Source organism: Pseudomonas sp. NY15437, from assembly GCF_048068435.1.
GTDB classification, from domain to species: domain Bacteria; phylum Pseudomonadota; class Gammaproteobacteria; order Pseudomonadales; family Pseudomonadaceae; genus Pseudomonas; species Pseudomonas nitroreducens_B.
Genome location: NZ_JBLUQC010000023.1, coordinates 1 through 55,327, shown reverse-complemented (window position 1 = coordinate 55,327; position 55,327 = coordinate 1). Strand labels below are relative to the sequence as shown.

The following is a 55,327-nucleotide window of genomic DNA, read 5'->3' as shown; positions in this document are numbered from 1 at the left end:
CGGCGCTGCGGCGGCATCGGTCAGGGAGCGGTATTCGGGGTGGTAGATTTCCAGGCCGGAGGCGCCGGGGCGCGCTTCGCCGTAGCAGCGCAGGTGCGTGCCGCGCTTGAGGTTTTCCTTCTGCGCCTGGCTGAAGTGGTAGAAGCGCAGGCTCAGGGTGCCGGTGCCGTCCTGCAGGCGCACCAGCAGGCTGCGGCGCTTGCCCATCACCACGTCGGCGCCGGAGACCACGCCTTCGACCACCGCATCCTGCCCCGGGCGCAGCGCGCCGATGGGGGTGATGCGGGTGCGGTCCTGGTAGCGCAGCGGCAGATGGAAGAGGATGTCCTGGAGGTTTTCCAGGCCGACCTTCGCCAGCTTTTCTTCCAGCGCGGCGCCCACGCCCTTGAGCGCGGTGACCGGGACGTTCGACAGATCGGTCATGCCGGCTCGGCTTCACCCTTGACGGTCGGCTTGGCGACCGAGCACAGGCGGATCGAGTCGGCCAGCACCTCGATGGCGCGCGGCCGCGGGAAGCTGGCGCGCCAGGCGATGGCGACGGTGCGGAAGGGTACGGGCGCGCTGAACGGGCGCACTTCCAGCACGCCCGGCGCGTAGTGGTGACTGTCCACGGCGGAGAACGGCAGCACCGATACGCCCAGGCCGGAGGCGACCATGTGGCGGATGGTTTCCAGCGAGCTGGATTCCACGGTGGTGTGCTTGTTCTCGCCGCCCTTGTGGGTGGTGGGGCAGGCTTCCAGGACCTGGTCGCGGAAGCAGTGGCCCTCGCCGAGCAGCAGCAGGCTCTTGTCGTTGAGCAGCTCCGGGTCGATGGTCTTCTTCGCGGTCCAGGGGTGGTCCGCGGGCATCAGTACGTAGAAGGGCTCGTCGAACAGCTGCAGGGTCAGCACGTCGGCTTCCTGGAACGGCAGGGCGATGATGATCGCGTCCAGCTCGCCGGTGCGCAGCTTGTCGCGCAGGATGTGGGTGAAGTTTTCCTCGATGTACAGCGGCATCTGCGGGGCGACCCGGTGCAGCTGCGGGATCAGGTGCGGGAACAGGTAGGGGCCGATGGTGTAGATGGCGCCGACCTTGAGCGGCGAGGTCAGCTGGTTCTTGCCAGCCTGGGCCAGTTCGCGGATGCCCTGGGCCTGCTCCAGCACCTTCTGCGCCTGCGCCACGATGCCTTCGCCGACCGGGGTCAGGCGTACCGCGCTCTTGCTGCGCTCGAAGATCAGCACGCCGAGCTCGTCTTCGAGCTTCTTCACGCCCACCGACAGCGTCGGCTGGCTGACGTGGCAGCGCTCCGCGGCGCGGCCGAAGTGTTGCTCCTGGGCAAGCGTGACGATGTAGCGCAGTTCGGTAAGGGTCATGGCGACTAAGTCCGTTGAGGTGGCCCAAGCATAGCGGCTGCACCGCCGCGAACCAACCGCGCTAAACTGCCGAGCTTTGATTCGCGGAGCCAAGCATGAGCAAGAGCACCTTCCCCAGCCTGATGATCGTCGGCTGCGGCGACGTTGGCAGCCGCCTGGGCCGCCAGCTGGCCGCGCGCGACTGGCGCGTCCACGGCCTGCGTCGCACGGTCGCCGCACTACCGCTGGAAGTGCTGCCGGTGGCCGGTGACCTGGGCCAGCTCGAATGCCCGGACACCTGGCCGGTGGGTCGGCTGGACTACCTGGTGTTCTGCGCCGCCGCGAGCCAGCACGACGAAGCCGGTTACCGCGCCGCCTACGTCGAAGGCCTGCGCAACACCCTCGGCTGGCTGCAGCAGCGCGGGCAGACGCCCAGGCGCCTGCTGTTCGTCTCCAGCAGCGGCGTGTACGCCCAGCGCCACGGCGAGTGGGTCGACGAGAGCTCGCCGGCCCAAGCGCAGAGCTACTCCGGCAGCGTGATGCTCGAAGCCGAGCAACTGGCGCTGCACAGCGGCATTCCCGCCAGCGTCGTGCGCCTCACCGGCATTTATGGTCCCGGCCGCGAGTGGCTGCTCAGGCAGGTGCGCGAGGGCTACCGGGTCGCCAGCAAGCCGCCGCTGTACGCCAACCGCATCCATGCCGAAGACGCCGCCGGCCTGCTCGCCGCGCTGCTGGAAGCCGACCGCAGCGGCGCTGTGCTTGAGGACTGCTACCTCGGCGTGGACAACGAGCCGGCGGCGCTGCACGAGGTGGTCGGCTGGCTACGCGAGCAGTTGGGCGTCACCCACTGGGCCGACGAGCAGACCGTGCGCCGCGCCGGCAGCAAGCGCTGCAGCAATGCCCGCGCCCGCGCGCTGGGCTGGGCGCCGCGCTACCCGAGCTTCCGCGAAGGCTATGCGGCCATCCTCGCCGGCAAGCAGGACTGAAAGGTCTGATGGACGCCAACCGGCTGCTGGCGCGCCCCTGGTTGCCTGGGGTGGAGTTGTTCCATGCGGACTTCTCCGGCCAGCCATTCGGGCGTCACAGCCACGATGCCTTCGCCATCGGCGCCATCCTCCAGGGTGCCGGTGGCTACCAGTGCCGCGGCGCGCACCACGTGCTGCCGGCCGGTACCCTGTCGCTGATGAACCCGGAGGAGCCGCACACCGGCAATGCCGAGAGCGAGCGGCTGGTCTATCGCATGCTCTACATCGAGGAATCGCGCCTGCTCCCGCTGCTGGGGCGCAAGCAGTTGCCGCGGGGCTTCCAGGCGCTCAATCCGCACGATGACGGGCAGGTGGCGGAGGCGCTGCGGCGCGTCGCCAGCGAGTTCGAGCGCAACGATGCGCTGGCGCTGGAGAGCGAACTGCTGGCGCTGCTGGAGTTGGTGTTCGTCCGCCACGGCGGCATGCGCCCGACTGCCTCGGCGTCGCGCGATGGCAGCGTGACCGCAAGACTGCGCGACTACCTGGAGGCGCATTACCGCGAGGCGGTCAGTCTCGAAGCGCTGGCTGCGCTGCTGCAGCGCCATCCGCGCCACCTGATCGACGCCTTCCGCAACGCCTATGGCGTGCCGCCGCACACCTACCTGCTGCAGCGCCGCATCCGCGAAGCCAAGCGCCTGCTGGTGGCCGGCGAGAAGCCACTGGACGTCGCGCTGGCCCTGGGCTTCTACGACCAGGCGCACTTCTCCGGCACCTTCCGCCGCTTCACCGGCGTCACGCCGGGGCGCTTCCTGCGCACCACGCGCACCTGACTTTCTTCCAAGACCGGCGAGCCCCGACGCTTCCAGACTGCGCGACGCCGCTTTCCGGGAGATCGCCATGTTCGCCGCTTTCGCGCTGGTCGCCAGCACCCACTTCGCCGCCCTGCTGTCGCCGGGGCCGGACTTCTTCCTGTTGATCCGCGCCGCGCTGCTGCGGGGGCGGCGCCATGCCGACGGCTGCGCGGCGGGCATCGCCCTGGCCAATCTGGCGAGCATGCTGCTGGTGCTGTTCGTCCTCGGCCTGCTGCCGGACGTGGCGAGCCAGGGCCTGCGGGTGGTGCAGCTGCTGGGTGGCGCCTACTTCGTCTGGCTCGGTGCGCAGGCGGTGCTGGCGCGGCGGGAGCTGGAAATTCCCATGGAGCGGGGAGCGCTGCGCAGTGGTGGATTCCTGCGCGGTATGCGCGAGGGCCTGCTGGCCAGCAGCCTGAACCCCAAGCTGCCGATCTTTTACACCGGGCTGTTCGGCGTGCTCGGGCAGTTCCACCTGCCGGGCTGGGCGCTGGGCGTCTGCGTGCTGTGGATGGGCACGGTGGTGCTGCTGTGGGACATGGCGCTGGTGCGCCTGCTGGATCGCCCGCGCTGGCGAGGCTGGCTCAAGCGCCGGGTCACGGCGCTGGACCGCCTCTGCGGCGGCCTGCTGCTGGCGCTCGGGGGTTGGCTGCTGTGGAGCGGGCTGCGCTGACGTTGCGTCAATCGCCCCCGCTCGCGCAGGTCAGTCGCGCTCCAGGGTCCAGACCTTGTTGCCGGGTTCGTAGCTGGGCATCTCGTCGGCCTGGGCGCGGTTCACCGCTTCGAACAGCTCCAGCTTGTCGCCGTCGCGCTCGAACAGGTACTCGCGGCCCTGCTGGCCCTGTTGCAGCCAGATGCTGTCGTTGTCGCCGCTCATCGCCGCGCAGTCGCCGGCCAGGCACAGCGCGTAGCGATCGAAGCCGGGCATGCCCTCGAGGCTGCCGTTGGGGGCGAACTTGACCTTGCTGCCCTTGCCGTCGCCTTCCTCGATGATCCAGGTGCCCTTGAGGTACGCGGCGTAGAGCGCGTTCTCGAAAGTGCTGCCGGCCGGGCCTTGCGCGGCGGGCTGCTCCTTGGGGCGCTGGAAGCGCTGCTCGGGCCAGTTGTCGCTGCCCACCTGCACCAGCTCCTTGCCGTCCAGCTCCAGGGATTCCTGGTTGCTGCCGTAGAAGTCGACGCGGTAGTGCTTGGGATCTTCGGCGGTCAGTTGGCCTTCGCCCAGCTCGAAGCCGTTGCTGAAGGTGGCCTGACGGGCCTTGGTGTCCAGCTTCCATTCCAGGTTCGGGCCGTAGGCCAGCAGCGCCTCGCGCAGCTTGCCGCCCTTGCCGGCGGCATCGATGGCGGCCTGGTTGACCCAGACGCCGGAAGGGTCGGACGGGGTGCCGGCGCAGCCGGTGAGCAGGCTGACCAGGGCGCTCAGGATCAGGGCGCGACGCATGTGTGCTCCTTGCAGACAAGAAAACGGGGCCCTGAAGGCCCCGTTTGGGAGTGACGGCTTATTCCAGGACGACGATGGCGTCCATCTCGACCTGGGCGCCCTTGGGCAGGGCGGCAACGCCGATGGCGGCGCGGGCCGGGTAGGGCTGGGTGAAGTACTTGCCCATGATCTCGTTGACCTTGGCGAAGTGCGACAGGTCGGTGAGGAAGATGTTCAGCTTGGCCACGTCGTGCAGGTAGCCGCCGGAGGCTTCGATGACGGCCTTGAGGTTCTCGAAGACCTGGACGGTCTGCTCTTCGAAGCCCTCGACCAGCTCCATGGTTTTCGGGTCCAGCGGGATCTGACCGGAGACATAGACGGTGTTGCCAGCCTTGATCGCCTGGGAGTAGGTGCCAATGGCGGCCGGTGCCTTGTCGGTGTGGATAACGGTCTTGGTCATGTCGACTCCTTGGGGTGGGGATCAGCTGCGCATGCGGGTGATGCGGATCACGCCCTTGAGCGCGCGCAGCTTCTTGATGACGCGGGCCAGGTGCACACGGTCATGCACGCTGACGACGAGCTGGACCACGCTGATGCGACCGTCGCGCTCGTCCATGCTGATCTTCTCGATGTTGCCGTCGGCCGCGTTGACGCTGGTCGCCAGCAGGGCGATCAGGCCGCGCTGGTGCTCCAGCTCGACGCGCAGTTCGACGTTGAATTCGCCGGTGACATCCTTGGCCCAGCTGAGCTGGATGCACTTTTCCGGATTGTGGCGGATTTCGCTGATGTTCCGGCAGTTCTCCAGGTGCACGACCATGCCCTTGCCGGCGGACAGGTGGCCGACGATGGGGTCGCCGGGAATCGGCGTGCAGCACTTGGCGTAGCTGAGCACCAGGCCCTCGGTGCCGCGGATCGCCAGCGGCCCTTCGGCACTGGGCGCTTCTTCGCCTTCGCTGGACAGCAGGCGGCGCGCGACCACGTAGGCCATGCGGTTGCCCAGGCCGATTTCCTCGAGCAGATCCTCGAAGACTTCCATGCGGTATTCGTTGAGCACGCCCTGGATGCGCTCCTGCGGGATCTTCTCCAGGTGGCTGTCGAAGCCGGCCAGGGTCTTGTTCAGCAGGCGCTCGCCGAGGTTGATCGACTCGGAGCGGCGTTGCAGCTTGAGCGCGTGGCGGATGTGCGTGCGCGCCTTGCCGGTGACCACGAAATTGAGCCAGGCCGGGTTCGGCCGGGTGCCCGGCGCGGTGACGATCTCCACCGTCGCGCCGCTCTGCAGCGGCTCGGACAGCGGCGCCAGGCGGCGGTTGATACGGCAGGCGATGCAACTGTTGCCGACGTCGGTGTGCACCGCGTAGGCGAAGTCCACGGCGGTCGAACCCTTGGGCAGCTCCATGATGCGGCCCTTGGGCGTGAAGACGTAGACCTCGTCCGGGAACAGGTCGATCTTCACGTTCTCGATGAATTCCAGCGAGTTGCCGGCGCGCTGCTGCAGTTCGAGGATGCCCTTCACCCACTGGCGGGCGCGGGCATGGGTGCCTTTCTGCGCTTCCTCTTCACTGGACTTGTACAGCCAGTGGGCGGCGATGCCGTGGTTGGCCATCTCTTCCATCTCGCGGGTGCGGATCTGGATCTCGATGGGCACGCCATGCATGCCGAACAGCGTGGTGTGCAACGACTGGTAGCCGTTGGCCTTGGGAATCGCGATGTAGTCCTTGAAGCGACCGGGGAACGGCTTGTACAGGTTGTGCACGGCGCCGAGCACGCGGTAGCAGGTGTCGACCTTGTCGACGATGATGCGGAAGGCGTAGACGTCCATGATCTCGTTGAACGCCTTGCGCTTGCCGCGCATCTTCTTGTAGATGCTGAACAGGTGCTTTTCGCGGCCCAGGACCTGGCCTTCCATGCCTTCGCGGGCGAGGCAGTTGACCAGCGATTCCTGAATCTTGCCGACGATCTCGCGGCGGTTGCCGCGGGCTTTCTTGACTGCCTGGCGGATACGCTCGGAGCGCATCGGGTGCATGGCCTTGAAGCCCAGGTCCTCGAATTCCACGCGCATGCTGTGCATGCCCAGCCGGTTGGCGATGGGGGCGTAGATTTCCAGGGTTTCCTTGGCGATGCGCCGGCGCTTTTCGCCCGACAGCACTTCCAGGGTGCGCATGTTGTGCAGGCGGTCGGCCAGCTTCACCAGGATCACGCGGATGTCGCGCGCCATGGCCATGGCCATCTTCTGGAAGTTCTCGGCCTGCGCCTCGGCCTTGGACTCGAAGTTCATCTGGGTCAGCTTGCTGACCCCGTCCACGAGTTCCGAGACGGTCTCGCCGAACTGCCCGGTGAGGGCTTCCTTGGCGATGCCGGTGTCCTCGATCACGTCGTGCAGCATGGCCGCCATCAGGCTCTGATGGTCCATGTGCATGTCGGCGAGGATGTTGGCGACGGCGAGCGGGTGCGTGACGTAGGCTTCGCCGCTGCGGCGGCGCTGCCCGTCGTGGGCCTGCTCGGCGTAGTAGTAGGCGCGGCGGACCAGGTTGACCTGATCCGGGCCCAGATAGCTCGACAGCCGGTCGGCGAAGGCGTCTATGCTCGGCATGGGTCAACCCCCTGCCGAGCGGAACATCGCGGCGCGCCGATTCGTCGGCCTGACATCGACTTACAGGGCCTCGTTGTTGGCCTCGTCTTCAAAAGCAGCGAACAGCGGCTCTTCTTCAACCACGTCCTCCTGCTGAACGATCTCAGCATCCACCAGGCCCGAGGCGATCTCGCGCAGAGCGACGACGGTGGGCTTGTCGTTTTCCCAGGCTACCTTCGGCTCCTTGCCGCCGGTGGCCAGCTGGCGCGCGCGCTTGGTGGCGAGCATGACCAGCTCGAAACGGTTATCGACGTTGTCCAGGCAGTCTTCAACGGTGACGCGGGCCATGGTGTTCCTCGTTACTAAAATGGAAGCCCGGAGAATGCCGGGCGGACTGGATAGTCTAAAAAATCGCCAATCTGAATGGAAGTGCCTTCTCTCGCCCGTTTCAGGCCAGCAGGCTCTGCAGCAGCTCGGCATGGCGTTGCTGCTGGGCATCCTGGCGCAGCTGGCGGGCGCGGAAGATCGCCTTGAGGTCTTCCAGCGCGTGGGCGAAATCGTCGTTGATCACCAGGTGATCGTATTCCACATAGTGGCTCATCTCGCTCACCGCTTCCTGCATGCGCCGCTCGATCACCTCGTCGCTGTCCTGGCCGCGGTTGGTCAGGCGCTGGCGCAGGGCCTGCTGGCTGGGCGGCAGGATGAAGATCGACTGCGCCTGGGGCATCAGCCGGCGCACCTGCTGCGCGCCCTGCCAGTCGATCTCCAGGATCAGGTCGTTGCCGTCGGCGAGGGTCTTTTCCACCCAGCGCTGGGACGTGCCGTAGAGGTTGTCGAAGACCTGCGCATGTTCGAGAAACTCATTGCGCTCGAGCATGGCGGTGAAGGTGTCGCGGCCGACGAAGTGATAGTTCACCCCGTCCACTTCGCCCGGGCGCATGGCGCGGGTGGTGTGGGAGACGGAGACGCGCACGCTGGGCATGACGTCGAGCAGGGCCTTGACCAGGCTGGTCTTGCCGGCGCCCGACGGCGCGGAAACGATGTACAGGGTGCCGGACATGGCGCTTTCCTGGAGTTGCGGTGGATGGGACCGGAGGCGTCCGGCTTATTCGATATTCTGGACCTGTTCGCGCATCTGCTCGATCAGGACCTTGAGGTTGACCGCGGCCTGGGTGGAGCGCGGGTCGAAAGCCTTCGAACCCAGCGTGTTGGCCTCGCGGTTGAGTTCCTGCATCAGGAAGTCCAGGCGCCGCCCGGCGGCACCGCCGGCCTTGAGTACGCGGCGCACTTCGGTGACGTGGGTGCTCAGGCGGTCCAGTTCCTCGGCGACGTCGCTCTTCTGCGCCAGCAGGACCATTTCCTGCTCCAGGCGCTGCGGGTCGAGTTCGGCCTTCATCTCGGCGAAGCGGTCGAGGATCTTCTGGCGCTGGTTGGCGAGCATTTCCGGCACCAGCTGGCGCAGGTTGGCCACCTCGTCCAGCATCGCCGCCAGGCGTTCGTCGATGATCTTCGACAGCTCGGCGCCTTCGCGGGCGCGGCCGGCCTTGAGCTCGTCCAGTGCCTGGGTGAAGGCGGCCAGCGCGCTGGCATTGAGCGCCTGCGGATCGGCGGCGTCGCCCACCAGCACGCCCGGCCAGGCGAGCACCGCCAGCGGGTCGAGCGCGGCGGGGTTGTTGATCAGGCCGGCGACGGTCTCGGCGGCGGCGACCAGCTGCGCGGCGCGCTCGCGGTCGACCTGCAGCGTCTTGCCGGCGTTTTCCTCGTTGAAGCGCAGGGTGCATTCCACCTTGCCGCGCGAGAGCCCCTGGCGCAGCGCTTCGCGCACCGCGCCTTCGAGGTCGCGGAAGGCTTCGGGCAGGCGCAGGTTGGGTTCGAGGTAGCGGTGGTTGACCGAGCGCAGCTCCCAGCTCAGGGTTCCATGGCTGCTGGCGCGCTCGACGCGGGCGAAGGCGGTCATGCTGTGGACCATGGAGTCACCTCTCTCAAAGACTGGGAAAACCGCCGACATGTCGTCGGAAACCGGTAATTGTACCCCAGCGTAGCGCGCAGCCGCACGCCGGCGGTGGTTGCGCCCGTCCGCTGGCCTCTATAATGGCGGACATTCCCCCGCCAGTAATCTGTACAGGATGCCTCCATGAACCGTCCCAGTGGCCGCGCCGCCGACCAACTGCGCCCGATCCGTATCACCCGCCATTACACCAAGCACGCCGAGGGCTCCGTGCTGGTCGAGTTCGGCGACACCAAGGTGATCTGCACCGTCAGCGCCGAATCCGGTGTGCCGCGCTTCCTCAAGGGCCAGGGCCAGGGCTGGCTGACCGCCGAATACGGCATGCTGCCGCGTTCCACCGGCGAGCGTAACCAGCGCGAAGCCGCGCGCGGCAAGCAGGGTGGTCGCACCCTGGAGATCCAGCGCCTGATCGGTCGTTCCCTGCGTGCCGCGCTGGATCTTTCCAAGCTGGGCGAGAACACCCTGTACATCGACTGCGATGTGATCCAGGCCGACGGCGGTACCCGCACCGCGTCGATTACCGGGGCCACCGTGGCGTTGATTGACGCCCTGGCCGTGCTGAAGAAGCGCGGCGCGCTCAAGGGCAACCCGCTCAAGCAGATGGTCGCTGCCGTCTCCGTGGGCATGTACCAGGGCGAGCCGGTGCTGGACCTGGACTACCTGGAAGACTCCGCCGCCGAGACCGACCTGAACGTGGTCATGACCGATGCCGGCGGCTTCATCGAAGTGCAGGGCACCGCCGAGGGCGTGCCCTTCCAGCCGGCCGAGCTCAATGCCATGCTGGAGCTGGCGCAGCAGGGCCTGCGCGAACTGTTCGAACTGCAGCGCGCCGCGCTGGCGGAATGATCCGACGGGCGGCGCGTCCGCCCGATCTTCACCTGCAAGGAGCCAAAGGATGAGCGACGACGTACCGGTACAACAGGTTCAGCCGAGCCAGGAGGCCCGGCAGTGGGCGATGTTCTGCCACTTCGCCGCCTTCCTCGGCTTCATCTTCCCCTTCGGCAACCTGCTCGGGCCGCTGATCGTCTGGCAGATCAAGCGTGAATCAGACCCCTTTGTGGACCGCCAGGGCAAGGAAGCGCTGAACTTCCAGATCACCGTGAGCCTCGCGGTGGTGGTCAGTTTCCTGCTGATGCTGGTGGTGATCGGCTTCTTCCTGCTCGGGCTGGTGAGCATCGGCGCGCTGGTGCTGACCATCATCGCCGGGATCAAGGCCAACGAAGGGCTGGATTACCGCTATCCCTTCACCTGGCGGCCGATCAAGTAGGCCCGCAGCAGACACGAAAAAGCCGGCGCGAAGCCGGCTTTTTTCTGTGCGCCCGATGGCGGCAGGTGCGACTCAGATGCTCAGGGTCCAGTCGTAGTCCACGATCAGCGGCGCATGCTGGGAGAAGCGCGGCTGGCGCGGCAGCTTGGCGCTGCGCACGAAGCGGCGCAGACCCGGCGTGAGGATCTGGTAGTCGAAACGCCAGCCCAGGTTGAGCAGCTCGGCCTGTTCGCTTTCCGGCCACCAGCTGTACTGGTCGCCTTCGCGGTTGACCTCGCGCAGGGCGTCGACATAGCCCATGGTGCCGAAGATCTCATCCATCCAGCCACGCTCCGGCGCCATGAAGCCGGGCGACTGCTGGCATTCGCGCCAGTTCTTCACGTCCAGCTTCTGGTGCGCGACGTACAGCGAGCCGCAATAGATGTATTCGCGGCGCTTGCGGCGCTGCTTGTTCATGTACTGGGCGAAATCGTCCATGAACTTGAACTTGTGGTTCAGGTTCTCGTCCCCTTCCTGCCCGGTAGGCAGCAGGAGAGTGGCGATACTCACCTTGTCGAAATCGGCTTGCAGGTAGCGCCCGTAACGATCGGCCATCTCGAAACCCAGGCCGCTTATGACAGCCTTGGGTTGCAGACGACTATAGATTGCGACGCCACCCTGGCTGGGCACTTCGGCATCGCAGGCGTACAGGAAGTAGCCATCCAGTTGGTAGGATGGGTCATCCAGATCGAAAGCGGAGGCGCGGGTATCCTGCAAGCAGATCACGTCGGCATTCTGGGCTTGCAGCCAACTGAGCAAACCACGCTCGGCTGCAGCCTGAATACCATTCACGTTCACACTGATGATCCGCATAAATGGCCCCCAAAATCACGTGTGTGTATGATACCCGAGCTCAAACGGTTTAGCTAAATTCATACCGGCCGGTTCTCTCCCATGCAGCCATATCAACGCGATTTCATCCGCTTCGCCATCGAGCGCGGCGTTCTTCGTTTCGGCGAATTCACCCTCAAGTCCGGGCGCACCAGCCCGTACTTCTTCAACGCCGGCCTGTTCAACACCGGCGTTGCGCTGTCCCAGCTGGGTCGTTTCTACGCCAGTGCGGTGGTCGACAGCGGCATACCTTTCGACGTGTTGTTCGGCCCGGCCTATAAAGGAATTCCGCTGGCGGCCGCTACAGCCATTGCGCTGGCGGAACAGCATGGCCGCGACCTGCCCTGGTGCTTCAACCGCAAGGAAGCCAAGGACCACGGTGAAGGCGGCACGCTGGTCGGCGCCCCGCTGACCGGCCGCGCGCTGATCATCGACGACGTGATCACCGCCGGCACCGCGATCCGCGAAGTCATGCAGATCATCGATGCCCAGGGCGCACAGGCCGCCGGCGTGCTGATCGCGCTGAACCGCCAGGAACGCGGCAAGGGCGAGCTGTCGGCGATCCAGGAAGTCGAGCGCGACTTTTCGATCCCGGTGGTCAGTATTGTCTCGCTGGAGCAAGTGCTGGAGTATCTGGCTGGCGACAGCCAGCTCAAGCAGCATCTCGCGGCAGTCGAGGCCTATCGAGCGCAGTACGGTATCTAAGCGGAACAAGGGTGTCGGGCATGGCCAAGCAGGGTGCTTACCGTTACAGGGTGTTGATGGGGCTGCTTGGCGTCATGCTCGCCGGCCAGGTGGCGGCTGCCGGCCAGCCGGCCAGCCAGGTGGAGCTGTACCGCTATGTCGATGACCGCGGCATCACCGTCATCGACCGCCTGGGTGTGCCGCCGCAGTACATCGGCAAGGGTTACCAGGTGCTCAACGAGCAGGGCCGGGTGATCCGCGAGGTACCGCCGGCGCCGACCGCCGCCGAGATCGAGCAGCGCAAGGCAGATGCCGCCCGCGCCAGTTCCGACCAGCAGCTGATGCGCCTGTACACCAGCGTCGAGGACGTCGACCGTGCCCGTGACCGCAAGCTGGCCGAACTCGATGGGCTGACCAGTGTGGCCAAGGGCAACCTGCAGTCGCTGAAGAACCAGCAGGCCAACCTCCAGGCCCGCGCTGCCGATCAGGAGCGCGCCGGGCGCCCGGTGCCGGAGGATCTGGTCGCGCAACTGAACAACCTGCGCAGCGACGAACAACGCCTGCTGCAGGACATCGCCCGTTACCAGCAGCTGCGCACCCAGGCGCAGAGCAGCTTCGCCGCTGATCGGGCGCGTTTCGTCCAGATCTCCGGCGGCAATTGAGGCAGGCGCTCGCCGCGCTTACTGCTGCGGCGAGACCCGCTCGAATTCATTGATCTTCCCGCGCAGCCAGTCCGGCAGCGGCTGGCTCGTGCGGTCAACGCCCGCATAGGCGTAGATCAGTTCCCCCAGCGTCAGCAGGGTTTCCTCGCACCAGATCGACACCTGGAAGGTCAGGCTGCTGCGGCCCAGCCGGCTGACGCGCACGCCCATTTCCAGCCAGTCGTCGAAGCGGGCGGGCGCCAGGTATTCCAGGGTGGTCTTCACCGCGAACAGATCGCCGCCGCCGCGCAGCAGGTCTGCCGGGTAGCTCACGCCCAGGTGGCGGTAGTACTCGGTGGTGGCGACGTCGGCGTAGGTCAGGTAGTTGCCGTTGAAGACGATGCCCTGCGGGTCGACCTCCGACCAGCGCACGCGCAGGCCGTGGAAGAAGCTGAAGTCATTGCGGGAGACGGGAGAGGCGGCCATGGCGGACAAACTCCTGAAGGCGAGTTCGACGCGGCCTGCGCATGAGCTGGCGGCGGCGTCGAACAGGCAAAAAAACACCCGCGTGGATCGCTCCAGGCGGGTGTCGTTTTCGATCAGCGATGCTTGCGGTTGGTGATCAGCGTGCCGACACCGCTGTCGGTGAAGATCTCCAGCAGCACGGCGTTGGGCACGCGGCCATCGATGATGTGCGCGCTGGTCACGCCGCCCTGCACCGCTTCCAGGGCGCAACGGATCTTCGGCAGCATGCCGCCGTAGATGGTGCCGTCGGCGATCAGCTCGTTGACCTGCTCGGTGGTCAGGCCGGTGAGGACCTGGCCCTGCTTGTCCATCAGGCCGGCGATGTTGGTGAGCAGCATCAGCTTCTCGGCCTTCAGCGCCTCGGCCACCTTGCCGGCCACCAGGTCGGCGTTGATGTTGTAGGACTCGCCGTTGGCGCCCACGCCGATCGGTGCGATGACCGGGATGAAGTCGCCCTGCACCAGCATGTTCAGCAGCTCGACGTTGACCCCGGTGACTTCGCCCACGTGGCCGATGTCGATGATTTCCGGCTTGGTCATCTCCGGCGTCTGGCGGGTGACGGTGAGCTTCTTCGCGCGGATCAGCTCGGCGTCCTTGCCGGTCAGGCCGATGGCGCTGCCGCCATGACGGTTGATCAGGTTGACGATGTCCTTGTTCACCTGGCCGCCGAGGACCATTTCCACCACGTCCATGGTCTGCGCGTCGGTGACGCGCATGCCATCGATGAAGTGGCTCTCGATCGACAGGCGGTTGAGCAGGTCGCCGATCTGCGGACCGCCACCATGGACCACCACCGGATTGATGCCGACGGCCTTCATCAGCACCACGTCGCGGGCGAAGCTGTTCTTCAGCTCGTCCGTTTCCATGGCGTTGCCGCCGTACTTGATCACCAGCGTCTTGCCGACGAAGCGGCGGATGTAGGGCAGGGCTTCGGCAAGGACGCGGGCAACCTGGGCGGCGTCATCGCGGCTCTGGGTCATGGTGGGCTCCGGCATAGTGCTACGTAAGGGTCAGAAGGGCAGGCTGAGCGCGGGGTCGACCGCTTTCAGCTGGGTACGGAACACGTCCTTGATGCGTTCCAGTTCGTCCTGGGAATCCGCCTCGAAACGCAGCACCAGCACCGGCGTGGTGTTGGAGGCACGAACCAGGCCCCAGCCTTTGGGGTAATCCACGCGCACGCCGTCCAGGGTGGTGAGGTTGGCTTCACCCCACTGGCCGCGGGCCTGCAGCGCCTCGATCAGGGCGAACTTGCCCTCGTCGGTGACGGTGATGTTGATTTCCGGGGTGGAAATGTCCAGCGGGAAGGCGGAGAACACGCGCTCGGCGTCGCGCTTGTCCAGGCTGATGATTTCCAGCAGGCGCGCGGCGCTGTAGATGCCGTCGTCGAAGCCGTACCAGCGCTCCTTGAAGAAGATGTGGCCGCTCATCTCGCCGGCGAGCAGGGCGCCGGTTTCCTTCATTTTCTTCTTGATCAGCGAGTGGCCGGTCTTCCACATCACCGGACGGCCGCCGTAGCCGCTGATCAGCGAGATCAGGCGACGGGTGCATTTGACGTCGAAGATGATGTCCGCGCCCGGGTTGCGCGAAACCACGTCCTTGGCGAACAGCATCAGCAGGCGGTCGGGGTAGATGATGGTGCCTTCGTTGGTCACCACGCCCACGCGGTCGCCGTCGCCGTCGAAGGCCAGGCCCAGGTCGGCGCCGGTTTCCTTGACCTTGGCGATCAGGTCTTCCAGGTTCTCGGGCTTGCCCGGGTCCGGGTGGTGGTTGGGGAAGGTGCCGTCGACGTCGCAGTACAGCGGGATCACGGTGCAGCCCAGGGCTTCGATCAGCTGCGGGGCGATCACGCCGGCCACGCCGTTGCCGCAGTCCACCACCACTTTCAGCGGCTTGGCCAGGGCGATGTCGTCGCGGATCTGCTGGAAGTAGCGCGGCAGGATGTCGATCTGCTGCACGCTGCCCACGCCGGAGGCGAGGTCATCGTTCTGGATGCGCTCGCGCAGGGCCTGGATCTGTTCGTTGGCCAGGGTCTCGCCGGCGACGACGATCTTGAAGCCGTTGTAGTCCGGCGGGTTGTGGCTGCCGGTGAGCATCACGCCCGACTTGCCTTCCAGGACGTTGGCCGCGTAGTACAGGACCGGCGTGGGCACCATGCCGATGTCGGTGACCTGGCAGCCGCAATCGACCAGGCCCTGGATCAGTTGCTGGACCAGCTCGGGGCCGGACAGGCGGCCGTCACGGCCCACGGAGACGCACGGCTCGCCGCGCGCCAGGCTTTCGGAACCGATCGCGCGGCCGACCCAGTAGGCGGTCTCGGCGGTCAGGGTGTCGCCGACCACGCCACGGATGTCGTAGGCGCGGAAGATGCTGGCGGGCAGCTGCGGGGCTTTTGGCGTGCTCATAGCGTGTGTGTGCTCCAATCCCAGGAGGTCCTGGTCTTCATCAAGAATGTCGATGTCCAGAATGTCGGTGCTCTGGAACAGCGGATCGACCAATGGCGTGTCGGCTCCGGCGGTCGGGGCGCTGGCAGCGGCGACAGCCGGCGTCGGCTGTACGGGGGCTGCTGGCGCGGCGGGGGCGCTGGCACCGGGTGTTTCGGTCTTGCGGCGCGGCTGGCGGGCCAGCGCCTGAGCCAGCGCCTGCAGACTCGGCAGGCTCAGCTCAGGAGCTTTGGCAGTGCGTTGGCCGGCGAGTTCCTGAATGAACTGCCCCAGGGCCTGGGCATCTTTGCTGACCCGGCGCTGCATCGCACTTTGCGCAAGATAGAGGCCCAGCAGGCCGCCGGCCAGTGCCAGGAGCGCGGCGATGCCCAGCAGGGCTGGCGAATACAGCGGCGCGGTGACGGTCGGGCCGGGGCTGAAACGCAGCTTCCAGTTCGGGTTGCCGCTGGGCAGTTCGATGGCGCTGGCGCCGTCGGCCTGGCCACGTTGCAGCAGGACCTGGGCGGGCGAGTTGCCGAACTGCTGGGACAGCTGCAGCTGGCCGATGTCGGCGGACATCGGCGGCAGGCTGGCCAGCACACGCTGCAGGTCGACGACCAGCAGCAGCGAGCCCTGGATCGAATTGTCCGCGCCGCGCAGGGCGGTGGGGCTGTAGACCAGCCAGCGGGTGCCGACCTTGTAGGCCTCCGGCGCCACGGCCTGGCCGCTCTCGACGCGGTGCAGCATGTCCAGCGCCGCGTAGTTCAGCGGGCCGAGGCGGGACGTGTCCTGCACGGCCTGGCCGCTGGCGTTCAGGTGCACATCCACCAGGCCGTCCAGATGGCCCTGGGTCAGGGTCTTCTCCAGCGCGGCGATGCGGGTCGGATCATTGCTTTGCAGGGTCGGCAGCAACTGCGGGTCGCTTGCCATGGCGCGGCTGTCGGCGGCCAGCAGGCTGAGGGACTGGCGCAGGGCGCCCGCCTGGTTCTCCGACCAGGCGCTGCTGACCTGGCGGACATGCGCCTGGTCGGCCTGGCCAAACAGGCTGAACCACAGCAACGCACCCGCTGCCGCCACTCCGCCCACGGTTAGCGCCAGGGCCGGCAGCAGCGGCTTGAGGTCGAGCTTGGCGGCCGGGCCCTTGGCGGGCTTCTCCGCCGGCACGAGTTCCGGCAGCTCGGCGCTGTCCTTGGCAGTGCGTTGGAAAAGTTTCATGCAACGTCTCCTCGGCGATTCATCCTGAAAGGGGTAAGGGTCAATGGCTGCCGGAATGCCCGAAGCCGCCGGCGCCGCGCTGGCTCTCGTCGAAACTCTCGACCAGCTCGAAATGCGCCTGCACCACCGGTACCAGCACCAGCTGGGCGATGCGTTCGCCGATGGCGATGGTGAATGCGCTGTTGCCGCGGTTCCAGCAGGAGACCATCAGCTCGCCCTGGTAGTCGGAATCGATCAGCCCCACCAGGTTGCCCAGCACGATGCCGTGCTTGTGGCCCAGGCCCGAGCGCGGAAGGATCAGCGCCGCCAGGCCCGGATCGGCGATGTAGATGGACAGGCCGGTGGGGATCAGCACGGTCTGGCCCGGCTCGAGGACACAGTCCTCCTTGAGCATGGCGCGCAGGTCGAGGCCGGCGGAACCCGGGGTGGCGTACTGCGGCAGCGGGAAGTCGCTGCCCAGGCGGGGATCGAGGATCTTGGCTTGCAGGGAGTGCATTGAGTTCTCAGTGTCGAGTGATGCGTTCGGCGATGAAGGCGATCAGCTGGCGGGCGATCTTGCCCTTGCTGGTCTGGGCGAACGCAGTCTTGTGCAATTCGCGGTCGATGACCGTGATGGCGTTCTCTTCGCTATTGAAGCCGATGGACGGATTGGCCACGTCGTTGGCGACGATCAGGTCGAGATTCTTGTCCTTGAGCTTGCGCGAGGCGTATTCGAGCAGGTTCTCGGTCTCCGCCGCGAAGCCGACGCTGAAGGGCCGGTCCTCGCGCAGCGAGAGGGTGGCGAGAATGTCGGGATTGCGCACCAGCTGCAAGAGCAATCCGTCACCGGTGGTGGGGTCTTTCTTCAGTTTCTGCGTGGCGACCAGCTCGGGCCGGTAGTCGGCCACGGCGGCGGAGGCGATCAGGATGTCCGCCGGCATCGCCGCTTCGCAGGCGGCGAGCATGTCGCGGGCGCTGACCACGTCGACGCGGCTGACCCGGTCCGGGGTCGGCAGGTGTACCGGGCCGGTCACCAGGGTCACGCGGGCGCCGGCTTCGGCGGCGGCCTCGGCCAGGGCGAAGCCCATCTTCCCTGAGCTGTGGTTGGTGATGTAGCGCACCGGGTCGATGTTTTCCTGGGTCGGCCCTGCGGTAATCAGGATGTGCTGGCCGGTCAGGGCCTTGAACTCGAAGCAGTCGGCAGCCAGTTGCGCCAGCTCGTGCGCTTCGAGCATGCGGCCGGGGCCGACATCGCCGCAGGCCTGGCTGCCGGCGGCGGGGCCGAAGAAGCGCAGGCCGCGCGAACGCAGCAGTTCGGCATTCACCTGGGTGGCCGGGTCGCGCCACATGGCCTGGTTCATTGCCGGCGCCAGGGCAACCTGCGCGTCGGTGGCCAGCACCAGGGTGGTCAGCAGGTCGTTGGCCACGCCCTGGGCCAGGCGCGCCATGAGGTCGGCAGTGGCGGGGGCGATCAGCACCAGGTCGGCCCAGCGGGCCAGCTCGATGTGCCCCATGGCCGCTTCGGCGGCGGGGTCGAGCAGGTCCAGGTGCACCGGATGGCCGGACAGCGCCTGGAGCGTGAGCGGGGTGATGAACTCGCGGCCGCCCTGGGTCATCACGACACGCACCTCGGCGCCCTGGTCGCGCAGGCGGCGGACCAGTTCGGCGCTCTTGTAGGCGGCGATGCCGCCGCCGACGCCCAGAACGATGCGTTTACGATAGAGCCGCTGCATAGGCCAGCCTTAAATACGGAAATGGATGACGCGCGCTGAAGCCGATGACGCCTCCCCAGGCCTCCGGCTGCGCGAAGCGAGGGGGCTAAGATAGCACAGCGCCTGCGCCGGAACAGCGGGCGCGCCTGACCTGGGAGGTGGCGTGAGAATTCTCGATTGGCCTGCGGCGGAGCGCCCACGGGAGAAGCTGCTCGAACGCGGCGCGGCGAGCCTGAGCGACGCCGAATTGCTCGCCATCTTTCTGCGCACCGGCGTCGCCGGTTGCAGCGCCGTCGACCTGGCGCGCCGGCTGCTGGTGGAGTTCGGCAGCCTGCGTGCACTGCTGGAGGCGGACCTGGATGCCTTCTGTCTGCACCACGGCCTGGGCCCGGCGAAGTTCGCCCAACTGCAGGCGGTGCTGGAAATGGGGCGCCGGCACCTGGCCCAGGACATGGACCGCGGCCCGGCGCTGGAAAGCCCGCAGGCGGTGCGCGACTTCCTCAAGGCCCGCCTGCGCCACGAACCCCACGAAGTGTTCGCCTGCCTGTTCATGGACAACCGCCACCGCATGCTGGCGTTCGAGGTGCTGTTCCACGGTTCCATCGACAGTGCCAGCGTCTATCCGCGGCAGATCGTCAAACGCGCCCTGGCGCACAACGCCGCCGCGCTGATCCTGGCGCACAACCATCCCTCGGGCATCTGCGAACCGAGCCACTCCGACCGCCTGCTGACCCGGCGCATCATCGAGGCGCTGGCGCTGATCGACGTGCGCGTGCTGGATCACTTCATCGTTGGCGACGGTGCGCCGCAGTCAATGGCTGAGCTGGGCCTGCTCTGAGACGCGGCGCTGAATGTCCCGCAGCAGGCGCCGGCGGATCAGCCCGCTGACCGGGCGGATCGCCAGCCAGTAGGGCGTGAACAGCAGGCGACTGCGGCGGTCCGGGCAGTGCACGCGGGTTTCCGTGCGGACGAGGGTGAAGCCCTCCTGCTCAGCCTGCTCGCAGGAGAAGTGCAGCACCAGCCGGGCGGTGCCGGGCTCGGCGAAGCGTCGGAAGGCGTCGCCATCGGCGCACGGGCGCAGGCCGAAGTCGCCGCGCCAGAATCGCCCGATCAGGCCGTAGGCGATCTCCCGATCGCCCTGGCGACCCAGCAAGGTGAATTCATGCAGGCCGAAGCGCGGCCGCTCCGCCAGGGCATTGCGCAGGCCCAGGCGCAACGCCAGCCGCGCCGGTGCCTCGCGGATCTGCAGCAGGCGTTGCACCAGCGGATCGTGCTCGGCGGTCAGTCGGGTGACCGCATCCAGCACCTGGCCGGGCGTCGCCCGCATGGTCAGCGTGTGCCGCTCGGCGAACTGGAAGGCCGGCAGCAGGTGGTCGAGCAGCCCCTCGTTCAGAGTTCTACCTTCGAGTAGTCCTGGCGGCCGAAGGGGCTCACCGCATAGCCCTTGATGTTCTTCTGGGTCAGCGCCGAGGCGGTCGGGTGGGCCAGCGGCAGCCACAGCGCCTGGTCATGGATGATCTGCTGGGCCTGGTGGTACAGCTCGCTGCGCTTGGCCTGGTCGGCCACGGCCTTGCCCTGGCTGATCAGGCCGTCGAGCTTCTCGTCGCAGTAGCGCGCGAAGTTCAGCCCGGACTTGACGCTGGCGCAGGCGAATTGGGGGGTGAGGAAGTTGTCCGGGTCGCCGTTGTCGCCGGCCCAGCCCATGAACAGCAGGTCATGCTCGCCGGCCTTGGCGCGGCGGATCAGCTCGCCCCATTCGATCACGCGGATCTCGGCCTGGATGCCGACCTGCGCCAGGTCCGCCTGCAGCAGTTGGGCGCCGACGCTGGGGTTGGGGTTGAGCAGGCTGCCGGTCGGGCGGGTCCAGATGGTGGTCTTGAAACCGTCCTTGTGCCCGGCTTCGGCCAGCAGCGCGCGGGCCTTGTCCAGGTCACGCGGGTAGCCGAGGATGTCCTTGGCATAGCTCCAGGTGTTGGGCGGGTAGACGCCGTCGGCGGCGGTGGCGCTGCCGGCGAACACGCTCTTGAGGTAGCTGCCCTTGTCGAAGGCGAGGTTGATCGCCTGGCGCACCTTGGGGTTGTCCAGCGGCGGGTGCTGGCTGTTGATGCCGACGAAGGCGGTCATGAAGGCGGGCGTCTGCTCGACCTTGAGGCTGGCGTCCTGGGTGGCGGCTTCCACGTCCAGCGGCTTGGGCGACAGGGCGATCTGGCACTCGCCGCGCTTGAGCTTCTGCAGGCGCACGGCGGCGTCGGGGGTGATGGCGAAGACCAGGTTATCCACCGCCGGCTTGCCGCCGAAGTACGCGGCGTTGGCGGCGTAGCGCACCACGGCGTCCTTCTGGAAGCGCTTGAAGACGAAGGGCCCGGTGCCGATCGGCTGGGCGTTGAGCTTCTCCGGGGTGCCGGCCTTCATCAACTGGTCGGCGTACTCGGCGGAATAGATGGAGGCGAAGCCCATGCTGAGCATCGCCAGGAAGGTCGCGTCCGGGTGGTTGAGGCTGAAGCGCACGTGGTGCTCATCCACCTTCTCCACCGCCTTGACCAGGCTGGGCAGTTGCATCGACTGGGCATGGGGGAAGCCGCTCTGGGCGACCTTGTGCCAGGGCTGCGCCGGGTCGAGCATGCGCTGGAAGCTGAACACCACGTCGTCGGCGGTCAGCTTCCGGCTCGGCTTGAAGTAGTCGGTGTGGTGGAAGGCCACGCCGTCGCGCAGCTGGAAGTCGTAGGTCAGGCCGTCATCGGACACCTTCCAGCTCTCGGCCAGGCTTGGCACCACTTCGCCACGGGCGGCGTCGAAGTCCACCAGGCGGTTCATCAGCACGTCGGCCGAGGCATTGGTGGTGGTCAGCGAGTTGTACTGGACCACGTCGAAGCCTTCGGGGCTGGCTTCGGTGCACACGCTCAGCGAGGCGGCGCTGGCCAGGGCGGGGGAAAGCAGGAGGGCGAGAAGGGCAAGACGCATGACGAACTCCGTGTGAGCTGGCAAGATGCCCATCCGTGATGGCTGGGCGGGGTCATGCAAGGCTGTTGGCAGCCTCGAAGGAGCTACCCTAGACCAAGCCGCCGCCCGTCACAACGATGACAGGCGACGAACGGCACCGGTGCCGCGCCCCACGGGGGCTGGCGTCTGGTTTTCCGAGTCATGCTTTCCCTTGCAGCGCAAAGTGACTTTCTGATATAAAGCTGCGCTCTTTTCTGGGGCCCTGCTCTGATCCTGCGAGTCGATCGCGGCGAAGCGGCAGTTAAGACCCCGGTGAAACTGAGAATCCAATTGAGTTAAGCAGCCAACCCATGCCGGGTTTGGCATGTGGTTTACAGAGGGCTGAGCCATGTCGAGAGTTTGCCAAGTGACCGGTAAGGGTCCGGTTACCGGGAACAACATTTCCCACGCACACAACAAAACCCGCCGCCGTTTCCTGCCGAACCTGCAGCACCACCGTTTCTGGGTTGAGTCCGAGAAGCGCTTCGTGCGTCTGCGCGTTTCCGCCAAAGGCATGCGTATCATCGACAAGCGTGGCATCGAGGCCGTTCTGAACGACCTGCGCGCCCGCGGCGAAAAATTCTAAGGAGCTGCAGTCATGCGCGAACTGATCCGTTTGGTGTCCAGCGCCGGTACCGGCCACTTCTACACCACCGACAAGAACAAGCGTACCAAGCCTGAGAAAATCGAGATCAAGAAATACGATCCGGTTGTTCGCAAGCACGTGATCTACAAGGAAGCCAAGATCAAGTAATTGATCGACGCCCTTGTGAAGAAACCCGCCCCTCGTGGCGGGTTTTTTCTTGCCCTGGAGAAAGTCCGGGCGAAAAAAAGCCCGCCAATCGGCGGGCTTTTTCGTGGTCGGGCGATCAGGCCTTCTGCTCGAAGATCACGTAGACCTTGCGGCAGGGCTCCAGCACTTCCCAGGTGCCGCTGAAGCCGGCGGGGATGACGAAGCGGTCGCCCACCCGCACGGTCTTGGCGCCGCCGTTGGCGTCGCGGATCACCGATACGCCCTGGAGGATCTCGCAGTACTCGTGCTCGGTGTAGCTGACGTTCCACTGGCCCGGCTCGCCTTCCCAGATGCCCACGTTGAACTGGCCGCACTCACTGGCGTAGTGGTTGCGCACGTTCTGCGCCGGGTCGCCCTTGATGATGCGGTCCGGGGCGGGGCGGTAGTGTTCGGGGGCGGTGGTGGCCTGGGCGAAATCGACGATCTGCTCGACGTTCATGGCGGTCTCGGTTCTTTGAGTTGTTGGCGAGAGTGCGTGCGGGCACGCGCAGCGCTGTTGGATATTTACTCCGACGCGGCTGTCGGAAAACCATCAGCCGACGAATCAGGGCAGTCTATGTTTAATAAAACGAACGTGACAAGGCCATTTGGCCCTATAGTGTAAAAAATATTGAAAATTGACTGCCGCAGGTTTAGGGTGGCGAACAGCATGCGTTTGCTCCGCCTTGCGGAATTTTTGACAGTGCGCCCGCTGGGCGCCTGCACCTGATAAGTACATTAATAAGAGGACACGTTGTCATGGGTACCCACACTCGCGCCGATTGGGAAGCTCGCGCCAAAGACCTGAAGATCGAAGGCCGCGCCTTCGTCAACGGTGAATACGTCGACGCCGCATCCGGCGCCACCTTCGATTGCATCAGCCCTGTGGATGGCCGCTTCCTGGCCAAGGTCGCCAGTTGCGACCTGGCCGATGCCGAGAGTGCCGTGCAGGTCGCCCGTGCCGCGTTCGAATCCGGCGTGTGGTCGCGCCTGGCCCCGGCCAAGCGCAAGAAGGTCATGATCCGCTTCTCCGAGCTGCTGCTGGAGAACGCCGAGGAACTGGCCCTGCTGGAAACCCTCGACATGGGCAAGCCGATCAGCGACTCGCTGAGCATCGACGTCAACAGCGCCGCCAACAGCCTGCGCTGGAGCGGTGAAGCGATCGACAAGATCTACGACGAAGTCGCCGCTACCGCGCACAACGAACTGGGCCTGGTCACCCGCGAGCCGGTCGGCGTCGTCGCTGCCATCGTGCCGTGGAACTTCCCCCTGCTGATGACCTGCTGGAAGCTCGGCCCGGCGCTGTCCACCGGTAACTCGGTGATCCTCAAGCCCTCCGAGAAGTCCCCGCTGACCGGCATCCGCATCGCCCAGCTGGCCATCGAGGCCGGTATTCCGAAAGGCGTGTTCAACGTCCTGCCGGGCTTTGGTCACACCGTGGGCAAGGCCCTGGCCCTGCACATGGACGTCGACACCCTGGTGTTCACCGGTTCGACCAAGATCGCCAAGCAGCTGATGGTGTACGCGGGCGAATCGAACATGAAGCGCGTCTGGCTGGAAGCCGGTGGCAAGAGCCCGAACATCGTCTTCGCCGACGCCCCGGACCTGAAAGCCGCCGCCGAAGCCGCTGCCAGCGCCATCGCCTTCAACCAGGGCGAAGTCTGCACCGCCGGCTCGCGCCTGCTGGTGGAGAAGTCGATCAAGGCCGAGTTCGTGCCGATGGTCGTCGAAGCCATCAAGGCCTGGAAGCCGGGCAACCCGCTGGACCCGGAAACCAACGTCGGTGCGCTGGTCGACACCACCCAGATGAACAACGTGCTGAGCTACATCCAGGCCGGCCACGACGACGGCGCCAAGCTGGTGGCCGGCGGCAAGCGCACCCTGGAAGAAACCGGCGGCACCTACGTCGAGCCGACCATCTTCGACGGCGTGACCAACGCCATGCGCATCGCCCGTGAAGAGATCTTCGGCCCGGTGCTGTCGGTCATCGAGTTCACCGATGCCGAGGAAGCCGTGCGCATCGCCAACGACACCCCGTACGGCCTGGCCGCCGCGGTGTGGACCAGCGACCTGTCCAAGGCCCACCTGACCGCCAAGGCGCTGCGCGCCGGCAGCGTGTGGGTGAACCAGTACGACGGCGGTGACATGACCGCTCCGTTCGGTGGCTTCAAGCAGTCCGGCAACGGCCGCGACAAGTCGCTGCACGCGTTCGACAAGTACACCGAGCTGAAGGCTACCTGGATCAAGTTGTAATCCAGAGCTGAAGCAGGTCGGCCCCGCCTCAGGGGCCGGCTCTGAAGAAGAGCCACACCCGCGGCCGGGTTTCCCTCAGGGAAGCCCGGCCGCTGTGCATTGCGCATCGGGCACCCTCGCGCCTGGCGTGCGCTCCGGATGGAACGGGAGAAAGACAATGCGTTGGGGACCGTATTTTGCTGTGTGTGCTGCCGTCATCAGCATCGGCCTGGCCCTGGGCCTGACCATGCCGCTGGTGTCGCTGCGTCTGGAAGGCTGGGGCTATGGCAGCTTCGCCATCGGCGTCATGGCGTCCACCCCCGCGGTGGGCGTTCTGCTGGGGGCGATGATTTCCGGGCGCCTCGCCGCACGCTTCGGCACACCCCGGCTGATGCGCCTGTGCCTGATCTCCGGGGCCTTCTCGGTCGGCCTGCTGGCGCTGCTGCAGAGCTACCCGATCTGGCTGGTCCTGCGCCTGCTGATCGGCGTGCAGCTCACCGTGGTGTTCATTCTCGGGGAAAGCTGGATCAACCAGCTCGCCATCGAAAAGTGGCGCGGCCGCCTGGTCGCGCTGTATGGCACCGGTTACGCGCTGAGCCAATTGTCCGGCCCGGTGCTGCTGACCTTCATCGGCACCGCCGACAACCGTGGCTTCTGGTTCAGCGTCTGCCTGCTGGTGGGCGGCTCGCTGTTGCTGCTGGGCCGTACCGGCGCACCCAAAGTCGACCCGCACAGTGCCAACGGCCGCGGCCTGTTCGCCTTCTGCGCCCAGCTGCCGGCGATCGCCTGGGCTGTGGTGCTGTTCGCCGGCTTCGAGGCGATGATCCTGACCCTGCTGCCGGTGTATGGCGTGCAGCAGGGCTTCACCCAGGCCGTGGCGCTGGCGATGGTCAGCACCGTGGTGGTGGGCGACGCGCTGCTGCAACTGCCCATCGGCTGGCTGGCCGACCGCATCTCCCGGCAGACGCTGTTCAAGGGCTGCGGCATCGTGCTGTTCGCCAGCAGCCTCGCCATGCCGCTGTTGCTGCAGCACATCGCCATCTGGCCGGTGCTGGTGCTGTTCGGCGCCAGCGCGGGCGGGCTGTTCACCCTGTCGCTGATCCTCATCGGCGAGCGCTACCGCGATGATGCGCTGGTCCGCGCCAATGCGCACATCGCCCAGCTCTGGGGCATCGGTTGCCTGATCGGGCCGTTGACCACCGGCGCGGTCAGCCAATGGATCAGCGGCCACGCGCTGCCCCTGGTGATGGCGCTGGGCGCGGCGGGGTTCGTGGTGCTGGTGTCCTACCGCGGCCTGCCGCCGGTGACGCAGGTGGCTGACGGCGGGCTGCAGCAGGATCGCTCCTAGAGCATTTTCTCCAGCCCGATGGCGCCGGCGATCCAGGCGTTGAGCCGGCGCCAGACGTTGCCCGGCTCACGGTCAAGCTCCATCAGGTGGCCGTTGCGTTCCTCGATCCAGACCAGCCTGGGCGGGTCGCTGTCGGGCGCGATCTTCACCTGGTAGCTGACGCTGGGCGACATACTGGCCAGCGCCAGGCGGCGCACCTGGTCAGCCAGTTCCGCGCTGTCGACGATGATGCCGACCTCGGTGTTCCACAGCACCGAGCGCGGGTCGAAGTTCAGCGAGCCGACGAACACCTTCTGCTGGTCGAACACCGCCGCCTTGCTGTGCAGGCTGGCGCTGCTCGAGCCGCGCACCATCCACGGCGCGCCGGAGAGGCGCTGGTCCGGGTCGGCGCGCAGCTCGTAGAGTTTCACCCCGTGCTCCAGCAGCTCCAGCCGGTAGGGCGCGTAGCCCGCGTGCACGGCAGGCACGTCGGTGGCTTCCAGCGAGTTGGTCAGCAGGCGCACGCTGACCCCGCGGTCGGCGCGCTGTGTCAGGTACTGGGCGCCGGCGTTGGTCGGCACGAAATAGGCCGAGACCAGGATCAGTTCCTTCGACACGTTGTCGAACAACGGCTGTAGCTGTGTGCTGAGTAGTTGCTCGCCTTTCGGGTCGCCCTGGTCGAGCACCTTCAGCGGCGTGTCCCACACCGCCTTGCCCGGCGCCCACACCAGGTCGTCCAGCCAGTTCTGCAGGTGCGGACGATCGCTGTTGCGGTTCAGCCGGGCGATGTAGCTGGAGCTCTTCACCCGTTCCTTGGCCAGGTAGCGGTCCAGTTTGCGGCGCATGTGGTCGAGTTCGTCGAGGTCCGGGTCGCTCCACAGGTAGTCCTCGATGGGCCGGCTGATGCGGCTGTTCCAGTACTGGTCGAAGCTCTGCCCCAGCGATTGCGCCACGGGACCGACGCCCATCAGGTCGAGGTCGCTGAAATTCATCTCGGCCTTGGCGTCGAAGTACTCGTCGCCCAGGTTGCGGCCGCCGACGATGGCCACGCTGTTGTCCGCCAGCAGCAGCTTGTTGTGCATGCGCCGGTGCTGCTCGGAGAGGTTGAACAGCCGCCCCAGGTTGCGCGTGACGCCGGTGCTGCGGCCCAGGTGCAGGGGGTTGAACAGGCGCACCTGGATGTTCGGGTGGGCGGCCAGGTTGCCCAGCTCGTAGTCCCAGCCGTCACTGCTGGTGTCGTCGATCAGGATGCGCACGCGCACGCCGCGATCCGCCGCGTGCAGCAGCTCGCGGATCAGCGCGCGGGTGGTGAGGCCGTCATGGACGATGTAGTACTGGATGTCGAGGCTGCGCTGGGCCTTGCGGATCAGTTCCGCGCGGGCGAGGAAGGCGTCCACGCTGGCGGCCAGCAGGTGGAAGCCGGACTGGCCGGGATGGGCCGCGGCGCGCTCGCTGATCTCGTTGTCCAGCCGGGTGCCCTGCACCGGCAGCACGTGCGAGGGCTCAGGGGGCGGCGCACTGGCGCAGCCGCCCAGGGCCAGCAGGATCAGCAGGATCAGGCGTGGAAGCAAAGAGGCGTCTCCGACAAGCCCGCCGGTGGCGGGCTGCGGAAGATTCTAGCCGCTGGTGGGCGTTGGCGGTCAGCTGCCAAGGGTTTCCTTGAAGCGGTACCAGGCCATGCCCAGCGCCAGCAGCGGCGAGCGCAGCAGCTTGCCGCCGGGGAAGGTGATGTGCGGCACCTTGGCGAACAGCTCGAAGCCGCTGCCCTGCTGGCCGGTGATGGCCTCGGCGAGCAGCTTGCCGGCCAGGTGGGTGGCGTTCACCCCATGGCCGGCGTAGGCCTGGGCGAAGTACACGTTGGGCTGGTCGGGCAGGCGGCCGATCTGCGGCAGGCGATTGGCGCCGATGCCGATCATGCCCCCCCACTGGTAGTCGATGCGCACGTTCGCCAGGTGCGGGAACACCTTGAGCATCTTCGGCCGCATGTAGGCGGCGATGTCCGCCGGGTCGCGCCCGGAATAGTGGCAGGCGCCGCCGAACAGCAGGCGGTTGTCGGCGGAGAGGCGGTAGTAGTCCAGCGCCACGCGCTGGTCGCACACCGCCATATTCTGCGGCAACAGGGCGTGGGCCTGTTCGGCGGACAGCGGCTCGGTGGCGATCACGTAGCTGCCGGCGGGCAGCACCTTGCCGTCGAGGTAGGGATTGAGGCCGTTCTGGTAGGCGTTGCAGGCGATCACCAGGGTCCTGGCGCGCACGCTGCCGCGGGCGGTGCGTACGCGCACTTCGCTGCCGTAGTCGATGCCGGTGACGGCGGAGTTCTCGAACAGCTTCACGCCCAGGCCTTGCGCCGCGGCGGCTTCGCCCAGGGCGAGGTTGAGCGGGTGCAGGTGGCCTGAGCCCATGTCCACCAGGCCGCCGACGTACTGGTCGGAGCCGACGATGGAGCGCATGTCCTGTTTCGGGACCATGCGCAGTTCGTGGCGGTAGCCGAGGCTCTTCAGCTCGTCGAGATCTTCCTGGAAGCCTTCGACGTCCGAGGGCTTGTTGGCCAGGTCGCAGTAGCCCCAGGTCAGGTCGCAATCGATGGAGTACTGCGCGACGCGGCGGCGGACGATCTCCACGGCCTCCAGCCCCATCAGCTTCAGGGCGCGCACGCCATCGGCGCCGATGACCGGCTCGAACTGCTCCAGGCCATGGCCGACGCCGCGGATCAGTTGCCCGCCGTTGCGCCCGCTGGCGCCCCAGCCGATCTGGTGGGCTTCCAGGAGGATCACCGACAGCCCGCGCTCGGCCAGCTCGATCGCCGTGTTCAGGCCGGAAAAGCCGCCGCCGATGATGCAGACGTCGGCCTTCTCCTCGCCGGCCAGGGACGCTGCGTCGAGCTGGCGATTGACGCTGGCGGCGTAGTAGGACGGGGCGTGGCGGTCGGTGTGCACCGGCTGGTGAACGCGGGCGTTCATGTGCGATATCCTGATTTTTGTGTTGTTAAAATTTTACGCAGGATAAACGCCGACTTCCCGCCCAGCCAATAGGCGTGGCCGCAAAAAACACGGGAAGTCGCAAATAAAGCGCAGGCGCATGCTGGAAACGCCGGGGAACCGGCGCGCCGGATCAGTCCGGGATGGGCAGCGTGAGGCTTTCCTTCACCTCTTCCATCACGATGTAGCTCTTGGATTCCCGCACGTGGGGCAGCTTGAGCAGGATGTCGCCCAGCAGCTTGCGGTAGGAGGCCATTTCCGAGATGCGCGCCTTCACCAGGTAGTCGAAATGGCCCGACACCAGGTGGCACTCCAGCACGTGGGGCAGCTTGAGCACCGAGCGGCGGAAGTCCTCGAAGGTGTCGCCGGACTTGTAGTCCAGGCTGATCTCGACGAACACCAGCAGGCTGGCCTTGAGGTACTGCGGGTTCAGCCGGGCGTTGTAGCCCATGATGATCCCCTCGCGCTCCAGCCGGCGCACGCGCTCGGTGCACGGCGTGGTGGACAGGCCGACGCGCTCGCCCAGTTCGGTGAAGGAGATGCGACCTTCCTCCTGCAGGATGCGCAGGATGTTGCGGTCGATCTTGTCCAGTTCGCGGCGGCTTTGATGCTGGGTTCTCATGGGATGGACTCTGAAGTCGAGCAAAGAGCTTTGGGGGAATGTCGGCAATATAGTCGGTTGTGCAGGGAATATCACTGGCAACCCTTGAACTTCCCGCGCCGGACGGCCAGCCTGTAGGCCAACGTAACGCCGTTTTCGGCCGATGCCGGTCGTTCTTCGCAGAGGCTTTCGCATGTCGCTTCCCCGCCTGCGCACCGTTCTCCTGCTGCTGTTGCTGCTTCTGGCACTGGCGGTCGGCGCGGTGTGGCTGGCGGTTCCGCGCCTGCTGGCCAACGCCGGGGTGAGCATCGAGCACTGGCAGGGCCTGGGCATTTCCCGCCAGGGCCTGGCGCTGCAGCGCCTGGCCCTGCAACGGCAGACGCCGGACGGCGCGCGCCTGGCGATACAGCTGCAGGACCTGCGCGTCGGCTGGCCCGAGCATGAAGACGGACGCTGGCGCCTGAAGGAACTGGCGGCCGGCATGATCGACGTGCGCCAGTGGCCGGGGCAGGGCGCGCCGGAGGATGACGCCGCGCTACCGGATATCGCCCAGCTCAACCGCTGGCTGGCGCTGCTGCCCGGCCGGCTGGCGCTGGAGCATCTTGCCGTGGAGCTGCCCTGCGCCCGCGAGCAGCGCTGCAGCCTCAACGGCAGCGCTCACTGGCAGCAGATCCAGGGCGGCGCCGCCGCGCTGGGCGGTGAGCTGCGCCAGGGCGGGCAGCAATTGGCGTTCAACGGCCTGCTGCAACCGGGCGACGGCCAGTGGCGCCTGCAACTGGACAGCTACCTGGACAACGAACAACTGCTGTCCCTCGACTCCAGCTGGACGCCCGCCAGCCGCCAGCTCAGCGGCAGTCTCTACAGCCCCGCGGTGCCGCCGGTGCAGGCGGTGCGCAACTGGCTCGGCGCATGGCTGCCGACGCCGAACCTGCCGTTGCCGATCCCCGAGGCCGGGCGCCTGCGCCTGAGCTGGGACACCCACCTGGCCGGCGACGCCGCCTGGCCGGACTGGCCGGGCCTGCGCGACGGCCAGGGCAGCATCGATCTCGCCCTGCAACTGCCACAGCCCTGGCCCTTGCCGGGCGTGGGCAATCTGCAGGGCGACTTGCGGCTGATCGCCGGCGCGACCGCCAACGGCTGGCGCCCGACGGTGGTGAGCGGGGATTTGCGCCTGTCCGATCTCTACGGCGACTGGCTGCAGGCGCTGCCGGTCGGCCTGCGCCCGGCGCGCCTGACCCTGCGCCTGGAGCCCGGCGTGGACGACGAGGCCGGCAGCGTGCGCGCCGACCTTCGCGCCGAGGGCGCCGCCGATCTGCGCCTGCGCTCCCGCGTGGCGCTGCTGGAGGTGACCCCGCTGGCGCTGCAACTGAGAGATTCGCGCCTGGAAGGGAAGGTCCCGCGCCTGGAGCTGGCCGGCCTGCGCGGCGACAACAGCCGCGTCGAGCTGGGCTTCGACGGCCGGATCGATCAGCAGTCGGCGAGTTTCAACGTAGCCGATGGCGCCCACGTTCAAGTCGGCACGCTGGCCGGTCCGCCATCGCTCAAGGCCAGCAAGCTGGCCGCCTCGCTGGGCAAAGGCACGCTGAATCTCGGGTATGCCAGTGAAACGCCGGCCACCCTGCAACTGGATGCCCCGTTGAAACTGGCCGTGGGCGAGTTGCGCCAGCCCCACGTCAAGCCGCTGTCCTGGAATGCCGTGGGTACGCTCGTGGCCAGCCTCGACGCCCAGCAGTTCAAGGGGCGCCTGCTGAACAGCGGCGGCCTGAATGCCGAGGTCGATCTCAGCCACTCGGCAAAGCAGGGGATTGCCCTGAGTGCGCGCCATCCCGAGTTCTTCCTGCGCACCGGCAACCCGCTGGAAAAGTCCCTCGGCGACTGGCCCGGCCTGCTCAGCCTGAACAATGGCAAGGCCAGCGTCGACCTGAACTGGCGCCTGCCGCCGGGCAACGCGCCGCAGAGCCTCGAGCTGAACCTGCGCGGCAGTGGGCTGGAAGGCGTCTACGACCGCAGCGAAATCCACGGCCTCGACCTCCAGGCGAGCGTCGCCCTGAAGGGCGCGCAGATGCAGGTGCAACTGCCACAGGTGAAGGTCGCCTCGCTCAACCCCGGCGTGACCCTGGGGCCGTTGACTGTGCAGGGCAGCTACACGGCATCGCTGGCGGCGCCGCTGGCCGGGCGGGTCGACTGGCGACAGGCCGAGCTGGGCCTGTTCAACGGCCGCGCCTGGCTGCCGGCGGGTGCTGTGGATCTTTCCACGCGTGGCCAGGGGCTGACCCTGCGGCTGGAAGGGCTGGCGCTGGAGGCGATTCTTGCGGCCTACCCGGCTGAAGGGCTGTCCGGCACCGGCATCCTCGACGGCAACCTGCCGCTGGCGTTGAACCAGGGCAAGCTGGTGATCCACGGCGGCGAGGTCGCCGCGCGGGAGCCGGGCGTGCTGCAGTTCCGCTCGGCGAAGATCCAGTCACTGGGCCAGAGCAACCCGGCCATGCAACTGGTGGCCACCGCCATCGACGATTTCCGCTACGACAAGCTGAGCAGCCGCGTGGATTATGATGAATCCGGCACGCTGCTCCTCGCCCTGAGCCTGAGCGGGCGCAACCCCGCGCTGGAGCAGGGTCGGCCGATCAACCTCAACGTCAACCTGGAGGAGAACGTGCCCAAGCTGCTCACCAGCCTGCAACTGAGCGACCGGGTCAGCGACACCATCCGCAAGCGCGTGCAGGACCGCCTGCGCAACGACCCGGCCGCCGCGCCATGACCGCAAGGAGACCCTGACATGCGCCTTCGCGCCCTATTTGCCCTACTGCTCCTGGCCGGCTTCGTCCAGGGCTGCACGCCCACCGTGCAGCTGGCGGCGCCCAAGGAGCCGATCAACATCAACCTCAACGTGAAGATCGAGCACGAGATCTACATCAAGGTCGACAAGGCGCTCGACGGCATCATCAACGAGAACAGCGGCCTGTTCTAAACAAGGAGCCTTTGCATGAGATTGCACCGCAAACTGGGCGTCGCACTGGTCGCCCTCTGCCTGAGCCTGCCGGTCATGGCCATGAGCCTGGAACAGGCGATGTCCGCCCTGGGTGGCGCCAAGTCCCAGGGCCTGGTCGGCGAGCAGGCCGACGGCTACCTGGGCGTCGTGAAGAATGGCGGCGAGGCCGCCGACATCGCCGCGCAGATCAACGCCGCACGCCGTGCCGAGTACCAGAAGGTCGCCAGCCAGAGCGGCGCCACCCTCAAGGACGTGGAAGCCCTGGCCGGCAAGAAGGCCATCGACCGTACGCCGTCGGGGCAGTACGTGCAGGTCAACGGCCAGTGGGTGCGCAAGTAGGCACGCCAAGGGGAATTCCCTGCTCGCCGCCGCCTCCGGTGGCGAGCCCGCGGCACGGCGCCGCAAGCAGGTAATTCCCGTTGCGGATCGGTTGGACGCGAGAAGTTCTGGCCGATCCACCTCTGTTCGCTATTTCCTCTGGATCTGGTGAAAATTTCGCCAGATCCTCGACCACTCGGTCTCCGGCGAAAATGCTGTAATCCTGGTGGATGTCCCTCCGTGAAAGCGACTTTTGCCAGGATTTTTCCTCAAATAGCGCATCGCAATCAGTGAATATCGCTGAGCCTGACTTCCTATACTGCGCGCATCTACGTTCAGAATAAGAAACGTCCGCGCCCCTGGCGCGACGTAGGAGGCAAAGATGCGCGTTCTGGTGCTTGGCAGCGGTGTGATCGGTACCGCCAGTGCTTACTATCTCGCCCGTGCCGGCTTCGAAGTGGTCGTGGTCGACCGCCAGCCCGGCCCGGCCCTGGAAACCAGCTTCGCCAACGCCGGCCAGGTGTCGCCTGGCTACGCCTCGCCCTGGGCTGCCCCGGGCATCCCGCTCAAGGCCATGAAATGGCTGCTGCAGACCCACGCCCCGCTGGCCATCAAGCTGACCGGCGACCCGAGCCAGTACAGCTGGATGTGGCAGATGCTGCGCAACTGCAACGCCAAGAGCTACGCGGTGAACAAGGAACGCATGGTGCGCCTGTCCGAGTACAGCCGCGACTGCCTCGACGAACTGCGCGCCGAGACCGGCATCAGCTACGAAGGCCGTTCCCTGGGCACCACCCAGCTGTTCCGCACCCAGGCCCAGCTGGACTCCGCCGCCAAGGACATTGCCGTGCTGGAAAGCACCGGCGTGCCCTATGAAGTCCTCGACCGCGCCGGCATCGCCCGTGTCGAACCGGCCCTGGCCAAGGTGGCCGACAAGCTGGTCGGCGCGCTGCGCCTGCCCAACGACCAGACCGGCGACTGCCAGATGTTCACCACCAAGCTGGCCGAGATGGCCAAGGCCCTGGGCGTGGAATTCCGCTTCGGCCAGGACATCCAGCGCCTGGACTTCGCCGGCGACCGCATCAATGGCGTGTGGGTCGATGGCCAACTGGTCACCGCCGACCGCTACGTGCTCGCGCTGGGCAGCTACTCGCCGCAGATGCTCAAGCCGCTGGGCATTGACGCCCCGGTCTACCCGCTCAAGGGTTACTCGCTGACCGTGCCGATCACCAACCCGGACATGGCGCCGACCTCGACCATCCTCGACGAGACCTACAAGGTCGCGATCACCCGCTTCGACCAGCGCATCCGCGTCGGCGGCATGGCGGAGATCGCCGGCTTCGACCTGTCGCTGAACCCGCGTCGCCGCGCCACCCTGGAAATGATCACCACCGACCTGTACCCCGAAGGCGGCGACGTCAGCCAGGCCGAGTTCTGGACCGGTCTGCGCCCGGCGACCCCGGACGGCACCCCGATCGTCGGCGCCACCCGCTACCGCAATCTGTTCCTCAACACCGGCCACGGCACCCTGGGCTGGACCATGGCGTGCGGCTCGGGCCGCTACCTCGCCGACCTGATGGCCAAGAAGCGCCCGCAGATCAGCACCGAGGGCCTGGACATCTCCCGCTACGGCGCTGCCTCGGAGGCCCATGATGGCCATCCTGCGCCTGCACACTAACCAGCGCATGAGCCAGGCGGTCGTCCACAACGGCACGGTGTACCTTGCCGGCCAGGTGGCGGACGACCTCAGCGCCGGTGTCGAACAGCAGACCCGCGACGTCCTCGCCCGCATCGAGCGCCTGCTCGAAGAGGCCGGTACCGACTCGTCGCGGATCCTCTCGGCAACCATTTACCTCAAGGACGTCGCCGCCGACTTCGCCGGCATGAACGGCGTCTGGGACCAGTGGGTCCCGCAGGGTTGCGCCCCGGCGCGCGCCACCGTCCAGGCGGCGCTGTGCTACCCGGAGATCCTTGTCGAGATCTCCGTCGTCGCCGCACTGCCCTGATCGTTTTGCGTGGCCCGGCCGGAGCGCCGGGTTTTTTTCGTCCGTCGTTTTGTTCCACCCACCATAAGAGAGCTTCGCCATGCGTCCCGCCCGTGCCCTGATCGACCTCGCTGCCCTGCGCCACAACTACCGCCTGGCCCGTGAAGTCTCCGGCGCCCGAGCGTTGGCGGTGGTCAAGGCCGACGCCTACGGCCATGGCGCTGTCGTTTGCGCCAAGGCATTGGAAGGCGAGGCCGACGGTTTCGCCGTGGCCTGCATCGAGGAAGCACTGGAACTGCGCGAAGCCGGCATCCGCGTGCCGATCCTGCTGCTCGAAGGCTTTTTCGAGGCCAGCGAACTGGAACTGATCGACGCCCATGACTTCTGGTGCGTGGTGCATTCGGCCTGGCAACTGGAAGCCATCGAACGTGCGCGCCCGAGCAAGCCGCTGACGGTCTGGCTGAAGATGGACTCGGGCATGCACCGCGTCGGCTTCTTCCCGCAGGACTATGCCGCCGCGCTGGCGCGCCTGAAAGCGCTGCCCCAGGTGGCCAAGGTCGTGCTGATGAGCCACTTCTCCCGCGCCGACGAACTGGACTGCCCGCGCACCGGCGAGCAGGTCGCCGCCTTCCAGGCCGTGCACGAAGCCGCAGGCCAGGGCCACGAGATCAGCCTGCGTAACTCCCCCGGCATCCTCGGCTGGTCGGACGTGCCCAGCGACTGGGTGCGCCCCGGCATCATGCTCTACGGCGCCACTCCCTTCGAACAGGCGCATCCGATGGCCGACCAGTTGCGCCCGGTGATGACCCTGGAATCCCAGGTCATCAGCCTCCGCGAACTGCCGGCCGGCGAGCCGGTGGGCTATGGAGCGCGCTTCATCGCCGACCGCCCGGTGCGCGTGGGCGTGGTCGCCATGGGTTACGCCGACGGCTATCCGCGCCACGCGCCGGATGGCGCGCCGGTGTTCATCGACGGCAAGCCCAGCCGCATCATCGGCCGCGTTTCCATGGACATGCTCACCGTGGACCTGACCGACCTGCCCCAGGCCGGCCTGGGCAGCCGCGTCGAACTCTGGGGCCCGAACGTCACCGCCAGCCAGCTGGCCGCCCTGTGCGGCAGCATCCCCTACCAGCTGTTCTGCAACCTCAAGCGCGTTCCGCGGGTCTACCTGGGCGAGTGACGGATACCGCCCGTAAAGTTTGCGCAGGATCGTCGGGCGATCTGTTGTAAATACTGAACGGTGTTGCCATGATACGTGGCACTTGGAACCCGCTCGGCTCAAGCCGTTGCGGGTTCTGCCTTTCAGAGCCTGCCTGATCACAAGAATAAGGAGGACCCCACCCTTGGACGTCGGTGCTCGTCTGCAAGCCATCCGTAAGCTCAAAGGTTTGTCCCAGCGCGAACTCGCCAAACGGGCGGGCGTAACCAACAGCACGATCTCGATGATCGAGAAGAACAGCGTCAGCCCCTCCATCAGCTCGCTGAAGAAAGTGCTGGGTGGTATTCCGATGTCCCTGGTCGAGTTCTTTTCCCTCGATCTGGAGCAGAGCAGCAACACTCCGGTGGTCTACAAGGCAGACGAACTCAGCGACATGTCCAGTGGCTCGATCATCATGAAGCTGATCGGCAAGGACTATCCCAGCCGCGCCATCACCCTGCTCGACGAGACCTACCCGCCGGGTTCCGACACCGGTGACGACATGTACGCCCACGAAGGCGAAGAGACCGGCGTGCTGGTCGAAGGCCGCCTGGAACTGACCGTTGGCGACGAGACCTTCGTCCTCGAGTGCGGCGACAGCTACTATTTCGACAGCACCAAGCCGCACCGCTTCCGCAACCCGTTCGAAGCCCCGGCGCGGCTGATCAGCGCGACTACTCCGGCAAATTTTTGAACAGCCGGTAGGACCGGCCAGACCAGCTGCGACCTAATGCCGCAAAGGCCTGCAAGGCAGTGCAATTGTTTCGAGCTTCCCGGCTTTGCCGTTATACTTGCGCCCGCTCGCGCGGCCCGAGACTGTGACTGCACCGCGACCGGGCGTGATAAGCCACGATGAGGGTGAAAGGGTGAACCTGATTAGAAAAATCCTGGCAGCCCAAGCTGCCGTACTGGCCCTGTGGGCAGTGAGCGTTCAGGCCGCGACCAACGATGACGCCATTGCCAAGCGTCTCGAACCTGTCGGCAAAGTCTGCGTCCAGGGCAAGGAATGCGAAGGCGTTGGCGCCGTCGCTTCTGCCGGTGGCGGCGGTGCCCCGCGTTCGGGCGAAGAGATTGTCGGCAAGGTCTGCACCAACTGCCACGGCAGCGGCCTGCTGGGCGCGCCGAAAGTCGGCGACAAGGCTGACTGGGGCAAGCGTGCGAAAGAACAAGGCGGCCTCGACGGCCTGCTGGCCAAGGCCATCTCGGGTATCAACGCCATGCCGCCCAAGGGCACCTGCGCTGATTGCTCCGATGACGAGCTGAAAGCTGCGATTCACCACATGTCCGGCCTGTAAGCCGCCGACCTGTGCGAAGGAGCCGCCCACGGGCGGCTTTTTCATGCCCGCGATATGTCACCGGATGAGTCACGGGAGCAACTTTTGCTTCCTGCCGGTCCAAACTCCTGTCGTTGAAACGAACCAGGAGCGAAACCGGTGCAATCCTGCTCGATCGAAACCGCCGTCGAACACCTGCTGCAACGCCTGGACGGACACATCCGCCTCGGCCTGCCGCTGGGCCTGGGCAAGCCCAACCAACTGGCCAACGCGCTGTACCGGCACATCCGCGAGAACCCGCGCCGGCAGCTGACGCTCTACACCGCGCTGTCCCTCGGGCGTCCGCAGGCCGGTGGGGAGCTGCAGCGGCGTTTTCTCGAGCCCTTCGTCGAGCGCATCTACGGCGACTATCCCGAGCTGGATTACCTGCATGACCTGCGCAGCGGCAGCCTGCCGGCGAACATCCGCGTCGAGGAGTTCTACCTGCAACCCGGCAGCCTCCTGGACAGCGCCCCGGCGCAGCAGAACTACATCAGTTGCAACTACAGCCACGTGGCGCGCGACATCAACGCCAAGGGTGTCAACGCCGTCGCCCAGCTGGTGGCCCGCGACCCGGCGCGGCCGGGCAAGCTGAGCCTCGCCTGCAACCCGGACATCACCCTGGACTTGCTGCCGATGCTGCAGCGCCGCCGCGCGGCGGGGGAAACCATCGTCACCATCGGCGTAGTCCACGACCAATTGCCCTACATGCCCGGCGACGCCGAGGTGGACGAGGATCTCTTCGACCTGTTGGTGGACGCGCCGGGCGACAGCAGTACGCTGTTCTCCACGCCCAACCTGCCGGTGGGGCTGCAGGATCATTGCATCGGCCTGCACGCCAGCGCCCTGGTGCGCGACGGCGGCACCCTGCAGGTCGGCATCGGCTCCATGGGCGACGCGCTGACCTCCGCGCTGCTCACCCGCCAGCGCAACAACGACGGTTACCGCGCGCTGCTCGATCGCCTCGACTCCACCAGCCGCCACGCCGGGCTGATCGAGCGCGACGGCGGGCTGGCTCCCTTCGGGCAGGGCCTGTACGCCTGCAGCGAGATGTTCGTCCCCGGCCTGCTGGCGCTGGCCGAGGCCGGCGTATTGAGCCGGCGCGTCGCCGCAAGGCCGGGGGCCTCGCCCACCGAGCCAGGCGTATGGCTGCATGGCGGCTTCTTCCTCGGCCCGCAGGCTTTCTACCAGCGCCTGCGCGAGATGCCCCGCGAGGCGCTGGCCGGGATCGGCATGACCGGCATCGGCTTCGTCAACAACCTCTACCGTGACGAGGAGCTCAAGCGCCAGCAGCGGCGCGATGCGCGCTTCATCAACAGCGCCTTCACCGTGACCCTGCTGGGGGCCGGCGTCGCCGACCAGCTCGAAGACGGCCGGGTGCTCAGCGGCGTGGGCGGGCAGTACAACTTCGTCGCCCAGGCCCATGAGCTGGAAGGCGGGCGCTCCATCCTGATGCTGCGCAGCTGGCGCGAATCCGAAGGCGAGCTGAGTTCCAACATCGTCTGGAGCTACGGCCACACCACCATTCCCCGGCACCTGCGCGACATGGTGGTGACCGAGTACGGCATCGCCGACCTGCGCGGCAAGAACGACGCCGAGGTCATCGCCGCGATGCTCGCCATCGCCGACTCGCGCTTCCAGGACGAACTGATCGCCCAGGCCCAGGACGCCGGCAAACTGCCGAAGGAGTTCGAACTGGACGCGTGTTACCGCCACAACACCCCGCAGCGCCTGCGCGAGGCGACCCAGGGGCTGCGCACGCTGCTGCCGGAATTTCCGCTGGGCTGCGACTTCACCGAGCACGAGCGCGACCTGCTGCGGGCGCTGGGCTGGTTGAAGAGCAAGCTGCGGCTGAGCGAAATCCTCGAACTGGGCAAGGCGACCCTGGATGCGCCGGAGCCGGAGGCGTTCCCGCAACACCTGGAGCGCATGGGGCTGGCGAAGCCGGAGGGGCTGCGCGAGGAGTTGTACCAGCGGCTGGTACTGGCCGGCCTGAAAGCCAGCCGACCGAGCCTGTAGAAGCAACTGTCTTCTTTCTGACAAGTTGCTGCCGACGTTCCCCCTCACCCCAGCCCTCTCCCGGAGGGAGAGGGAGCAGATTGTGCCGACTGACGCTGAGGTTTCATCCTGCACCGGACCGTCCAGAGGATTGGCGTGAGACAGGCCCGAACGCTGGAGTATCACTGTAGGAGCGGGCCATGCCCGTGAACCGCCGGCAGGCGGCCGAAGCGCTTGCGTTGCTGTAGGAGCGCGTTTTACGCGCGATCGCGGGCATGGCCCGCTCCTACAGGAGGCCAGCAATGAAAAAAGGCGGGCCCGGTCAGGGGCCCGCCTTTTTCGTGGAGCGCCGGATCAGTCCTCGAGGAACTCGACCTGACCATTGGCCAGGGATTTCACCCGGGCCAGGGATTCCACACGGTAGCCTTCGCTTTCCAGCAGGGCGCGGCCTTCCTGGAAGGACTTCTCGATGACGATGCCCAAGCCGGCGACGGATGCGCCCGCCTGCTGGATCAGGTCGATCAGCGCCTTGGCGGCGTGGCCGTTGGCGAGGAAGTCGTCCACCACCAGCACGTGGTCGGCGGCGGTCAGGTGCTTGGCGGAAATGGCGATGGTGCTTTCGGTCTGCTTGGTGAAGGAGAAGACCTTGGAGATCAGCAGGTCGTTCTTCAGCGTGAGCGACTGGAACTTGCGGGCGAAGATCACCGGGATGCCCAGCTCCAGGCCGGCCATGACCGCCGGGGCGATGCCCGAGGCCTCGATGGTGACGATCTTGGTGATGCCCTGGTTCTTGAAGCGTTCGGCGAACTCGTGGCCGATCAACTTCATCAGCGCCGGGTCGATCTGGTGGTTGAGGAAGGCGTCTACCTTGAGGACCTGTTCGGAAAGAACGATGCCTTCGCTGCGAATTTTGTCTTTGAGAGTGTTCACGGGGGGAGCTTCCGAAGCGGCTGTCGCTGATGAAGCGCGTAATTCTACAACGCCATCGGCCTTGTGCGCGACGTTCCGACCAATGCAATTGCTGATCGAATGGACAGTTTTTCGATAGGCGGAAAGGTACACCTCGACGTAGGAGCGGATTCATCCGCGATCCGGCCGGCAGGCCGGTGGCCACCGGATGACAATCGCGGACGGAGTCCGCTCCTACGCGCCAGCCCGCCATGGGCGCAGGGCGAACAACCTGGAACGGGTTATCCGCTGCAATAAAAACCCAGGCTCAGCGCTTGAGCAGCGCCCGGATATCCGCCAGCGCCGAGTTGCCCTTGGCCACCTTGACCTCCTGCGGTGCATCTTCCTGGCCTTCCCAGACCAGGTCTTCGGGCGGCAGCTCGTCGAGGAAGCGGCTGGGCGAGCAGTCGATGATTTCGCCGTACTGCTTGCGCTTGGCGGCGAAGGTCATGGCCAGGTTCTTCTTCGCCCGGGTGATGCCCACATAGGCCAGGCGGCGCTCTTCCTCGATGGTATCGGCCTCGATGCTGGAGCGGTGCGGGAGGATTTCCTCCTCCACGCCGAGAATGAACACGTAGGGGAATTCCAGGCCCTTGGAGGCGTGCAGGGTCATCATCTGCACGCCGTCGGCGCCTTCTTCCTCTTCCTGCTGGCGCTCGAGCATGTCGCGCAGCACCAGTTTGGCGATGGCCTGCTCGATGGTCATGTCGCCTTCTTCGTCACGCTCCAGGGTGTTCTTCAGCGCGTCGATGAGGAACCAGACGTTGCCCATGCGGAAATCGGCGACCTTGTCGCTGGACGCGTTCTGCCGCAGCCAGTTCTCGTAGTCGATGTCCATCACCATGCTGCGCAGCGCACCGATCGGATCGCTGCCGGCGCACTGCTCGCGGACCTTGTCGATGAAGCGCTTGAAGCGCTGCAGGCGCTCGACGTAGCGGGCGTCCAGCCGTTCGGACAGGCCCATTTCCTCGATGGCGTTGAACATCGAGCAGCCGCGCTCGGTGGCGTAGTTGCCGAGCTTTTCCAGGGTGGTGGAGCCGATTTCGCGGCGCGGCACGTTGATCACGCGGAGGAAGGCGTTGTCATCGTCCGGGTTCACCAGCAGTCGGAAATAGGACATCAGGTCCTTCACCTCCTGGCGTCCGAAGAAGCTGGTGCCGCCTGACAGGTGATAGGGAATCTGGTGGTGCTGCAGTTTCAGCTCGATCAGCTTCGCCTGATAGTTGCCCCGGTAGAGGATGGCGAATTCGCTGTAGGGCCGCTGCGTCTTCAGGTGGATGGTGAGAATCTCCATGGCCACCCGCTCGGCCTCGGCCTCCTCGTTGCGGCAACGGATCACGCGGATCGGGTCGCCTTCGCCCATTTCGCTCCACAGCTGTTTCTCGAACACGTGGGGATTGTTGGCGATGAGGATGTTGGCGCACTTGAGGATGCGGCTGGTGGAGCGGTAGTTCTGCTCCAGCATCACCACTTTCAGCGACGGGAAGTCTTCCTTGAGCTGCATCAGGTTTTCCGGACGCGCGCCACGCCAGGCGTAGATCGACTGGTCGTCGTCGCCCACCACGGTGAAGTGTGCGCGTTGCTGCACCAGCATCTTCACCAGCAGGTACTGGCTGGCGTTGGTGTCCTGGTACTCGTCCACCAGCATGTAGCGCACGCGGTTGCGCCACTTGTCGAGGATCTCCGGGTGCTCCTGGAACAGCTTCACCGGCTGCAGGATGAGGTCGTCGAAGTCCACCGCGTTGTACGCCTTGAGCGTGCGCTGGTAGTGCAGGTAGACCATTGCGGCGGTCTGTTCCTTGGGATTGCGCGCCTTTTCCAGCGCCTCTTCCGGAAGGATCAGATCGTTCTTCCAGCCGCCGATCAGGTTCTTGATCTCGTCCAGACCGTCATCGCCGGAATATTCCTTCTGCATGATGTCGGTCATCAGCGCCTTCACATCGCTCTCGTCGAAGATCGAGAAGCCGGGCTTGTAGCCCAGGGCCGCATGTTCCTTGCGGATGATGTTCAGGCCCAGGTTGTGGAAGGTCGAGACGGTCAAGCCCTTGCCTTCGCCGGGGCGCAGCAGGGTGCTGACGCGCTCCTTCATCTCGCGGGCGGCCTTGTTGGTGAAGGTCACGGCGACGATGTACTGGGCGCGGATGCCGCACTGCTGCACCAGGTAGGCGATCTTGCGCGTGATCACGCTGGTCTTGCCGGAGCCGGCGCCGGCCAGCACCAGGAGCGGGCCGCCGACGTAGTTCACGGCCTCTTGCTGCCGGGGATTGAGTCGGGACATGAAAGGCGGGGGTCTGTAGCGAAGCGGGCGCGTATTCTAGCAGGCCGCGCCAGGCGTCGGGGTGCCGCTCGGAATAGCGGCGATCTGTGACACGATCGTACTTATGTGTTTTGGATAAATCTGTACATGTATTAGGCTTGTGACAGCAATACTTGAAGAAAACTCTTAAGAGTTTCTCTGAAGTTTCGTTTGCATCCGTGGGAAGTCCGGATGGCGTCGCTTCAAAACCGGGGGAAATGGGCGCAGGGACGGTGCCTGGAGTTTCTCCCCTTTCTCGAGATACATGGGGGTCGCTTGGCAGCGTCGGTTGAACCAACGCGCCTGCTCCTGCTGGCGGAAGCGCCGCAGTGGGCCCAGCTACTGCGCGGGCATCTGGCCGCGTTGGGACAGGGCTATTCGCTGATCACGGCCCCGTCCTGGCAGGCCGCCAGCGCCCTGTTCGACGAGGACCAGGTCGGCCTGGTGCTCGCCACGCCCGGCAAGCTGCCGTCCGCCCACCAGTGCCATCTGCCGCAGGTCCTGCTGCTGGAGCGCGAGCCCGCGCAAGAGCCGGTGGGCGTGGCCGATTATCTGGTGGCCGAATCCCTCAGCGTCGAAGTCCTGCGCCGCACCCTGCGTTACGTGCGCGAACGCACGTCGCTGCAGAACACCCTGCAGAGCCTGGCCGAGCAGGACCCGCTGACCGGCATCGCCAACCGCCAGGGCTTCCAGACCCTCCTCGCCGCCCGCCTGAGCGAGAGCGAAGGGCGCGGCCTGGCGCTGGGCCACCTGGACCTGGACAACTTCCGCCACGTCAACGATGCCCTCGGCCACCAGGCCGGCGACCGCCTGATCCTGCAGGTGGTGGCGCGGCTGAAGGCGCACCTGGACAGTGGCGACGACATCGCCCGCCTGGGCAGTGACGAATTCGCCCTGCTGCTGGACACCCGCCGCGACCCGGCGCGGGTGGAAAAGATCGCCGAGCTGATCGTCGAATCCCTGGGCGAGCCCTACTGGGTGGAGGGCGAAAGCCTGTTGCTCGGCTGCAGCCTGGGCATGGCCCACGCCCGCGCCGGCGAAGCCGCCGACCCGTTGCTGTGGCACGCGCACATCGCCATGCAGCAGGCCAAGTCGCGCCAGGGCTGCACCTTCCACGTCTTCGACGAGCGCATCAACCGTGGCGCACGCAGCCTCGCCGACCTGGAAAGCGAGCTGCGCCGGGCGCTGCGCCGCGACGAACTGGAGCTGCACTACCAGCCGCGGCTGGACCTGCACAGCGGGAAGATCGTCGGCCTCGAAGCGCTGGTGCGCTGGCGCCACCCTGAGCGCGGCCTGCTGACGCCGGGCGACTTCGTGCCGCTGGCCGAGGAAAGCGGGCTGATCGTGCCGCTGGGCTACTGGGTCATCTCCCGCGCCCTGCGCGACATGCAGTGGCTGCGCGGGCGCGGCCTGCCACCGCTGCACATGGCGGTGAACCTGTCGTTCCGCCAGTTCCAGGACAGCCAGCTGCTGCCGACCCTGGAGCGCCTGATCCGCGAGCGCGGTGTCGACGCCCAGTGGCTGGAATTCGAACTCACCGAAACCGCCGTGATGCGCCGCAGCGACCAGGTCCTGCAGACCATGCAGGCGCTCGGCCGCTTGGGCGTGCGCTTCTCGCTGGACGACTTCGGCACCGGCTTCTCGTCCTTCGTGCACCTGAACAGCCTGCCGATCACCCTGCTGAAGATCGACAAGAGCTTCGTCGGTGGCATGCACGAGCGCCCGGAAAACCTGCAACTGGTGCGGGCCATGATCAACCTGGCGCACAACCTCAACCTGGAAGTGGTCGCCGAGGGCGTGGAAACCGCCGCCCAGCAGGATGAACTGCGCCAGTTCGGCTGCGACCAGGTGCAGGGCTACTGGATCAGCCGCCCGCTGCCGTTGGCGGAACTGGCGCGCTTCCTGGTGTTCGGCGCCAACCGCGCGCTGCGCCTGCAGGACTCGGTCAGCTAGCGGCAAGCTGGCACGGCCCGCACCGCGCCGGCCATGTGCGGGCGCAGCAGGCGCGAGGTCTTCGCCTCGAAGGCCAGGGTCAGGCCGATGGCCGCGCAGGCCAGCCCGGACGCCAACCCCCACCACACGCCACTCGGGCCCCAGCCCAGCGGGAAGGTCAGCAGCAGTGCCATGGGCACACCCACCAGCCAGTAGCCGGCCAGCCCGACGAAGAAGGTGGTGCGCGCGTCCTTCAGGCCCCGGATCGCGCCCATGGCGATGCACTGGGTGCCGTCGAACAGCTCGAACCACGCGGCGATGGCCAGCAGGCTCACGGCCAGCTGCGCCACCTCGCGGTTGGCCGGGTCCCGGTGGTCGATGAACAGGCCGATGACCAGCTCCGGCGCCAGCCAGAACAGTGCTGCGAAGGCGAACATGCCACTGGCGCCGACGCCGATGCCCAGTCGCCCGGCGCGACGCGCCTCGACCAGCCGGCCGGCGCCGTAGTGCTGGCCGATGCGGAAGGTGACCGCGTAGGAAATCCCCATGGGCACCATGAAGGCCACGTACACCGACTGGATGGCGATCTGGTGTGCCGCCAGCGCGGTACTACCGATCACCCCCATGCACAGCGTCGCCACGGTGAACATGCCCGACTCCACCGCATAGGTGCCGCCGATGGAAATGCCCAGGCGCAGGGATTCGCCAATCACCTTGAGATCCGGCGTCGACAGCCCGGCCAGCAGCGGGTAGGGCGCATAGGCCCGGTGCCAGCGCAGGTACAAGGCGAAGATCACCGGCAGCGCGTTCATCACCACCGCGGTGACCATGCCGATGCCCGCCAGCCCCAGCCGCGGCAGGCCGAACAGGCCCTCGATGAAGGCATAATTGAGGGCCAGGTTGGCCAGCGCACCGATCAGGCTGATGGCCATGACCGGGCCGGGACGCTCGATGGCGCTGGTGAAGCCGCGCAGCACCATGAAGGCCATGTAGCCGGGCAGGGCGAAGACGATGCTGTGCAGAAAACTCATGGTGCCGGCCACCGTCTGCGGCGCCTGGCCGAAGGCGATGAGGATCGGCCCGAGGTTCCACAGCAGCAGGCCCGCCAGCATCGCCAGCGCGCCGCCGATCCACAGGCCGGCCTGGGTCGCCTGCACCACGCCGCGAGCGTCCTTCGCCCCATGCCGGATCGCCACCAGGTTGCCGGTGGCCGCCACCACGCCGACGCAGAAGGTCGACACCAGTGCGTAGGTCGATGCGCCCAGGCCGCCGCTGGCCAGCGCCTCGCGGCCGAGCTTGCCCATCATCACGGTGTCGGTGAACACCATGGCCACGTAGGCCAGCTGCGCGGCGATCAGGGGGCCGGCGAGGCGGAGGATGGCGGCAAGTTCGTCACGGTACGGGCGTTTCATGAGTCAGGCTCAGCAAGCGGCAGGCGCCGCATCGATGGGAGTCGCTCATTCTCAGGCGGCCGTGGAGGCGGGCACAAAAGGAAAAATGCGATGCCATTCATGAGTCATACTCATGCTTTGTGTCATTGGAGGCCCGCCATGAATCGCCAGTTGCCGCCCCTGTATGCCTTGCGCGCCTTCGAGGCGGCGGCCCGGCATGCGTCGTTCACCCGTGCCGCCGAGGAATTGGCGATCACCCAGAGCGCGGTGAGCCGGCACATCAAGACCCTGGAGGAACACTTCGCCTGCCGCCTGTTCCAGCGCCGCGGCCGCCAACTGGAACTGACCGAAACGGCGCGGATGCTGCTGCCCGGCGTGCGCGATGGCTTCGATGCGCTGGAGCGCGCCTGCGCCAGCCTGCGCGCCGAGGAGGGCGTGCTGCGCCTGAAGGCCCCCTCGACCCTGACCATGCGTTGGCTGCTGGCGCGGTTGAGCAAGTTCCGCATGCAGCACAGCGACAGCGAGGTGCAACTGACCAGCGCCTGGATGGACGTGGACCGGGTGGACTTCGTCCATGAGCCCTTCGATTGCGCCGTGCTGCTCAGCGCCGGGCATTTCCCGCCGGACTGGGAGGCCACGCTGCTGTTTCCCGAATGGCTGATTCCCGTTGGTGCGCCGGAGCTGATGGCGGACGGCCCGTGGGACGCCGAGCGCCTGGCCGGCGCCGAGCTGCTGCACCCCACGCCCGACCGCCGCGATTGGCGGCGCTGGCTGCAGCGCATGGGGCTGGGGGACAAGGTGTCGCTCAAGGGCGGGCAGGTGTTCGACACCCTGGAGCTGGGCATCGTCGCCGCCGTCCGCGGCTACGGCGTTTCCATCGGCGATCTGGTGATGGTCGCCGAAGATGCCAGCCAGGGGCGCCTGGCGCTGCCCTGGCCCAGTGCGGTCGCCAGCGGCGAAAGCTACTACCTGGTCTGGCCCCGCGCACGCCGCAACCAGGAGCGGCTGCGCCGCTTGCGCGACTTCCTGCAGGCCGAGGTGCAGGCCATGCAACTGCCACCGGTGGCGCTGCTCGACTGAGTCCGGCGACTCGCCCGGCCACCCGCGCCGCGCGCTGGACTGCCCGGCCGTCGCTGCTGGCAAAACCCCATGGCGCGGATGGATACGTCCTGCCGCCGTCGCGACGCTTTACGTCGCTGCCGTCGCAGAGCTGAAACAGCGCTTTGCTAGGGTCATGGCTGGACTAGTCCAGCGAAGACCGATGACGGCCTCGCCGATTCCAATAAAGCTCGCCAACCACCACTCGGGGAAACTCCATGAAGCCCATGCGCACCTTGCTTGCCGGCCTGTTCCTGGCCGGCCTCGCCAGCACCTCTTTCGCCGCGACCGAACTGAAACACTGGCCCGCCCCGGCCGCCAAGCAGCTCGATGCCCTGATTGCCGCCAACGCCAACAAGGGCGCCTTCGCGGTCTTCGACATGGACAACACCAGCTACCGCTACGACCTCGAGGAATCGCTGCTGCCCTTCCTCGAAATGAAAGGCGTGCTGACCCGCGAGAAGCTCGACCCCTCGCTCAAGCTGATCCCCTTCAAGGACGTCAACGGCCACAAGGAAAGCCTCAACAGCTACTACTACCGCCTCTGCGAAGTGGACGACCTGGTCTGCTATCCGTGGGTCGCCCAGGTGTTCTCCGGCTTCACCCTCAAGGAGCTCAAGGGCTACGTCGACGAGCTGATGGCCTACGGCAAGCCGGTGCCCAGCACCTACTACGAAGGCGACGTGGTCAAGACGATCGAGATCAACCCGCCCAAGGTCTTCACCGGCCAGACCGAGCTGTACAACAAGCTGATGGAGAACGGCATCGAGGTCTACGTGATGACCGCCGCCCACGAGGAACTGGTGCGCATGGTCGCCAGCGATCCCAAGTACGGCTACAACGTGAAGCCCGAGAACGTCATCGGCGTCACCACCCTGCTCAAGGACCGCCAGAGCGGCGCCCTGACCACCGCACGCAAGCAGATCGCCGAAGGCAAGTACGATCCCAAGGCCAACCAGGACTTGGAGATCACTCCCTACCTGTGGACCCCGGCGACCTGGATGGCCGGCAAGCAGGCGGCGATCCTCACCTACATCGACCAGTGGAAGAAACCGATCCTGGTGGGCGGCGACACGCCCAGCAGCGATGGCTACATGCTGTTCAACGGCACCGCCGAGAACGGCGTGCACCTGTGGATCAACCGCAAGGCCAAGTACATGGACCAGTTGAACGGCATGATCAAGAAGAATGCCGACGCCCAGGCCAAGCTCGGCCAGCCGGTCACTGCCGACAAGAACTGGGTGATCGTCACGCCGGAAGACATCCAGTAACGGCGCGTCCCCTGGAACGCAAACGCCCGGCAGAAATGGCCGGGCGTTTGCGTTCAGCGCGGGGTTACGCGATGACGTCGTGGTTCAGCGGCAGGGCCGCGTGAAGATCGCTGGCCGAGTGGAACAGCGATTGGGCGGCCGCGTCCGCCGCCTTGGCCTGCACGCTCACGGCATGGTCGCCGGCGAACTCGATGGCAGCCTGGCCGACCTGCAGCAGATCGGCCAGCTTCACGCCGGTCAGCGCCTGCGAACCCTGGGTCGCCACGTTCACATCGGACTTGCCGGTGAAGGACTGGCAGTCGGTGTTGAAGAAGCTGTCGACCAGCACGGCCGTGCTCTTGATCCCGTGCTGAACCAGCAGGCCGAGGTCGGTTTTGCCGGCGGCGCCTTCCTTGCCGGCCTCCAGTTGCGAGGAATTGATGAGATTGACCGCCGTGGCCAGCCCGTCCAGCACCTTCACGGCAACGTCCGCCTTGCCGAGGGCGCCGTTCGGAGTGGCGGCGAGAGCGGCATCGACGTGGGTGTGGGTCGTGGTGTCGCCGCTCTGCGTGGCGACATCCGTGGTGTTCTGGACAACCCCCGATTCCTTGCCGAGGTTGAACAGGGTGTTGTTGGTCACGTCGACGACCTTGATCAGGTCATTGAGTACCTTGACGCCCACGTCGACCTTGCCGGAAACGCCCGATGGGCTGGCATTGACCTGCGTGTTCACGCCGACGTCCACCGCCGAGCCGCTGGCGTCCTGGGTCTTCACCGCGACCGCCACCTGGGCCGTGCCCTTGGTGGCGTCGGTGTTCACGACGGTGCCAACCGAGACGCCGGTAGTCGGGGTCGCCAGGTTCAGATTGAAGTTCAGCTTGCCCAGCGCCGAGTTCGAGGCGCTGTTGCCGATGCCGAGAAAACTAAGCAGTCCCATGTTCATGCTCCTTGATGGCCAGTGCTGATCCGTTACGCCCTCGCAGCGCTTCGCAGGCTGCCGTGGGCGACTCATCAAGAAGCAAGGTAAAGCGCGAGACGGCGCCGGGACTGTCAGCTCGTGCAGCGTTACCGGGTGGACATTTCAGAACATTCGCGAGGGCGTTCTGGCCCTTCGTACTTGGCTGAAAGGCAATTCGCAGTTGTCCGATCCTGTTCGGGATTTTGCCCAAGGTTGGCCCAGGCAGGGCCCCGTGGGACGCCAATTCCGGGTGAATGACTCAAGTATTGTCCTGGGCCGCCGATAGCCTGGGCAGACCGGCGAACAACGCCGGCATTCCCCTCGAACCGAAGCAGGCCGCTCCTCGAACCCCGGGCGACGGCATGCCGTTGCGCGCAGAACCCGAAAAATGAACCAGCCCCGATCCCGCATCGCCCTGCAATTGGCGGTGGCCCTGGCCGTGCTCCTGATGCTGTTGATCAGCGGCAGCACGCTGTTTGCCCTGCGCTCGCTAGACAGCGCTACCCTGACCACCCGCGAAGAGCACCTGGCCAGCGAAGCGCGCCTGTTGGCGGACCAGCTGGAGACCTTCCACGGCACCCTGCGCGAGAGCACCCAACGCCTCGCCGGGCTGTTCGAGCAGCGCTTCGCCGCCGGCCTCACAGCGCGTCCCGAGGAGCGTGTGCCGGTCGCTGCGCTGCAGGCGCCGGCGCTGTACCTGGGGGACACCCGGCTGAACGGCGATTTCACCCTGGTCGACGAATTCCGCCAGCTCACCGCCGGCGTCGCCACCGTGTTCGTGCGCGATGGCGAGGATTTCGTGCGTATCACCACCTCGCTGACCAAGCAGGACGGCAGCCGCGCCATGGGCACCGTGCTCGACCATGGCAGCCCGGCCTATGCGCTGCTGATGCGCGGCGAAAGCTACGTCGGCCGCGCGCTGCTGTTCGGCCGCTACTACATGACCCAGTACACCCCGGTGCGTGACGGAAGCGGGCGGGTCATCGCCGTACTGTTCGTCGGCTTCGACTACACCGACGCGCAGAAGCGCCAGTTCGACAACCTCGGCCGTTTCCGCCTCGGCCAGGGCGGTTCGCTGGCGCTGCTGGACGAACAGCACCACTGGCTGGTGCCGCCGGCCGGCGCACGCGACCCCGAGCGAGCGGCCGAGAGCCTTGCCAGCCTGCTGGACAGCCCCGGTCGCGGACGTTTCTGGAGCGATGGCGACGACGACTTCTACAGCTTGGCGCAGCCCTTCGCCGGTGGCCCGTGGACCGTCCTGGCGAGCATGCCCAAGGACGAAGTCCGCGCGGTGACCTGGCGCGTCGGCGGCCAGCTGGCCATGGGCAGCCTGATCGCCATGCTGCTGGCGGTGGTCGCCACCACCTGGCTGCTGCGTCGCCGCCTGCGCCCGCTGGGCGACCTGGTGCGCCAGGCCCAGGCGCTGGGCGCTGGGCGCTGGGGACCTGGGCGCGCGCCTCACGGTGTCCAGCCACGATGAAATCGGCGACCTCGCACGCAGCTTCAACCAGATGGGCGAGGCGCTCTCCAGCATGGTCGCGCGGGTACGCGGCGCGGCGGAGGACGTGGGGCATTGCTCGCGCTCGCTGTCCGGGCTGTCCAGCGGCGCCTACGCCGGCATGGAGCAGCAGTCCGGCGAGATCAACAGCATGGCCGGCGCGGTGGAGGAGTTCAGCGCCACCTCGATGGACATCGCCGACAACATGCGCAGCACCGAGCGCATGGCCAGCGAGAACACCCGGCAGACCCACATCGGCCTGCAATCGATGGACGATGCCTCGGCATCGCTGGCGCAGATCGCCGGCGCGCTGCAGCAGACCGTGGAGCGGGTGAACCGGCTGGGCGCGCGCTCCCAGGAGATCGGCAGCATCGTCGGGGTGATCACCTCCATTGCCGAACAGACCAACCTGCTGGCGCTCAACGCCGCCATCGAGGCCGCCCGCGCCGGCGAGCAGGGGCGCGGCTTCGCGGTGGTGGCCGACGAGGTGCGCAGCCTGGCGGCGCGCACCCAGGCCGCGACCACGGAAATCTCCCAGATGATCGGCGCCATCCAGCAGGACACCGGCAGCGCCATCGAGACCATCGAACAGGGCAGCCAACTGATGCAGCACGGGCTGACGCTGAACGAGAAGGTTGCCGCCGCGCTGGCGCAAATCTCCCAGCAGAGCAGCGCCGCCGGCGAGCAGTTCGCCGCCATCACCACCGCGACGCAGGAGCAGAGCCGCACCGCGACCCTGCTCAGCAGCAACCTGCAGGGCATCGCCCAGGCCAACAGCGAACAGCGTCAGGTGGTGGCCGACCTGGCGCAGACCGTGCGCGAGCTGGACAGCCTGGCGGCCGGCCTGCGCGAGGAGGTCGGGCGGTTCCGTTGACCGCGCGCGTCAGTTCCTGAGCTGGCCCAGCCCGTACTCGAGGCTGGCGGCGGACAGCTCGCCCATCTGGCTGTGCTTCAGGCGCCCCTGGGCGTCGTAGAACAGTGTGGTGGGCATGCCGTAGGAGCCGGTGGCCTGGCCGAGGCGGTTGCCGCTGTCGAGCAGTACCGCCGCGTCGCTCAGGCCCTGGTCGCGCAGGAAACGCTGCACCGCCTCGGCGTTCTCGCCCTGGTTGACCAGCAGGAAGCGCACGTCGCCGTACTGCTTCTGCGCGGCCTCCAGTACCGGCATCTCGCGCCGGCACGGCGGGCACCAGGTGGCCCACAGGTTCACCACCATGGGGCGGCCGTCCAGCGCGCGCAGGTCCACGGCGGCGCCGCGCAGGTCCATTACCGTGAGCTCGGGAAGCTGCTGGCTGCGGTCCAGCGCCGAGGTCACCGCCTTGCCGCCGCCCCACAGGCACACGCCGACCAGGGCCGCAACGGCCAGCGGGCGGCGCAGTTCCGCCCTGCGCCAGGCCAGCAGCGTGCCGATCAGCGCAGCAGCGATCACTCCCGGCAGCGCGAGAAAGCCGCCATCGCGGATATCCACGATGCCCAGCGGCGTCGCCGTGTACTGCTCGACGTAGCGCGCGACGAAGGCCAGCCGCGCCGCCAGCAGGCCGCCAATGAGCATGGCGAACAAGGCGCCTTCGGGATTGGCGCCGCGCTTGCGCCCGGCCAGCCAGCCGGCCAGCAGGGCGCCGAAGAAGCCGAGATAGAGCAATACGTGGGTCAGGGGCAGGGCCAGCGGGCCGAGGGTGAGACTGGTCAAAGCGGATGCCTGGCAAAAGGAAACCACGGTACAGCAGGGCGTCGCCGTTCGGCAGCGCCGGGCTGTGGATAAATGTTTCGCCTCAGGCGGGCAGCGCCTCCGCGTGCTGCTCCTGCAGCTCGGCGGTGAGCCGCGTGGCGCAGGCGCCGACCTTGCGCACGGCCTCCTCGATCAGCACCAGGTCGCGGTTGGAGTAGTTCATGCGGATGCAGTTGCGGTACTTGCCCGAGGCGGAAAAGATGTTGCCCGCCGCCACCTGCACGTTGTCGCGGCGCAGTTCCTGGTTCAGCCGCACGCTGTCGAACTGCGGGTCGAACTCGACCCACAGCATGAAGCCGCCGCGCGGCCGGGTGACCCGTGCGCCCGCGGGGAAGTAGCGGCCGACCCATTCGGTCATCAGGTCGCGATGCCGCTGGTACTGCGCGCGCATGCGGCGGATGTGCGGCTCGTAGTGGCCGCCGCCGACGAACTCGGCCAGGGCCATCTGCGGCTGCGGCGCGCAGGTGCCGCTGGCGATGTACTTGAAGTGGAGGATGCGGTCCAGGTAGCGCCCGGGCACCACCCAGCCGGTGCGCAGGCCGGGCGCCACGGTCTTGGAGAACGAACTGGCCAGCAGCACGCGGTCGTCGCTGTCGAAGGACTTGATGCTGCGCGGGCGCGGGAAGGCATAGGCCAGCTCGCCGTAGACGTCGTCCTCGAGGATCGGCACGTCGTAGCGCGCCGCGAGTGTGAGCAGGGCGCGCTTGCGGGCGTCGGGCATGATGTAGCCCAGCGGGTTGTTGCAGTTGGGCGTGAGCAGGATGAGCTTTACCGGCCACTGTTCCATGGCCAGCTCCAGCGCTTCCAGGCTGATGCCGTTGCTGGGGTCGGTGGGGATTTCCAGCGCTTTGAGGCCATACGCCTTGAGCGCCTGCATGGCGCCGTGGAAGCTCGGTGAGTCGATGGCGATGATGTCGCCCGGCTCGCAGATGGCGCGCAGGGTGATCGCCAGCGCCTCCTGGCAGCCGGTGGTGATGACGATCTCGCTGGGCGGCACCTGGCAGCCGGAATCCAGCATCAGCCGGGCGATCTGTTCGCGCAGCGGCAGCGAACCCTGGATGCCCTCGTAGCCCAGGCTCTGCAGGTCGGTGCGGCGTGCGGCGTGCACCATCGCCCGCTGCAGCGGCTTGAGCGACGGGCTGGCGATATCCGGCGTGCCGCGCCCGAGCTGGACGAAATCGCCGCCCGGTGCCCGGCGCACCTGTTCCAGCACCTGGTCCCACTGCGACACGTCCACCGGCCGCTGCGCCGGGCGGGTCATGGCCGGCATCGGCGGCAGCTCGCGACGTTCGGGCACGAAGTAACCGGACTTCGGCCTCGGTTCCACCAGCCCGGAATCCTCCAGCACGCGGTAGGCCTGCTGCACGGTGCTGATGCTGACGCCGTGCTCCTCGCTCAGCGCGCGCACCGAGGGCAGACGGTCGCCGGGGCGGTACAGGCCCTGCTCGATGCGTTCGCCCAGGGTGGCGGCCAGTTGCGCATAGCGTTTCATGACAGATCTCCCGTGCCGGGTGGCTTCGGCTGGATGCAGTACAGATGGAGAAAAAATACGCCATTCAGACCGATTTTTCTCGCTTCTGTATGGAGAAAACTTCTCCAGGTTGAATCTGTAATGCTTTTCGCCGATCCGCCACGCTAGTCCCACGTCCGGAGAACCGACTGGAGGAGTGACGACATGAGCGGCCTGAGCGATGTGCGGCTGACCCTTTACCAACAGGAACTGCTGGAAATCCCCGGCGTGCGCGAAGCATCCCGCGGCTTGCAGGAGAGCCGCTGGCAGCAGTTCTGGCGCCGGGTGCGCACTCGCAAGCAGCTGCTGGAGCTCAGCGACGCGCAGCTGCGCGACATCGGCATCAGCCGCGAGCAGGCCAAGCTGGAAGCGATGCGGCCGTTCTGGCGCTGCTGATCGGTCAATGAATCTTCAGGGAGTGGCCATGAGCGAGACACGTGCGGCCGCGTTCGAACGGATCGCCGGCGAACTGGGCTACGACTTCAGCGGCGAGATGAAGATCGGCGGCAACTATGTGCCGTTTGTCATCGACGCCCATCAGGTTCATGTCAGCGGGCAGATTCCGCGGGTGGGCGACGAAGTCGTCGTCACCGGCCGGGCGGGCAGCGAGGTCTCGTTGGCCGAGGCCCAACTGGCGGCGAAGGTCTGTGTGCTGCGTGCGCTGGCGTTGCTACGCCAGGCGTTGGGCGACCTCGACCGTGTGCGCAAGGTGCTTCAGCTCAATGTGTTCGTGCAGTGTGCCGATCACTTCACTCAGCTGAGCGAGGTGGCCGATGGTGCTTCGGCGGTGCTGTACGAGGTGCTGGGCGCGGCCGGCGTGCACACCCGCACGTCGGTCGGCGTCTACCAGTTGCCGAAGGGCGCGACGGTCGAGCTGAACCTCCTGGCGGTTGCGATCGATCGCCCCGGCTAATGCCCCGCCCGGTATTGCAGCGCTTCGGCCAGATGCGGACGAGCAATGCTCTCCGCCTGCTGAAGGTCGGCCAGGGTGCGGGCGACCTTGAGAATCCGGTGCAGGGCGCGCAGTGACAGGTTCAGGCGCTCGCCGGCCTTCTCCAGCCAGGCCTGGTCTTCCGGGCTCAGTGCACAATATTGGTGCATTTTCTTCAGGGTGAGAAAGGCGTTGGCGCAGCCCTGGCGGGCGAGCTGGCGCTGCCGCGCGGCGGCGACCTGAACGGCCAGCTCGGCGCTGCTGGTACTCGGCCCGCTGGGCGCCAGGCTGGTACTTTCGCGGCTGACGGTGAGGTGCAGGTCGATGCGGTCCAGCAGCGGCCCGGACAGCTTGGCGCGGTAGCGCTGGACCTGTTCCGGCGAGCAGCGGCAACGGCCGCTGGGGTCGCCGAGGTAGCCGCAGGGGCAGGGGTTCATCGCCGCCACCAGCTGGAAGCGCGCGGGGAAGCGCACGCGACCGTTGGCGCGGGCGATGACGATTTCGCCCCCTTCCAGCGGCTCGCGCAGCACCTGGCCGTTAGTTACCCCAGGGGCATCCTGGAAATCCTAAATAATCATGTATTAATCTGATTTGTAAGACAATTTCAGATCAATGATATTTGGGGTTGTCATAAATTCTGAGTCCTAA

General features: G+C 66.7%; 52 protein-coding genes and 2 pseudogenes (1 of these 54 cut by a window edge). 27 read left to right on the top strand and 27 right to left on the bottom strand.

The window, feature by feature from the left end; genetic code table 11:
- Together recG and ACNFIA_RS30620 are read right to left on the bottom strand one after the other, a co-directional pair.
- Positions 1–423, bottom strand: partial view of an ATP-dependent DNA helicase RecG gene (gene recG, locus ACNFIA_RS30625; protein WP_416790824.1) — the 5' end (the start) only. The gene continues 1,653 nt to the left of window position 1, outside the view; 423 of the gene's 2,076 nt are visible here — the first part of the coding sequence; it begins with the start codon at positions 421–423; the stop codon falls past the left edge of the window.
- Positions 420–1,352, bottom strand: coding sequence for a hydrogen peroxide-inducible genes activator (locus ACNFIA_RS30620; RefSeq protein ID WP_017520699.1), 933 nt, complete (start codon positions 1,350–1,352; stop codon positions 420–422). The genes recG and ACNFIA_RS30620 overlap by 4 nt, the downstream gene beginning before the upstream one ends.
- 95 nt (positions 1,353–1,447) lie before the next feature.
- Here ACNFIA_RS30620 and ACNFIA_RS30615 point away from each other — a divergent pair, with 95 nt between their 5' ends.
- From ACNFIA_RS30615 to ACNFIA_RS30605, 3 genes are all read left to right on the top strand, one after another.
- Positions 1,448–2,317 carry an NAD-dependent epimerase/dehydratase family protein gene (locus ACNFIA_RS30615; RefSeq protein WP_416790823.1) on the top strand — a complete coding sequence of 290 codons (870 nt, stop codon included), beginning with the start codon at positions 1,448–1,450 and terminating at the stop codon, positions 2,315–2,317.
- Between the two features lie 8 nt (positions 2,318–2,325).
- A complete protein-coding gene (locus tag ACNFIA_RS30610) occupies positions 2,326–3,126 on the top strand; it encodes an AraC family transcriptional regulator (RefSeq protein ID WP_416790822.1) in 801 nt (266 codons plus the stop codon).
- A 67-nt stretch (positions 3,127–3,193) separates the two neighbouring features.
- Positions 3,194–3,817: a LysE family translocator gene (locus tag ACNFIA_RS30605; protein ID WP_259758097.1), complete on the top strand. Its 624-nt coding sequence runs from the start codon at positions 3,194–3,196 to the stop codon at positions 3,815–3,817.
- A 30-nt stretch (positions 3,818–3,847) separates the two neighbouring features.
- Here the strand turns inward: ACNFIA_RS30605 and ACNFIA_RS30600 are convergent, their stop codons facing one another.
- The 6 genes from ACNFIA_RS30600 to ACNFIA_RS30575 form a co-directional block, all read right to left on the bottom strand.
- A complete protein-coding gene (locus ACNFIA_RS30600) occupies positions 3,848–4,582 on the bottom strand; it encodes a hypothetical protein (protein ID WP_259758096.1) in 735 nt (244 codons plus the stop codon).
- Between the two features lie 58 nt (positions 4,583–4,640).
- Entirely contained in the window at positions 4,641–5,021 is a 381-nt protein-coding gene (locus tag ACNFIA_RS30595; protein WP_024762056.1) for a RidA family protein, read from the bottom strand.
- A 21-nt stretch (positions 5,022–5,042) separates the two neighbouring features.
- On the bottom strand, positions 5,043–7,151 hold the full coding sequence (gene spoT, locus ACNFIA_RS30590; RefSeq protein WP_259758095.1) for a bifunctional GTP diphosphokinase/guanosine-3',5'-bis pyrophosphate 3'-pyrophosphohydrolase: 2,109 nt from the start codon (positions 7,149–7,151) through the stop codon (positions 5,043–5,045).
- 60 nt (positions 7,152–7,211) lie between these two features.
- Positions 7,212–7,478 carry a DNA-directed RNA polymerase subunit omega gene (gene rpoZ / locus ACNFIA_RS30585; RefSeq protein ID WP_043256481.1) on the bottom strand — a complete coding sequence of 89 codons (267 nt, stop codon included), beginning with the start codon at positions 7,476–7,478 and terminating at the stop codon, positions 7,212–7,214.
- Positions 7,479–7,578: 100 nt separating this feature from the next.
- On the bottom strand, positions 7,579–8,190 hold the full coding sequence (gmk, locus tag ACNFIA_RS30580) for a guanylate kinase (RefSeq protein WP_259758094.1): 612 nt from the start codon (positions 8,188–8,190) through the stop codon (positions 7,579–7,581).
- Between the two features lie 45 nt (positions 8,191–8,235).
- A complete protein-coding gene (locus tag ACNFIA_RS30575) occupies positions 8,236–9,099 on the bottom strand; it encodes a YicC/YloC family endoribonuclease (protein ID WP_416790820.1) in 864 nt (287 codons plus the stop codon).
- Positions 9,100–9,264: 165 nt separating this feature from the next.
- Here ACNFIA_RS30575 and rph point away from each other — a divergent pair, with 165 nt between their 5' ends.
- Positions 9,265–9,984 carry a ribonuclease PH gene (rph, locus tag ACNFIA_RS30570; protein WP_416790818.1) on the top strand — a complete coding sequence of 240 codons (720 nt, stop codon included), beginning with the start codon at positions 9,265–9,267 and terminating at the stop codon, positions 9,982–9,984.
- Between the two features lie 49 nt (positions 9,985–10,033).
- Positions 10,034–10,405 (top strand): DUF4870 domain-containing protein, encoded by a 372-nt coding sequence (locus ACNFIA_RS30565; RefSeq protein WP_416790817.1) that lies wholly within the window; start codon positions 10,034–10,036, stop codon positions 10,403–10,405.
- Between the two features lie 72 nt (positions 10,406–10,477).
- Here the strand turns inward: ACNFIA_RS30565 and ACNFIA_RS30560 are convergent, their stop codons facing one another.
- Complete coding sequence (locus tag ACNFIA_RS30560; RefSeq protein WP_015479555.1) at positions 10,478–11,257, bottom strand: exodeoxyribonuclease III; 780 nt, start codon at positions 11,255–11,257, stop codon at positions 10,478–10,480.
- A gap of 81 nt (positions 11,258–11,338) precedes the next feature.
- Here ACNFIA_RS30560 and pyrE point away from each other — a divergent pair, with 81 nt between their 5' ends.
- Together pyrE and ACNFIA_RS30550 are read left to right on the top strand one after the other, a co-directional pair.
- Positions 11,339–11,980, top strand: coding sequence for an orotate phosphoribosyltransferase (gene pyrE, locus ACNFIA_RS30555; protein ID WP_259758090.1), 642 nt, complete (start codon positions 11,339–11,341; stop codon positions 11,978–11,980).
- Positions 11,981–12,000: 20 nt separating this feature from the next.
- Positions 12,001–12,621, top strand: a complete 621-nt coding sequence (locus ACNFIA_RS30550) for a DUF4124 domain-containing protein (protein ID WP_416790816.1) — start codon at positions 12,001–12,003, stop codon at positions 12,619–12,621.
- Between the two features lie 18 nt (positions 12,622–12,639).
- Here the strand turns inward: ACNFIA_RS30550 and ACNFIA_RS30545 are convergent, their stop codons facing one another.
- From ACNFIA_RS30545 to coaBC, 5 genes are all read right to left on the bottom strand, one after another.
- Positions 12,640–13,086, bottom strand: coding sequence for an acyl-CoA thioesterase (locus ACNFIA_RS30545; protein ID WP_088419879.1), 447 nt, complete (start codon positions 13,084–13,086; stop codon positions 12,640–12,642).
- Between the two features lie 113 nt (positions 13,087–13,199).
- Positions 13,200–14,105, bottom strand: a complete 906-nt coding sequence (gene argB, locus ACNFIA_RS30540) for an acetylglutamate kinase (protein ID WP_259758089.1) — start codon at positions 14,103–14,105, stop codon at positions 13,200–13,202.
- A 30-nt stretch (positions 14,106–14,135) separates the two neighbouring features.
- Positions 14,136–16,760 (bottom strand): phosphomannomutase/phosphoglucomutase, encoded by a 2,625-nt coding sequence (locus ACNFIA_RS30535; RefSeq protein ID WP_416790815.1) that lies wholly within the window; start codon positions 16,758–16,760, stop codon positions 14,136–14,138.
- 40 nt (positions 16,761–16,800) lie between these two features.
- Entirely contained in the window at positions 16,801–17,256 is a 456-nt protein-coding gene (gene dut / locus ACNFIA_RS30530) for a dUTP diphosphatase (RefSeq protein WP_259758087.1), read from the bottom strand.
- Between the two features lie 7 nt (positions 17,257–17,263).
- On the bottom strand, positions 17,264–18,472 hold the full coding sequence (gene coaBC, locus ACNFIA_RS30525; protein WP_259758086.1) for a bifunctional phosphopantothenoylcysteine decarboxylase/phosphopantothenate--cysteine ligase CoaBC: 1,209 nt from the start codon (positions 18,470–18,472) through the stop codon (positions 17,264–17,266).
- Positions 18,473–18,614: 142 nt separating this feature from the next.
- On the opposite strand from coaBC, the gene radC reads away from it, so the two are divergent.
- Entirely contained in the window at positions 18,615–19,289 is a 675-nt protein-coding gene (gene radC / locus ACNFIA_RS30520) for a RadC family protein (protein ID WP_416790814.1), read from the top strand.
- Here the strand turns inward: radC and ACNFIA_RS30515 are convergent.
- Both ACNFIA_RS30515 and ACNFIA_RS30510 read right to left on the bottom strand, forming a co-directional pair.
- Positions 19,263–19,778 (bottom strand): hypothetical protein, encoded by a 516-nt coding sequence (locus ACNFIA_RS30515; protein WP_259758084.1) that lies wholly within the window; start codon positions 19,776–19,778, stop codon positions 19,263–19,265. The genes radC and ACNFIA_RS30515 overlap by 27 nt on opposite strands.
- Before the next feature lie 62 nt (positions 19,779–19,840).
- A complete protein-coding gene (locus ACNFIA_RS30510) occupies positions 19,841–21,412 on the bottom strand; it encodes an ABC transporter substrate-binding protein (RefSeq protein ID WP_416790813.1) in 1,572 nt (523 codons plus the stop codon).
- Between the two features lie 367 nt (positions 21,413–21,779).
- Here ACNFIA_RS30510 and rpmB point away from each other — a divergent pair, with 367 nt between their 5' ends.
- The gene (gene rpmB / locus ACNFIA_RS30505; protein WP_009614118.1) at positions 21,780–22,016 is read left to right on the top strand and encodes a 50S ribosomal protein L28; all 237 of its coding nucleotides are present in this window, start codon (positions 21,780–21,782) and stop codon (positions 22,014–22,016) included.
- A 12-nt stretch (positions 22,017–22,028) separates the two neighbouring features.
- Positions 22,029–22,184, top strand: coding sequence for a 50S ribosomal protein L33 (gene rpmG, locus ACNFIA_RS30500; RefSeq protein ID WP_017520721.1), 156 nt, complete (start codon positions 22,029–22,031; stop codon positions 22,182–22,184).
- A 115-nt stretch (positions 22,185–22,299) separates the two neighbouring features.
- Here rpmG and ACNFIA_RS30495 read toward each other — a convergent pair whose 3' ends face one another.
- The gene (locus ACNFIA_RS30495; protein WP_259758082.1) at positions 22,300–22,662 is read right to left on the bottom strand and encodes a cupin domain-containing protein; all 363 of its coding nucleotides are present in this window, start codon (positions 22,660–22,662) and stop codon (positions 22,300–22,302) included.
- A 299-nt stretch (positions 22,663–22,961) separates the two neighbouring features.
- Here ACNFIA_RS30495 and ACNFIA_RS30490 point away from each other — a divergent pair, with 299 nt between their 5' ends.
- Positions 22,962–24,455 carry an aldehyde dehydrogenase gene (locus ACNFIA_RS30490; RefSeq protein ID WP_416790812.1) on the top strand — a complete coding sequence of 498 codons (1,494 nt, stop codon included), beginning with the start codon at positions 22,962–22,964 and terminating at the stop codon, positions 24,453–24,455.
- A gap of 157 nt (positions 24,456–24,612) precedes the next feature.
- A complete protein-coding gene (locus tag ACNFIA_RS30485; RefSeq protein ID WP_259758080.1) occupies positions 24,613–25,782 on the top strand; it encodes an MFS transporter in 1,170 nt (389 codons plus the stop codon).
- On the opposite strand, the gene ACNFIA_RS30480 is transcribed toward ACNFIA_RS30485, so the two are convergent.
- The 3 genes from ACNFIA_RS30480 to dadR form a co-directional block, all read right to left on the bottom strand.
- A complete protein-coding gene (locus ACNFIA_RS30480) occupies positions 25,779–27,332 on the bottom strand; it encodes a phospholipase D family protein (protein ID WP_416790811.1) in 1,554 nt (517 codons plus the stop codon). The two genes, ACNFIA_RS30485 and ACNFIA_RS30480, sit on opposite strands and share 4 nt — an antisense overlap.
- A 69-nt stretch (positions 27,333–27,401) precedes the next feature.
- On the bottom strand, positions 27,402–28,721 hold the full coding sequence (locus ACNFIA_RS30475) for an NAD(P)/FAD-dependent oxidoreductase (RefSeq protein ID WP_416790810.1): 1,320 nt from the start codon (positions 28,719–28,721) through the stop codon (positions 27,402–27,404).
- Positions 28,722–28,872: 151 nt separating this feature from the next.
- A complete protein-coding gene (dadR, locus tag ACNFIA_RS30470; protein ID WP_015479539.1) occupies positions 28,873–29,361 on the bottom strand; it encodes a transcriptional regulator DadR in 489 nt (162 codons plus the stop codon).
- 172 nt (positions 29,362–29,533) lie between these two features.
- On the opposite strand from dadR, the gene ACNFIA_RS30465 reads away from it, so the two are divergent.
- The 9 genes from ACNFIA_RS30465 to ACNFIA_RS30425 all read left to right on the top strand — a co-directional run bounded on the left by ACNFIA_RS30465 (position 29,534) and on the right by ACNFIA_RS30425 (position 39,162).
- The gene (locus tag ACNFIA_RS30465) at positions 29,534–32,098 is read left to right on the top strand and encodes an intermembrane phospholipid transport protein YdbH family protein (protein WP_416790809.1); all 2,565 of its coding nucleotides are present in this window, start codon (positions 29,534–29,536) and stop codon (positions 32,096–32,098) included.
- 18 nt (positions 32,099–32,116) lie between these two features.
- Complete coding sequence (locus ACNFIA_RS30460; protein ID WP_416790808.1) at positions 32,117–32,308, top strand: YnbE family lipoprotein; 192 nt, start codon at positions 32,117–32,119, stop codon at positions 32,306–32,308.
- 15 nt (positions 32,309–32,323) lie between these two features.
- Positions 32,324–32,668 (top strand): YdbL family protein, encoded by a 345-nt coding sequence (locus ACNFIA_RS30455; RefSeq protein ID WP_259758076.1) that lies wholly within the window; start codon positions 32,324–32,326, stop codon positions 32,666–32,668.
- Positions 32,669–33,029: 361 nt separating this feature from the next.
- Entirely contained in the window at positions 33,030–34,325 is a 1,296-nt protein-coding gene (dadA, locus tag ACNFIA_RS30450; RefSeq protein WP_259758075.1) for a D-amino acid dehydrogenase, read from the top strand.
- Entirely contained in the window at positions 34,300–34,653 is a 354-nt protein-coding gene (locus ACNFIA_RS30445) for a RidA family protein (protein WP_416790834.1), read from the top strand. Before dadA ends, ACNFIA_RS30445 begins: the two co-directional genes overlap by 26 nt.
- 79 nt (positions 34,654–34,732) lie before the next feature.
- Positions 34,733–35,812, top strand: coding sequence for an alanine racemase (gene alr, locus ACNFIA_RS30440; protein ID WP_416790807.1), 1,080 nt, complete (start codon positions 34,733–34,735; stop codon positions 35,810–35,812).
- 163 nt (positions 35,813–35,975) lie between these two features.
- Entirely contained in the window at positions 35,976–36,524 is a 549-nt protein-coding gene (locus tag ACNFIA_RS30435; RefSeq protein ID WP_259758071.1) for a cupin domain-containing protein, read from the top strand.
- A gap of 172 nt (positions 36,525–36,696) precedes the next feature.
- Positions 36,697–37,125 (top strand): c-type cytochrome, encoded by a 429-nt coding sequence (locus ACNFIA_RS30430; RefSeq protein ID WP_311197214.1) that lies wholly within the window; start codon positions 36,697–36,699, stop codon positions 37,123–37,125.
- 198 nt (positions 37,126–37,323) lie between these two features.
- A complete protein-coding gene (locus tag ACNFIA_RS30425; protein ID WP_416790833.1) occupies positions 37,324–39,162 on the top strand; it encodes an acetyl-CoA hydrolase/transferase C-terminal domain-containing protein in 1,839 nt (612 codons plus the stop codon).
- A 333-nt stretch (positions 39,163–39,495) separates the two neighbouring features.
- Here the strand turns inward: ACNFIA_RS30425 and ACNFIA_RS30420 are convergent, their stop codons facing one another.
- Positions 39,496–40,071, bottom strand: a complete 576-nt coding sequence (locus ACNFIA_RS30420; protein ID WP_081515169.1) for a xanthine phosphoribosyltransferase — start codon at positions 40,069–40,071, stop codon at positions 39,496–39,498.
- A gap of 286 nt (positions 40,072–40,357) precedes the next feature.
- On the bottom strand, positions 40,358–42,367 hold the full coding sequence (gene rep / locus ACNFIA_RS30415) for a DNA helicase Rep (protein ID WP_259758069.1): 2,010 nt from the start codon (positions 42,365–42,367) through the stop codon (positions 40,358–40,360).
- 294 nt (positions 42,368–42,661) lie between these two features.
- Here rep and ACNFIA_RS30410 point away from each other — a divergent pair, with 294 nt between their 5' ends.
- Complete coding sequence (locus ACNFIA_RS30410) at positions 42,662–44,338, top strand: putative bifunctional diguanylate cyclase/phosphodiesterase (RefSeq protein ID WP_416790806.1); 1,677 nt, start codon at positions 42,662–42,664, stop codon at positions 44,336–44,338.
- Here ACNFIA_RS30410 and ACNFIA_RS30405 read toward each other — a convergent pair.
- The gene (locus ACNFIA_RS30405) at positions 44,335–45,729 is read right to left on the bottom strand and encodes a NorM family multidrug efflux MATE transporter (protein WP_416790805.1); all 1,395 of its coding nucleotides are present in this window, start codon (positions 45,727–45,729) and stop codon (positions 44,335–44,337) included. The two genes, ACNFIA_RS30410 and ACNFIA_RS30405, sit on opposite strands and share 4 nt — an antisense overlap.
- A 138-nt stretch (positions 45,730–45,867) precedes the next feature.
- On the opposite strand from ACNFIA_RS30405, the gene ACNFIA_RS30400 reads away from it, so the two are divergent.
- Positions 45,868–46,788, top strand: coding sequence for a LysR substrate-binding domain-containing protein (locus ACNFIA_RS30400; RefSeq protein WP_416790804.1), 921 nt, complete (start codon positions 45,868–45,870; stop codon positions 46,786–46,788).
- 236 nt (positions 46,789–47,024) lie between these two features.
- A complete protein-coding gene (locus tag ACNFIA_RS30395; protein ID WP_416790803.1) occupies positions 47,025–48,077 on the top strand; it encodes a haloacid dehalogenase-like hydrolase in 1,053 nt (350 codons plus the stop codon).
- 64 nt (positions 48,078–48,141) lie between these two features.
- Here the strand turns inward: ACNFIA_RS30395 and ACNFIA_RS30390 are convergent, their stop codons facing one another.
- Positions 48,142–48,993 carry a hypothetical protein gene (locus ACNFIA_RS30390; RefSeq protein ID WP_416790802.1) on the bottom strand — a complete coding sequence of 284 codons (852 nt, stop codon included), beginning with the start codon at positions 48,991–48,993 and terminating at the stop codon, positions 48,142–48,144.
- A 409-nt stretch (positions 48,994–49,402) separates the two neighbouring features.
- Here ACNFIA_RS30390 and ACNFIA_RS30385 point away from each other — a divergent pair.
- Positions 49,403–51,386 (top strand): annotated as a pseudogene (locus tag ACNFIA_RS30385) (methyl-accepting chemotaxis protein).
- A 9-nt stretch (positions 51,387–51,395) separates the two neighbouring features.
- Here the strand turns inward: ACNFIA_RS30385 and ACNFIA_RS30380 are convergent.
- Positions 51,396–52,199, bottom strand: coding sequence for a prolipoprotein diacylglyceryl transferase family protein (locus tag ACNFIA_RS30380; RefSeq protein ID WP_416790801.1), 804 nt, complete (start codon positions 52,197–52,199; stop codon positions 51,396–51,398).
- An 82-nt stretch (positions 52,200–52,281) separates the two neighbouring features.
- Positions 52,282–53,730 (bottom strand): PLP-dependent aminotransferase family protein, encoded by a 1,449-nt coding sequence (locus ACNFIA_RS30375; protein WP_416790800.1) that lies wholly within the window; start codon positions 53,728–53,730, stop codon positions 52,282–52,284.
- A gap of 183 nt (positions 53,731–53,913) precedes the next feature.
- On the opposite strand from ACNFIA_RS30375, the gene ACNFIA_RS30370 reads away from it, so the two are divergent.
- A complete protein-coding gene (locus ACNFIA_RS30370) occupies positions 53,914–54,144 on the top strand; it encodes a DUF1127 domain-containing protein (protein WP_416790799.1) in 231 nt (76 codons plus the stop codon).
- A gap of 28 nt (positions 54,145–54,172) precedes the next feature.
- Positions 54,173–54,661 (top strand): RidA family protein, encoded by a 489-nt coding sequence (locus ACNFIA_RS30365; RefSeq protein WP_416790798.1) that lies wholly within the window; start codon positions 54,173–54,175, stop codon positions 54,659–54,661.
- On the opposite strand, the pseudogene ACNFIA_RS30360 reads toward ACNFIA_RS30365, so the two are convergent.
- Positions 54,658–55,212: pseudogene (locus ACNFIA_RS30360) on the bottom strand (ATP-binding protein); the annotation flags it as partial. The gene ACNFIA_RS30365 and the pseudogene ACNFIA_RS30360 sit on opposite strands and share 4 nt — an antisense overlap.
- Positions 55,213–55,327: the final 115 nt, after the last annotated feature.

Coding starts and splice junctions, on each gene's coding strand:
- ACNFIA_RS30620 (WP_017520699.1), bottom strand. CDS start 1,352: ATGACCCTTACCGAACTGCGCTACATCGTCACGCTTGCCCAGGAGCAA.
- ACNFIA_RS30615 (WP_416790823.1), top strand. CDS start 1,448: ATGAGCAAGAGCACCTTCCCCAGCCTGATGATCGTCGGCTGCGGCGAC.
- ACNFIA_RS30610 (WP_416790822.1), top strand. CDS start 2,326: ATGGACGCCAACCGGCTGCTGGCGCGCCCCTGGTTGCCTGGGGTGGAG.
- ACNFIA_RS30605 (WP_259758097.1), top strand. CDS start 3,194: ATGTTCGCCGCTTTCGCGCTGGTCGCCAGCACCCACTTCGCCGCCCTG.
- ACNFIA_RS30600 (WP_259758096.1), bottom strand. CDS start 4,582: ATGCGTCGCGCCCTGATCCTGAGCGCCCTGGTCAGCCTGCTCACCGGC.
- ACNFIA_RS30595 (WP_024762056.1), bottom strand. CDS start 5,021: ATGACCAAGACCGTTATCCACACCGACAAGGCACCGGCCGCCATTGGC.
- spoT (WP_259758095.1), bottom strand. CDS start 7,151: ATGCCGAGCATAGACGCCTTCGCCGACCGGCTGTCGAGCTATCTGGGC.
- rpoZ (WP_043256481.1), bottom strand. CDS start 7,478: ATGGCCCGCGTCACCGTTGAAGACTGCCTGGACAACGTCGATAACCGT.
- gmk (WP_259758094.1), bottom strand. CDS start 8,190: ATGTCCGGCACCCTGTACATCGTTTCCGCGCCGTCGGGCGCCGGCAAG.
- ACNFIA_RS30575 (WP_416790820.1), bottom strand. CDS start 9,099: ATGGTCCACAGCATGACCGCCTTCGCCCGCGTCGAGCGCGCCAGCAGC.
- rph (WP_416790818.1), top strand. CDS start 9,265: ATGAACCGTCCCAGTGGCCGCGCCGCCGACCAACTGCGCCCGATCCGT.
- ACNFIA_RS30565 (WP_416790817.1), top strand. CDS start 10,034: ATGAGCGACGACGTACCGGTACAACAGGTTCAGCCGAGCCAGGAGGCC.
- ACNFIA_RS30560 (WP_015479555.1), bottom strand. CDS start 11,257: ATGCGGATCATCAGTGTGAACGTGAATGGTATTCAGGCTGCAGCCGAG.
- pyrE (WP_259758090.1), top strand. CDS start 11,339: ATGCAGCCATATCAACGCGATTTCATCCGCTTCGCCATCGAGCGCGGC.
- ACNFIA_RS30550 (WP_416790816.1), top strand. CDS start 12,001: ATGGCCAAGCAGGGTGCTTACCGTTACAGGGTGTTGATGGGGCTGCTT.
- ACNFIA_RS30545 (WP_088419879.1), bottom strand. CDS start 13,086: ATGGCCGCCTCTCCCGTCTCCCGCAATGACTTCAGCTTCTTCCACGGC.
- argB (WP_259758089.1), bottom strand. CDS start 14,105: ATGACCCAGAGCCGCGATGACGCCGCCCAGGTTGCCCGCGTCCTTGCC.
- ACNFIA_RS30535 (WP_416790815.1), bottom strand. CDS start 16,760: ATGAAACTTTTCCAACGCACTGCCAAGGACAGCGCCGAGCTGCCGGAA.
- dut (WP_259758087.1), bottom strand. CDS start 17,256: ATGCACTCCCTGCAAGCCAAGATCCTCGATCCCCGCCTGGGCAGCGAC.
- coaBC (WP_259758086.1), bottom strand. CDS start 18,472: ATGCAGCGGCTCTATCGTAAACGCATCGTTCTGGGCGTCGGCGGCGGC.
- ACNFIA_RS30515 (WP_259758084.1), bottom strand. CDS start 19,778: ATGCGGGCGACGCCCGGCCAGGTGCTGGATGCGGTCACCCGACTGACC.
- ACNFIA_RS30510 (WP_416790813.1), bottom strand. CDS start 21,412: ATGCGTCTTGCCCTTCTCGCCCTCCTGCTTTCCCCCGCCCTGGCCAGC.
- rpmB (WP_009614118.1), top strand. CDS start 21,780: ATGTCGAGAGTTTGCCAAGTGACCGGTAAGGGTCCGGTTACCGGGAAC.
- rpmG (WP_017520721.1), top strand. CDS start 22,029: ATGCGCGAACTGATCCGTTTGGTGTCCAGCGCCGGTACCGGCCACTTC.
- ACNFIA_RS30495 (WP_259758082.1), bottom strand. CDS start 22,662: ATGAACGTCGAGCAGATCGTCGATTTCGCCCAGGCCACCACCGCCCCC.
- ACNFIA_RS30490 (WP_416790812.1), top strand. CDS start 22,962: ATGGGTACCCACACTCGCGCCGATTGGGAAGCTCGCGCCAAAGACCTG.
- ACNFIA_RS30485 (WP_259758080.1), top strand. CDS start 24,613: ATGCGTTGGGGACCGTATTTTGCTGTGTGTGCTGCCGTCATCAGCATC.
- ACNFIA_RS30475 (WP_416790810.1), bottom strand. CDS start 28,721: ATGAACGCCCGCGTTCACCAGCCGGTGCACACCGACCGCCACGCCCCG.
- dadR (WP_015479539.1), bottom strand. CDS start 29,361: ATGAGAACCCAGCATCAAAGCCGCCGCGAACTGGACAAGATCGACCGC.
- ACNFIA_RS30465 (WP_416790809.1), top strand. CDS start 29,534: ATGTCGCTTCCCCGCCTGCGCACCGTTCTCCTGCTGCTGTTGCTGCTT.
- ACNFIA_RS30460 (WP_416790808.1), top strand. CDS start 32,117: ATGCGCCTTCGCGCCCTATTTGCCCTACTGCTCCTGGCCGGCTTCGTC.
- ACNFIA_RS30455 (WP_259758076.1), top strand. CDS start 32,324: ATGAGATTGCACCGCAAACTGGGCGTCGCACTGGTCGCCCTCTGCCTG.
- dadA (WP_259758075.1), top strand. CDS start 33,030: ATGCGCGTTCTGGTGCTTGGCAGCGGTGTGATCGGTACCGCCAGTGCT.
- ACNFIA_RS30445 (WP_416790834.1), top strand. CDS start 34,300: ATGGCCATCCTGCGCCTGCACACTAACCAGCGCATGAGCCAGGCGGTC.
- alr (WP_416790807.1), top strand. CDS start 34,733: ATGCGTCCCGCCCGTGCCCTGATCGACCTCGCTGCCCTGCGCCACAAC.
- rep (WP_259758069.1), bottom strand. CDS start 42,367: ATGTCCCGACTCAATCCCCGGCAGCAAGAGGCCGTGAACTACGTCGGC.
- ACNFIA_RS30405 (WP_416790805.1), bottom strand. CDS start 45,729: ATGAAACGCCCGTACCGTGACGAACTTGCCGCCATCCTCCGCCTCGCC.
- ACNFIA_RS30400 (WP_416790804.1), top strand. CDS start 45,868: ATGAATCGCCAGTTGCCGCCCCTGTATGCCTTGCGCGCCTTCGAGGCG.
- ACNFIA_RS30395 (WP_416790803.1), top strand. CDS start 47,025: ATGAAGCCCATGCGCACCTTGCTTGCCGGCCTGTTCCTGGCCGGCCTC.
- ACNFIA_RS30390 (WP_416790802.1), bottom strand. CDS start 48,993: ATGGGACTGCTTAGTTTTCTCGGCATCGGCAACAGCGCCTCGAACTCG.
- ACNFIA_RS30375 (WP_416790800.1), bottom strand. CDS start 53,730: ATGAAACGCTATGCGCAACTGGCCGCCACCCTGGGCGAACGCATCGAG.
- ACNFIA_RS30370 (WP_416790799.1), top strand. CDS start 53,914: ATGAGCGGCCTGAGCGATGTGCGGCTGACCCTTTACCAACAGGAACTG.
- ACNFIA_RS30365 (WP_416790798.1), top strand. CDS start 54,173: ATGAGCGAGACACGTGCGGCCGCGTTCGAACGGATCGCCGGCGAACTG.